Annotated in this window: 55 protein-coding genes, 2 tRNA genes and 4 pseudogenes (1 of these 61 cut by a window edge); 46 read left to right on the plus strand and 15 right to left on the minus strand. The window is 58.9% G+C overall.

Annotation, left to right across the window (positions count from 1 at the left end):
* Positions 1-75: 75 nt before the first annotated feature.
* Together M5B96_RS25945 and M5B96_RS25950 are read right to left on the minus strand one after the other, a co-directional pair.
* A complete protein-coding gene (locus M5B96_RS25945) occupies positions 76-1407 on the minus strand; it encodes an OprD family porin (protein ID WP_248799838.1) in 1332 nt (443 codons plus the stop codon).
* Positions 1408-2075: 668 nt separating this feature from the next.
* Positions 2076-2393 (minus strand): hypothetical protein, encoded by a 318-nt coding sequence (locus tag M5B96_RS25950; protein WP_248799839.1) that lies wholly within the window; start codon positions 2391-2393, stop codon positions 2076-2078.
* On the opposite strand from M5B96_RS25950, the gene M5B96_RS25955 reads away from it, so the two are divergent.
* Both M5B96_RS25955 and M5B96_RS25960 read left to right on the plus strand, forming a co-directional pair.
* Positions 2367-2798, plus strand: a complete 432-nt coding sequence (locus M5B96_RS25955; RefSeq protein ID WP_248799840.1) for an HIT domain-containing protein — start codon at positions 2367-2369, stop codon at positions 2796-2798. The genes M5B96_RS25950 and M5B96_RS25955 overlap by 27 nt on opposite strands.
* On the plus strand, positions 2795-3001 hold the full coding sequence (locus M5B96_RS25960) for a SlyX family protein (RefSeq protein ID WP_248799841.1): 207 nt from the start codon (positions 2795-2797) through the stop codon (positions 2999-3001). Before M5B96_RS25955 ends, M5B96_RS25960 begins: the two co-directional genes overlap by 4 nt.
* A gap of 63 nt (positions 3002-3064) precedes the next feature.
* Here M5B96_RS25960 and M5B96_RS32610 read toward each other — a convergent pair whose 3' ends face one another.
* On the minus strand, positions 3065-3670 hold the full coding sequence (locus M5B96_RS32610) for a cold-shock protein (protein WP_318654859.1): 606 nt from the start codon (positions 3668-3670) through the stop codon (positions 3065-3067).
* A 568-nt stretch (positions 3671-4238) separates the two neighbouring features.
* On the opposite strand from M5B96_RS32610, the gene M5B96_RS25970 reads away from it, so the two are divergent.
* The 29 genes and pseudogenes from M5B96_RS25970 (at position 4239) to M5B96_RS26105 (ending at position 29082) form a co-directional block, all read left to right on the plus strand.
* Positions 4239-4577, plus strand: a complete 339-nt coding sequence (locus M5B96_RS25970; protein WP_100939203.1) for a ribbon-helix-helix domain-containing protein — start codon at positions 4239-4241, stop codon at positions 4575-4577.
* Between the two features lie 166 nt (positions 4578-4743).
* Complete coding sequence (locus tag M5B96_RS25975) at positions 4744-4965, plus strand: FmdB family zinc ribbon protein (protein ID WP_248799842.1); 222 nt, start codon at positions 4744-4746, stop codon at positions 4963-4965.
* Between the two features lie 83 nt (positions 4966-5048).
* The gene (aspS, locus tag M5B96_RS25980; RefSeq protein ID WP_248799843.1) at positions 5049-6824 is read left to right on the plus strand and encodes an aspartate--tRNA ligase; all 1776 of its coding nucleotides are present in this window, start codon (positions 5049-5051) and stop codon (positions 6822-6824) included.
* A 126-nt stretch (positions 6825-6950) separates the two neighbouring features.
* Positions 6951-7697, plus strand: a complete 747-nt coding sequence (locus M5B96_RS25985; RefSeq protein WP_248799844.1) for a YebC/PmpR family DNA-binding transcriptional regulator — start codon at positions 6951-6953, stop codon at positions 7695-7697.
* Positions 7698-7713: 16 nt separating this feature from the next.
* Positions 7714-8238, plus strand: coding sequence for a crossover junction endodeoxyribonuclease RuvC (gene ruvC / locus M5B96_RS25990; RefSeq protein ID WP_100938827.1), 525 nt, complete (start codon positions 7714-7716; stop codon positions 8236-8238).
* 114 nt (positions 8239-8352) lie between these two features.
* Complete coding sequence (gene ruvA, locus M5B96_RS25995; protein WP_248799845.1) at positions 8353-8967, plus strand: Holliday junction branch migration protein RuvA; 615 nt, start codon at positions 8353-8355, stop codon at positions 8965-8967.
* A complete protein-coding gene (gene ruvB, locus M5B96_RS26000) occupies positions 8968-10026 on the plus strand; it encodes a Holliday junction branch migration DNA helicase RuvB (RefSeq protein WP_100938829.1) in 1059 nt (352 codons plus the stop codon). It abuts the gene before it with no gap.
* A 138-nt stretch (positions 10027-10164) separates the two neighbouring features.
* Positions 10165-10632, plus strand: a complete 468-nt coding sequence (ybgC, locus tag M5B96_RS26005) for a tol-pal system-associated acyl-CoA thioesterase (RefSeq protein ID WP_248799846.1) — start codon at positions 10165-10167, stop codon at positions 10630-10632.
* Positions 10622-11317 carry a protein TolQ gene (gene tolQ / locus M5B96_RS26010; RefSeq protein ID WP_103033137.1) on the plus strand — a complete coding sequence of 232 codons (696 nt, stop codon included), beginning with the start codon at positions 10622-10624 and terminating at the stop codon, positions 11315-11317. Before ybgC ends, tolQ begins: the two co-directional genes overlap by 11 nt.
* 14 nt (positions 11318-11331) lie before the next feature.
* Complete coding sequence (gene tolR, locus M5B96_RS26015; protein WP_248799847.1) at positions 11332-11784, plus strand: protein TolR; 453 nt, start codon at positions 11332-11334, stop codon at positions 11782-11784.
* Positions 11784-12848, plus strand: a complete 1065-nt coding sequence (tolA, locus tag M5B96_RS26020) for a cell envelope integrity protein TolA (protein ID WP_248799848.1) — start codon at positions 11784-11786, stop codon at positions 12846-12848. Before tolR ends, tolA begins: the two co-directional genes overlap by 1 nt.
* 47 nt (positions 12849-12895) lie before the next feature.
* Positions 12896-14146 carry a Tol-Pal system beta propeller repeat protein TolB gene (gene tolB, locus M5B96_RS26025; RefSeq protein ID WP_412548654.1) on the plus strand — a complete coding sequence of 417 codons (1251 nt, stop codon included), beginning with the start codon at positions 12896-12898 and terminating at the stop codon, positions 14144-14146.
* A 54-nt stretch (positions 14147-14200) separates the two neighbouring features.
* Positions 14201-14698 (plus strand): peptidoglycan-associated lipoprotein Pal, encoded by a 498-nt coding sequence (pal, locus tag M5B96_RS26030; RefSeq protein WP_248799849.1) that lies wholly within the window; start codon positions 14201-14203, stop codon positions 14696-14698.
* Between the two features lie 6 nt (positions 14699-14704).
* Positions 14705-15520, plus strand: coding sequence for a tol-pal system protein YbgF (gene ybgF / locus M5B96_RS26035; protein ID WP_248799850.1), 816 nt, complete (start codon positions 14705-14707; stop codon positions 15518-15520).
* A 164-nt stretch (positions 15521-15684) separates the two neighbouring features.
* Positions 15685-16332 (plus strand): 7-carboxy-7-deazaguanine synthase QueE, encoded by a 648-nt coding sequence (gene queE / locus M5B96_RS26040; RefSeq protein WP_248799851.1) that lies wholly within the window; start codon positions 15685-15687, stop codon positions 16330-16332.
* Between the two features lies 1 nt (position 16333).
* Positions 16334-17023, plus strand: a complete 690-nt coding sequence (gene queC / locus M5B96_RS26045; RefSeq protein ID WP_248799852.1) for a 7-cyano-7-deazaguanine synthase QueC — start codon at positions 16334-16336, stop codon at positions 17021-17023.
* A 63-nt stretch (positions 17024-17086) separates the two neighbouring features.
* Positions 17087-17162, plus strand: a tRNA-Lys gene (locus M5B96_RS26050).
* A 510-nt stretch (positions 17163-17672) separates the two neighbouring features.
* The gene (locus M5B96_RS26055) at positions 17673-18941 is read left to right on the plus strand and encodes an HD-GYP domain-containing protein (protein ID WP_248799853.1); all 1269 of its coding nucleotides are present in this window, start codon (positions 17673-17675) and stop codon (positions 18939-18941) included.
* 715 nt (positions 18942-19656) lie between these two features.
* Positions 19657-20259: pseudogene (locus M5B96_RS32840) on the plus strand (methyl-accepting chemotaxis protein); the annotation flags it as partial.
* Positions 20260-20271: 12 nt separating this feature from the next.
* Positions 20272-20640, plus strand: a complete 369-nt coding sequence (locus tag M5B96_RS26065; RefSeq protein WP_248799854.1) for a response regulator — start codon at positions 20272-20274, stop codon at positions 20638-20640.
* A gap of 31 nt (positions 20641-20671) precedes the next feature.
* A complete protein-coding gene (locus M5B96_RS26070; RefSeq protein WP_248799855.1) occupies positions 20672-20989 on the plus strand; it encodes a lipid asymmetry maintenance protein MlaB in 318 nt (105 codons plus the stop codon).
* 4 nt (positions 20990-20993) lie between these two features.
* Entirely contained in the window at positions 20994-23135 is a 2142-nt protein-coding gene (locus M5B96_RS26075; protein WP_248799856.1) for a chemotaxis protein CheA, read from the plus strand.
* A 23-nt stretch (positions 23136-23158) separates the two neighbouring features.
* A pseudogene (locus tag M5B96_RS32845) lies at positions 23159-24175 on the plus strand (MCP four helix bundle domain-containing protein); the annotation flags it as partial.
* 24 nt (positions 24176-24199) lie between these two features.
* Positions 24200-25561, plus strand: a pseudogene (locus tag M5B96_RS32850) (methyl-accepting chemotaxis protein); the annotation flags it as partial.
* Positions 25562-25564: 3 nt separating this feature from the next.
* Complete coding sequence (locus tag M5B96_RS26085; protein WP_248799858.1) at positions 25565-26077, plus strand: chemotaxis protein CheW; 513 nt, start codon at positions 25565-25567, stop codon at positions 26075-26077.
* Between the two features lie 90 nt (positions 26078-26167).
* A complete protein-coding gene (locus M5B96_RS26090; protein WP_248799859.1) occupies positions 26168-26695 on the plus strand; it encodes a chemotaxis protein CheW in 528 nt (175 codons plus the stop codon).
* Positions 26692-27495: a CheR family methyltransferase gene (locus M5B96_RS26095; RefSeq protein ID WP_248799860.1), complete on the plus strand. Its 804-nt coding sequence runs from the start codon at positions 26692-26694 to the stop codon at positions 27493-27495. The genes M5B96_RS26090 and M5B96_RS26095 overlap by 4 nt, the downstream gene beginning before the upstream one ends.
* 10 nt (positions 27496-27505) lie before the next feature.
* Positions 27506-28009, plus strand: a complete 504-nt coding sequence (locus M5B96_RS26100) for a chemotaxis protein CheD (protein ID WP_248799861.1) — start codon at positions 27506-27508, stop codon at positions 28007-28009.
* Positions 28006-29082 (plus strand): protein-glutamate methylesterase/protein-glutamine glutaminase, encoded by a 1077-nt coding sequence (locus tag M5B96_RS26105; protein WP_248799862.1) that lies wholly within the window; start codon positions 28006-28008, stop codon positions 29080-29082. The genes M5B96_RS26100 and M5B96_RS26105 overlap by 4 nt, the downstream gene beginning before the upstream one ends.
* A gap of 16 nt (positions 29083-29098) precedes the next feature.
* On the opposite strand, the gene M5B96_RS26110 is transcribed toward M5B96_RS26105, so the two are convergent.
* Together M5B96_RS26110 and M5B96_RS26115 are read right to left on the minus strand one after the other, a co-directional pair.
* The gene (locus M5B96_RS26110) at positions 29099-29728 is read right to left on the minus strand and encodes a response regulator (protein ID WP_248799863.1); all 630 of its coding nucleotides are present in this window, start codon (positions 29726-29728) and stop codon (positions 29099-29101) included.
* Entirely contained in the window at positions 29725-32469 is a 2745-nt protein-coding gene (locus M5B96_RS26115) for a PAS domain S-box protein (RefSeq protein WP_248799864.1), read from the minus strand. Before M5B96_RS26115 ends, M5B96_RS26110 begins: the two co-directional genes overlap by 4 nt.
* Positions 32470-32824: 355 nt before the next feature.
* On the opposite strand from M5B96_RS26115, the gene M5B96_RS26120 reads away from it, so the two are divergent.
* Together M5B96_RS26120 and M5B96_RS26125 are read left to right on the plus strand one after the other, a co-directional pair.
* Positions 32825-33925: an HD-GYP domain-containing protein gene (locus tag M5B96_RS26120; protein WP_248799865.1), complete on the plus strand. Its 1101-nt coding sequence runs from the start codon at positions 32825-32827 to the stop codon at positions 33923-33925.
* Between the two features lie 184 nt (positions 33926-34109).
* Positions 34110-36083, plus strand: coding sequence for a putative bifunctional diguanylate cyclase/phosphodiesterase (locus tag M5B96_RS26125; protein WP_248799866.1), 1974 nt, complete (start codon positions 34110-34112; stop codon positions 36081-36083).
* Positions 36084-36109: 26 nt separating this feature from the next.
* Here M5B96_RS26125 and M5B96_RS26130 read toward each other — a convergent pair whose 3' ends face one another.
* Positions 36110-36352 carry a co-regulatory protein PtrA N-terminal domain-containing protein gene (locus M5B96_RS26130; RefSeq protein WP_248799867.1) on the minus strand — a complete coding sequence of 81 codons (243 nt, stop codon included), beginning with the start codon at positions 36350-36352 and terminating at the stop codon, positions 36110-36112.
* Positions 36353-36354: 2 nt separating this feature from the next.
* Positions 36355-37281: a type I pantothenate kinase gene (gene coaA / locus M5B96_RS26135; RefSeq protein ID WP_412548651.1), complete on the minus strand. Its 927-nt coding sequence runs from the start codon at positions 37279-37281 to the stop codon at positions 36355-36357.
* 244 nt (positions 37282-37525) lie between these two features.
* Between coaA and nadA the strand changes: the two genes are divergently transcribed.
* Positions 37526-38584: a quinolinate synthase NadA gene (nadA, locus tag M5B96_RS26140; RefSeq protein ID WP_248799870.1), complete on the plus strand. Its 1059-nt coding sequence runs from the start codon at positions 37526-37528 to the stop codon at positions 38582-38584.
* A gap of 94 nt (positions 38585-38678) precedes the next feature.
* Here nadA and M5B96_RS26145 read toward each other — a convergent pair whose 3' ends face one another.
* The gene (locus M5B96_RS26145; RefSeq protein WP_248799871.1) at positions 38679-40112 is read right to left on the minus strand and encodes a M48 family metalloprotease; all 1434 of its coding nucleotides are present in this window, start codon (positions 40110-40112) and stop codon (positions 38679-38681) included.
* A gap of 128 nt (positions 40113-40240) precedes the next feature.
* Here M5B96_RS26145 and M5B96_RS26150 point away from each other — a divergent pair, with 128 nt between their 5' ends.
* The gene (locus tag M5B96_RS26150) at positions 40241-40480 is read left to right on the plus strand and encodes a sulfurtransferase TusA family protein (protein ID WP_248799872.1); all 240 of its coding nucleotides are present in this window, start codon (positions 40241-40243) and stop codon (positions 40478-40480) included.
* A gap of 14 nt (positions 40481-40494) precedes the next feature.
* On the opposite strand, the gene M5B96_RS26155 is transcribed toward M5B96_RS26150, so the two are convergent.
* Together M5B96_RS26155 and M5B96_RS26160 are read right to left on the minus strand one after the other, a co-directional pair.
* Complete coding sequence (locus M5B96_RS26155; RefSeq protein ID WP_248799874.1) at positions 40495-40968, minus strand: peroxiredoxin; 474 nt, start codon at positions 40966-40968, stop codon at positions 40495-40497.
* Positions 40969-40978: 10 nt separating this feature from the next.
* Entirely contained in the window at positions 40979-41539 is a 561-nt protein-coding gene (locus M5B96_RS26160) for a glycine cleavage system protein R (RefSeq protein WP_100938862.1), read from the minus strand.
* Positions 41540-41865: 326 nt separating this feature from the next.
* On the opposite strand from M5B96_RS26160, the gene dapA reads away from it, so the two are divergent.
* The 5 genes from dapA (at position 41866) to M5B96_RS26185 (ending at position 45541) form a co-directional block, all read left to right on the plus strand.
* Complete coding sequence (gene dapA, locus M5B96_RS26165) at positions 41866-42744, plus strand: 4-hydroxy-tetrahydrodipicolinate synthase (protein WP_248799875.1); 879 nt, start codon at positions 41866-41868, stop codon at positions 42742-42744.
* Between the two features lie 17 nt (positions 42745-42761).
* Complete coding sequence (gene bamC, locus M5B96_RS26170) at positions 42762-43865, plus strand: outer membrane protein assembly factor BamC (RefSeq protein WP_248799876.1); 1104 nt, start codon at positions 42762-42764, stop codon at positions 43863-43865.
* A 4-nt stretch (positions 43866-43869) separates the two neighbouring features.
* Positions 43870-44670 (plus strand): MBL fold metallo-hydrolase, encoded by an 801-nt coding sequence (locus tag M5B96_RS26175; RefSeq protein ID WP_248799877.1) that lies wholly within the window; start codon positions 43870-43872, stop codon positions 44668-44670.
* On the plus strand, positions 44657-45367 hold the full coding sequence (purC, locus tag M5B96_RS26180) for a phosphoribosylaminoimidazolesuccinocarboxamide synthase (RefSeq protein WP_248799878.1): 711 nt from the start codon (positions 44657-44659) through the stop codon (positions 45365-45367). Before M5B96_RS26175 ends, purC begins: the two co-directional genes overlap by 14 nt.
* A gap of 84 nt (positions 45368-45451) precedes the next feature.
* Positions 45452-45541, plus strand: a tRNA-Ser gene (locus M5B96_RS26185).
* Positions 45542-45946: 405 nt separating this feature from the next.
* Here M5B96_RS26185 and M5B96_RS26190 read toward each other — a convergent pair.
* On the minus strand, positions 45947-46777 hold the full coding sequence (locus M5B96_RS26190; RefSeq protein ID WP_248799879.1) for a hypothetical protein: 831 nt from the start codon (positions 46775-46777) through the stop codon (positions 45947-45949).
* A 381-nt stretch (positions 46778-47158) separates the two neighbouring features.
* On the opposite strand from M5B96_RS26190, the gene M5B96_RS26195 reads away from it, so the two are divergent.
* The 6 genes from M5B96_RS26195 (at position 47159) to M5B96_RS26220 (ending at position 53891) form a co-directional block, all read left to right on the plus strand.
* Positions 47159-48538 (plus strand): hypothetical protein, encoded by a 1380-nt coding sequence (locus M5B96_RS26195; RefSeq protein WP_248799881.1) that lies wholly within the window; start codon positions 47159-47161, stop codon positions 48536-48538.
* A gap of 55 nt (positions 48539-48593) precedes the next feature.
* A complete protein-coding gene (locus M5B96_RS26200; RefSeq protein ID WP_248799882.1) occupies positions 48594-48815 on the plus strand; it encodes an AlpA family transcriptional regulator in 222 nt (73 codons plus the stop codon).
* Positions 48816-49298: 483 nt separating this feature from the next.
* Entirely contained in the window at positions 49299-49961 is a 663-nt protein-coding gene (locus M5B96_RS26205; protein WP_248799883.1) for an inovirus Gp2 family protein, read from the plus strand.
* Between the two features lie 83 nt (positions 49962-50044).
* Positions 50045-50446 carry a hypothetical protein gene (locus M5B96_RS26210; RefSeq protein WP_248799884.1) on the plus strand — a complete coding sequence of 134 codons (402 nt, stop codon included), beginning with the start codon at positions 50045-50047 and terminating at the stop codon, positions 50444-50446.
* Between the two features lie 579 nt (positions 50447-51025).
* Entirely contained in the window at positions 51026-52573 is a 1548-nt protein-coding gene (locus M5B96_RS26215) for a sensor domain-containing diguanylate cyclase (protein WP_248799885.1), read from the plus strand.
* Between the two features lie 187 nt (positions 52574-52760).
* Complete coding sequence (locus M5B96_RS26220; protein WP_248799886.1) at positions 52761-53891, plus strand: response regulator; 1131 nt, start codon at positions 52761-52763, stop codon at positions 53889-53891.
* A 261-nt stretch (positions 53892-54152) separates the two neighbouring features.
* On the opposite strand, the pseudogene M5B96_RS26225 reads toward M5B96_RS26220, so the two are convergent.
* The 4 genes and pseudogenes from M5B96_RS26225 to M5B96_RS26240 form a co-directional block, all read right to left on the minus strand.
* Positions 54153-54380: pseudogene (locus M5B96_RS26225) on the minus strand (hypothetical protein); the annotation flags it as partial.
* A gap of 100 nt (positions 54381-54480) precedes the next feature.
* The gene (locus M5B96_RS26230; protein ID WP_248799887.1) at positions 54481-54690 is read right to left on the minus strand and encodes a hypothetical protein; all 210 of its coding nucleotides are present in this window, start codon (positions 54688-54690) and stop codon (positions 54481-54483) included.
* Between the two features lie 394 nt (positions 54691-55084).
* Positions 55085-55672: a hypothetical protein gene (locus M5B96_RS26235; protein ID WP_248799888.1), complete on the minus strand. Its 588-nt coding sequence runs from the start codon at positions 55670-55672 to the stop codon at positions 55085-55087.
* Positions 55673-55938: 266 nt separating this feature from the next.
* A protein-coding gene (locus tag M5B96_RS26240; protein WP_248799890.1) for a class I SAM-dependent methyltransferase crosses the window boundary here: on the minus strand, positions 55939-56756 show its 3' portion. The gene runs 34 nt beyond the window's last position; only the last 818 of its 852 coding nucleotides appear in the window; its start codon lies off the right edge, out of view; it ends in the stop codon at positions 55939-55941.

Below are 56756 nucleotides of genomic sequence, written 5' to 3' on the forward strand. Positions count from 1 at the left end.
CAATAAAAAAGGCCCATCACCAGGATGGGCCTTTCTTCAAACGAGTGTCACATCATCAAGCAAGTAATCAGGTGATTACAGGATGGTGATTGGGTACGAAGTGATCAGGCGGAACTCGTTGATGTTGCCTTCAGCCTGGTCGGCGTTGCCGCGGTGCCAAGCTTGACGTGCACGGAAAGACAGATCTTTCAGAGGACCAGACTGGACAACGTACTTGGCTTCCAGGTTGGTTTCGAAGTGGTGACCGTCTTCGCCGTAACCATAGGCACGGTAAGGGCTGGTAGCATCCATCTTGGTACCGTCGATGCCATCACCGTGAACATAACGAGCCATGAAGCTCAGGCCTGGGACACCATATTCAGCCATTTTCAGGTCGTAGCGCGCCTGCCAGGACTTCTCGCCAGGACCGTTGAAGTCGGAGTACTGAATCGAGTTCGCCAGGAAGATCGAGTCGCCGCCACGGTTGTTGTCACCCACACCGATGTAGTCGAATGGTGTGTCGCCGTTGATCTTCTGGAATGCCAGAGTAACGGTGTGTGCCTTCAGGAACGAATAGGCCGCTGCGATCGAGAAAGCGTTGTTGTCGATCTTGCCTGCCTTCGCCGCACCGGTGTCGGTGGTGCGATAGAAGTTGAAGTCGAAGTTCAGGGACTGATCGCTCGCCAACGGAAGGGTGTAGTTCGTGTTGGCGTAGTACTGGTTCCAGGTATCTTGGAACTTGGCGCCGTAGAGGGATACGGTCAGGTTCTCATTGATACCGTATTTACCGCCCAGGTAATCAGCGCTTTCGACCTTGGTGTTAGCGTATTGGGTCCAGAGATCACCTTGCAGAGTGGTTTTATCCTGGCTGCTACCGGCGTAGAAGTGACCTGCTTCCAGATCGAGGTCTTTGATCTCGCTGCTTTGCAGTTGGAAGCCACGAGCGGTCTGTTGGAACAGACGGCTGCCGCCCACGGCGAATACAGGTGCGGTGCTTGGGCTGAAGTCACCGAACTTCAGCTCGGTTTTGGAAACACGAACTGCAACGTCGGCACCGGCTTTGCCGAAGCTGTTGTTGACGTCGCCGTTTTTCGAGGTGCTCATGTTGCCAGTGCCCGACATGGTGTTAGCACCGTCCAGCTTGTAGCCCGCATCGCCAAAGCCTTCAACCTTTACCCCAACAGTACCTTGGGTGTAGCCGGAGCTGAATGTGCCCAGGAAGCCTTGGGTCCAGTCTCTCTGGTCATGACTCTGCGGAGCCAGCTTGTGTCGGTTGAAATAGTAGTTCTTCAGAACAACGCCAGCCGAAGCACCTTCAACGAAACCCTTGGCATCAGCCTGAGAGGTTACGAACGGGTCGGCCATAGCCACTTGCGAACCTGCTGCGGTAACAGCCAGGGCGATCATGCTCCACTTCATCACGCGCATCGTGATTTGCTCCTTTGGTTTAGGAAGAGTACTGCCGTCCCACCTGTATTTTTGTCTGGGCGGCTCTTTCTTTTTTGTGTCGGCGCAAACTTATATCACGCTGACAAACTTGGCGATACTTGCACACCTATCCTTGCGGCTTCTTTACGACCCTGTCGCAAAAAGCTAGCTCCATGTCGCAAATTCACAGCCCTTATACAGCGGCTGTACAACTTCAGCGCTATTTTCAGAGGCATGAGCATAGAAACAAATCGTCTATGTTCAAGCCCTGAACTCTCCATGGGCGCACTGTGCTGCGTTGTTACGATGTCGCAGGGGCTTCAGCGTCCGGGCCGACCCTCTGTCGCGACTATTCACTCACCGATGCAACAAGCATGCACAAAGTGAAAAATTCGTGGGAAAAAATTTACCCGGCGCCGTCACCTCCGCTGAAACCCTTATGAAACCTGGGGTGCTTGGCGTTGGTGTCGGCACTTGACGTACTGCTTTTCCTTGTGCTGCTAATCCGTTGAAAATCCATGGAAAGCGAAAAACGTTACCGGTCCACACTCCGACTGGGTAGTCGACGGATAAAGCGTGCACTGATAGTAGTCGTAGTGTGCGGTTTTGGTGCAAAAAGCTGATCGACAGTCTCGGGGCGGGCATCGGCACTGGCAAGGCGTCTTCTCTTATCCCTTGGGCCAGCTGTCGCCGTCGATGATGTAGGTCAAGGATTTCAGAAAAAGGTGACATTTTTGTGGCTGCATGGGTTTTTTATTGTCGATGTGTAATTTTGTGGTCTTTGTATTGATGGAAAGGTGGCGCTTGTTCCATTCTGGCGCGTCACGCGCTCCATATTCGCGCATTTGCGGTCGGCGCTCGCGCGGCCCGTGAACCGGCAGCCGATCACGGGTATCCTGATGGCCTGGCGCCGGGCTTTTGCCGGGCGCAAACCTACCCGTCACGCAGGAGTATTTACGGTGTTCGTTCTCGATTCGCGCCTTCAACAAGACACCTTGCCGATGGGCGACCTGCCGTTGTGCCGCGTGCTGCTGTCCAATGATGCCAGCTATCCCTGGTTCATCCTGGTGCCACGGCGTGCGGATATCAGTGAAGTGTTCCAGCTGGCGGTGGCCGATCAGCAGCTGTTGTGGGCTGAAACCACGGAGCTGGCGCAGTTGCTCCAGCAGGCCTTCAGGGCGGACAAGATGAATGTCGCCGCCTTGGGCAATGTAGTCAGTCAGTTGCACATGCATGTGATCGTCCGGCGGCGCGATGATGCGGCCTGGCCAGCACCGGTCTGGGGCAAACACCCGGCCAGGCCTTATACCGATGAGGAAGTGGCGGTGATTCGTGAGCGGTTGCGCGTGGCGTTCCAGCATGACCCACGTTTTGTGCAGGCGGGCGTATGAAGCTTGAAGATCGCGTGACCGAGCTGGAAAGTCGCCAGGCGTTTCAGGATGACACCATTCAGGCGCTCAATGATGTGCTGGTGGAGCAGCAGCGGGTGGTCGAGCGCCTGCAGCTGCAGATGGCCGCGTTGCTCAAGCGCCATGAGGAAATGATGGGGCAGTTCGATTCCTTCGAGGAAGAAGCACCGCCGCCGCATTATTAAAGACAATTTGCAGGCATAAAAAAACGCGAGGCAGCCAGGCTGGCTCGCGTTTTTTGTGGCCAATCAGCGACGCGGCAGGGCTGCGATCACGTCTTCGGCTTGCAGGCCCTTGTCGCGGTTCATCACCGAGAACTCCACGCGCTGGCCTTCGACCAGGACGCGGTGACCTTCGCCACGGATGGCGCGGAAGTGCACGAAAATATCATCGCCGGAATCCCGCGAGATAAAGCCGAAACCCTTGGAGGTGTTGAACCACTTCACGGTGCCGGTATCGCGATTGCTCATGTCGTAGCTGTGGGAAGCCGCCGCCGGGGAAGATTTCTTGTAGAAACTCACCGCCAGGTGCAGCAATACGGCAAGCACGGCGGCCAGCAGGCTTGGAAGCACGGCGGGTTGGCCGCCGATCAGGGTCAGGGGGGCGAGCAGGGTGAGGATTTGCAGTGCCACGGCGACGATCAGCAGGATGCTGACCAGGATCTGCAGTTGATGCCGTGGGCCCTTGTTCCAGTAAGGAATGACTGGCGCGAGGGTCAGGTTGAGCAAGCCGAAGAATGCCAGGTACAGCGCATCGGGTTGTTGCAGGTAAGGCAGGGCTTCGGATCGCAGGCTGGGGATAAAGGACAGCAGCAGGGCAACAGCGCCCGTTAGCAGGTGGACGATTTTCAACATTTTGATTGACTCACTCAAGACGGATCACAAGGAAGAGCGGGTGGCACACGGTTCGCTTCTGGAAAAAAGGTGAGGCGTTGGGCACGTGTGGGCATCCGCCTATGCGCCACTGTCAGAGATTCGACAGCCGCGACACAGTCTCTATTTAACAGCAAAGCCCATGCCTTCTCAAACTTCGACGCCGGGCCGCTGTCGGAGAACTTGCGGCGGGGCAGGGCCGGCGCCGACACAGCCCGCGGGCCAGACGCCTGCCGGCGGTAGTCGTGGCGGATCAGCCGTGGTCGCCGCGGCGCTGCGAGCCGTAGGCGCTTGCTGGAGTCGTCCTGTACTGGCGCAGACGTTGTCTCTTGCTGTGCGCCGTCTGACGCTGAACCTGCGGCCTTCGCAATGGTGAGGTCTTCGCGAGGGCCGGCCCCGGGCTTTTCGTTGTTCTTCCTTATTAATGGACTCTTCCTACGGAGGCTGTAGTGCAGTCTGCTGGATAGGGTTTTTTACTTAATGTTTTATGTCAGGAGGTTTGCCAGGAGCGCCTTTATTCAAAGGTGTACAGCGACGGAGTGCGATGAAAATGGTTCAGTGGGTAGGGCATGAGGTGGGGAGTTCCGGTTGTTTACGCAAGACCCGGGTGGATCCCCTGTTACTGGATTTCGATATTGGGTTGGCGAAGCCAGTTTCGCGCTCGGTGCGTTTGAATGGTTTTGCCACCTGCTTGCGTCTGGAGGAGGTTTACTGGAAGGTATTGGCCGATATTGCCAATACCCATGAATGTACGGTCAATGCCTTGCTGTCCAATGTGGACATGGAGGTTCACCTGCGTTATGGCGGTGTGAAAAATTTCAGTGGCTTGATTCGCGTGGTTTGTGTCGTTCATCTGTTGACGTTGGGCGGTTTGTCCCGGGCCCTCTAGGCTTGCCCGGACGTCTCGGCGGATCGGCGGGACGGCATGGCCTGGGGCGCCGACCGGTCCACGGCTGCAAAGGCTCGATTTAACGGATATAATCCCGCTCTTTGCTGCATGGCCCGTCCCGGGCTCGGGCAGCAGTGATGCCGTTATCTGATTGCCGAGACGCCCCATGCCCATGTACGACTACCAATGTGCTTCCTGCGATCATCAGTTGGAAGCCATTCAAAAGATCAGTGATGCACCGCTGGTCGACTGCCCGGCCTGCCAGGCCCCGCAATTGAAGAAAATGCTCTCCATGCCAGGCTTCCGCCTCAGCGGCACCGGCTGGTACGAGACGGATTTCAAGACCGGTAGCAAGAAAAACCTGGCCGGTGGCGATAAAGCCGACTGAAATAAGCGACACGAGCGGGCGCTTGTCGCGTTGCAAAGACAAGACCTCCACCGAATTCGAATGACTAGAAGCGAACCACGACCATGATGCGCAGCCATTATTGCGGCCAACTGAACGAGAGCCTGGAAGGCCAGGAAGTCACCCTTTGCGGATGGGTCCACCGTCGTCGCGACCATGGCGGGGTGATTTTCCTCGATATCCGTGACCGCGAAGGTCTGGCCCAGGTAGTCTTCGACCCGGATCGCGCCGACACCTTCGCCGCCGCCGATCGCGTGCGCAGCGAGTACGTTGTCAAGATCACCGGCAAGGTCCGCCTGCGTCCGGCCGGTGCCGGCAACGCCAACATGGCGTCCGGCGCCATCGAAGTGCTGGGCTATGAGCTGGAAGTGCTGAACGAAGCAGAAACCCCGCCGTTCCCGCTCAACGAATACTCCGACGTCGGCGAAGAAACCCGCCTGCGCTATCGCTTTATCGACCTGCGTCGTCCGGAAATGCTCGAGAAGCTGCGCCTGCGTTCGCGCATGACCGCCAGCATCCGTCGTTACCTGGACGAAAACGGCTTCCTCGACGTCGAGACGCCGATCCTGACCCGTGCGACCCCCGAAGGCGCCCGTGACTACCTGGTGCCGAGCCGCACCCACGCCGGCAGCTTCTTCGCCTTGCCGCAATCGCCGCAGCTGTTCAAGCAATTGCTGATGGTGGCCGGCTTCGACCGTTACTACCAGATCGCCAAGTGTTTCCGCGACGAAGACCTGCGGGCCGACCGCCAGCCGGAATTCACCCAGATCGACATCGAGACCAGCTTCCTCGATGAAAAAGACATCATGGGCCTGACCGAAGGCATGATCCGCAACCTGTTCAAGGAAGTGCTGGGTCTGGAATTCGGCGAGTTCCCGCACATGACCTGGGACGAGGCCATGCGTCGTTACGGTTCCGACAAGCCGGACCTGCGTATCCCGCTGGAACTGGTGGACGTTGCCGACCAGCTCAAGGACGTTGAATTCAAGGTGTTCAGCGGCCCGGCCAACGACCCGAAATGCCGCGTGGCCGCCTTGCGCGTCCCGGGCGCGGGGAGCATGCCGCGCAGCAAGATCGACGAGTACACCAAGTTCGTCGGCATCTACGGGGCCAAGGGCCTGGCCTATATCAAGGTCAACGAACGCGCCAAGGGTGTCGAAGGCCTGCAGTCGCCGATCGTCAAGAACATCCCCGAGGCCAATCTCAACGTGATCCTCGATCGCGTCGGCGCGGTCGATGGCGACATCGTGTTCTTTGGTGCCGACAAGGCCAAGATCGTCAGCGAGGCCCTGGGCGCGCTGCGGATCAAGGTCGGTCATGACCTCGAGTTGCTGACCTGCGAGTGGGCGCCGATGTGGGTCGTCGACTTCCCGATGTTCGAAGAAAACGAAGACAGCAGCTTCACAGCCCTGCACCACCCGTTCACCGCGCCGAAGTGCTCGCCGCAAGAGCTGGAGGCCAACCCGGCCACCGCCCTGTCCCGCGCCTACGACATGGTCCTGAACGGTACCGAGCTGGGTGGCGGTTCGATCCGTATCCACCGCAAGGAAATGCAACAGGCGGTGTTCCGTCTGCTGGGGATCAGCGAAGCGGAACAGGAAGAGAAGTTCGGCTTCCTGCTCGATGCGCTGAAATACGGTGCTCCGCCCCACGGCGGCCTGGCCTTCGGCCTCGATCGCCTGGTGATGCTGATGACCGGCGCCCAGTCGATCCGCGAAGTGATCGCGTTCCCGAAAACCCAGAGCGCGGCCTGTGTCATGACCCAGGCGCCAGGGCTGGTGGACGCCAAGGCACTGCGCGAGCTGCATATCCGCCTGCGCGAAACCCCCAAGGCAGAGTAAGCCGGACCCGAGGGCGCATCCATTGGATGCGCCTTTTTTCAAGGTCGAGACTTTTTATTGCCGGCCGCTGCCACGGGGCAGGGCGGGCAACGTTTCAAAGAGCACAAAGAGAATTCGGAGCGAGTTATGGCAGGTCATTCCAAGTGGGCGAACATCAAGCACCGCAAAGAACGTCAGGATGCCAAGAAGGGCAAGATCTTCACCAAGTGGATTCGTGAGCTGACCGTTGCCGCTCGTCAGGGCGGTGGCGATCCGGGCTCCAACCCACGTCTGCGCCTGGCGTTGGACAAGGCCCTCGGCGCGAACATGAGCCGCGATATCATCGATCGCGCGGTGGCCCGCGGTGCCGGTGCGGCCGACACCGACGATATGGTCGAGCTCAGCTACGAAGGCTACGGCCCCGGCGGCGTGGCGGTGATGGTCGAATGCATGACCGACAACCGCAACCGTACCGCGGCGGCGGTGCGCCACGCGTTCAGCAAATGCGGCGGCAACCTCGGCACCGACGGTTCCGTGGCCTACCTGTTCGAACGCAAGGGGCAGTTGTCCTTCGCCCCGGGTATCGATGAAGACGCGCTGATGGAAGCGGCGATGGATGCCGACGCCGATGACGTGGTGAGCCACGAAGACGGTTCCATGGACGTGTTCACCTCGTTTGCCGGCTTCTATACGGTGCGTAATGCCCTGGATGCGGCGGGATTCAAGGCGGCGGACGCGGAAATCGTCATGTTGCCGACCACCAGCGCCGAACTCGATCTGGAGGGCGCGGAAAAGGTCCTCAAGCTGATCGATATGCTCGAGGACCTGGACGACGTGCAGAACGTCTACTCCAATGCCGATATTCCCGAATCGGTGGCCGAACAGCTCGGCTGACCCAAACGCAGGCGCTATGACTTTAATTCTTGGTATCGACCCCGGTTCGCGCATCACCGGTTATGGTGTGGTGCGCGATACCGGGCGTGGCTGCGTGTATGTCGCCTCGGGTTGTATCCGCACCGGCAGTGGCGAACTGCATGAGCGTTTGCAGATCGTCTACCGCAGTGTCCGCGAGGTGATCCAGACCTATGGCCCGGTGACCATGGGCATCGAAAAGGTGTTCATGGCAAAGAACGCCGACTCGGCGCTCAAGCTCGGCCAGGCGCGGGGCGCGGCCATCGTCGCCGGAGCCGAGGAAAACCTCGAGATCGCCGAGTACACCGCGACCCAGGTCAAGCAGGCTGTGGCCGGCACGGGCGGCGCCAACAAGGAGCAGGTGATGATGATGGTCATGCACTTGCTCAAGCTCACCACCAAGCCGCAGATCGATGCCTCGGATGCCCTGGCGATCGCCCTGTGCCATGCCCATACCCGCTCCAGTCTCTTGCCCCATGGCTTGGGCGCTGCACGTAGCCGTGGCGGTCGCCTGCGTCTCTGATAGCATCATCGCCTCAAACAATTTTGCTTGCCGATAGCGTCACGCCGGATAAGGTAGTGCGTTATCGTTCCGAGTCGTCAGCCAACGGTCTGGCCAGAAATAAGGATCTGATACGTGATTGGACGTTTGCGCGGCACCCTGGCAGAAAAGCAGCCGCCGCACCTCATCCTTGATGTGAATGGCCTCGGCTATGAGCTGGAAGTGCCGATGACCACGCTTTACCGCCTGCCGTCGGTCGGCGAGCCGCTGACCCTGCACACGCATTTGGTCGTGCGCGAGGATGCGCAGTTACTCTATGGCTTCGTCGGCAAGCGCGAGCGCGACTTTTTCCGCGAGTTGATCCGCCTCAATGGCGTCGGGCCGAAGCTGGCCCTGGCGCTGATGTCGAGCCTGGAGGTCGATGAGCTGGTGCGTTGCGTGCAGGCCCAGGACACCTCGGCGCTGGTGCGGGTACCCGGTGTCGGCAAGAAGACCGCCGAGCGCCTGCTGGTCGAACTCAAGGACCGTTTCAAGGCCTGGGAGACCGTGCCGAGCATGTTTGCCCTGGTGCCCAATCAGCCGGACGGCGCGCCCGCGCAGCCGCTGGCCAGCGCTGAAAGCGATGCGGTCAGTGCGCTGATTTCCCTGGGCTACAAGCCCCAGGAAGCGAGCAAGGCGGTGTCGGCGATCAAAGACAAAGGCCTGAGCAGCGAAGACATGATTCGTCGCGCCCTGAAGGGAATGATCTAAGTGATTGAAGCCGATCGTTTGATAACCGCTTCCGGCGGGCGTGACCGCGAGGAAGTCCAGGATCGCGCGATCCGGCCGTTGAGCCTGGCCGAGTATATCGGCCAGCCGACGGTCAAGGAGCAGATGGAGCTGTTTATCCAGGCGGCGCGCGGGCGCGGCGAGTCCCTTGATCACACCCTGATCTTCGGCCCGCCGGGCCTGGGCAAGACCACCCTGGCCAATATCATTGCCCAGGAAATGGGTGTGTCGATCAAGAGCACCTCGGGGCCGGTGCTGGAGCGGGCCGGAGACTTGGCGGCGCTGCTGACCAATCTCGAGCCCCACGATGTGCTCTTTATCGATGAAATCCACCGCTTGTCGCCCGTGGTCGAAGAAGTCCTGTACCCGGCGATGGAGGACTTCCAGCTCGATATCATGATCGGCGAAGGGCCGGCGGCACGCTCGATCAAGCTCGACCTGCCGCCTTTCACCCTGGTCGGCGCCACTACCCGCGCGGGTATGTTGACCAACCCGTTGCGTGACCGCTTCGGTATCGTCCAGCGTCTTGAGTTCTACAGCACCGCGGACCTGGCGACCATCGTCACCCGTTCGGCGGGGATTCTTGGCCTGCCGCTGGACCCTGAAGGCGCGTTCGAGATCGCCCGCCGGGCCCGGGGCACGCCGCGGATCGCCAACCGGCTGTTGCGTCGGGTGCGTGATTTCGCCGAAGTCCGGGCCAAGGGCCATATCACCAAGGCCGTGGCGGACCTGGCGCTGAACCTGCTGGATGTCGACGAACACGGTTTCGATCACCAGGACCGGCGCCTGCTGTTGACCATGATCGAGAAGTTCGACGGTGGCCCGGTGGGCGTGGACAGCCTGGCGGCGGCGATCAGCGAGGAGCGACACACCATCGAGGACGTGCTCGAACCTTATCTGATCCAGCAGGGCTACATCATGCGCACCCCGCGGGGACGGGTGGTGACCCGGCACGCCTATTTGCACTTTGGTTTGAATATTCCGTCACGCTTGGGTGAAATGCCCGTGGTAGACGAGTTTCTCGATGCACTGGACGAGTAAAAGCAGGATTGGGGCTGATTTATTCGCGGTTTGCGTTGTCCGAAGGGCACGTGTCACGAATCTTCATGCAAAAAGTCGTCGAAGGATGAAAAACAGTTGCCTGGCCGGATTGGCAACCTGAGGAGTAAGCACTAGAGTATGCGCGCGCAAAACGGGGTTCAGTCGTTCGCACATCGCTGTCGCGTTTATTACGAGGACACCGATGCCGGCGGCATCGTGTATTACGTCAATTACCTTAAGTTCATGGAGCGGGCTCGAACCGAGCGGCTACGGGAATTGGGCTTTGCCCAATCGTCGCTGGCAGGGGAGAACCTGTTGTTCGTCGTGCATTCCAGCGAAGCGCGTTACCACGTGCCGGCGCGGTTGGACGACGAACTCCTGGTCAGCGCCGAGGTGATTGAGCTGAACCGTGCGAGCCTGCGCTTCAAGCAGCAGGTCCGGCGGGCTGATGATGAAACGCTGCTCTGTGAAGGGCGGTTCCTGGTGGCCTGTGTGCGCGCCGATAGTTTAAAACCCCGGGCCATTCCAGAAGCCTTGCGTTCGGCCTTTGCCGACACAAGCGGCGCGGGTACTCACTTAGAGCAGGAGATAAAGCGTGGAAGCTAACGTCGTCGACCATTCCTCCATGTGGAGCTTGGTCAGCAATGCCAGCATCGTGGTGCAATTGGTCATGCTGATCCTGGTGGCCGCCTCGGTCACCTCGTGGATCATGATTTTTCAGCGCAGCAACCTGCTGCGCGCCGGTCGCCGCGCCCTGGAGAGCTTCGAAGAGCGCTTCTGGTCGGGCATCGACCTGTCCAAGCTCTACCGTCAGGCCGGCAGCAACCCGGATCCGGACTCGGGCGTGGAGCAGATCTTCCGTGCCGGCTTCAAGGAGTTCTCCCGCCTGCGCCAGCAACCGGGCGTCGACCCGGAAGCGGTCATGGAGGGTGTATCCCGTGCCATGCGCGTGGCCATCTCCCGCGAAGAAGAAAAGCTCGAGCAGAGCCTGCCGTTCCTCGCGACGGTGGGTTCGGTCAGCCCGTATATCGGCCTGTTCGGTACCGTCTGGGGGATCATGAACTCCTTCCGTGGCCTGGCCACTGCCCAGCAGGCGACCCTGGCCACCGTGGCCCCGGGGATTTCCGAAGCACTGGTGGCCACCGCCATCGGCCTGTTCGCGGCAATTCCGGCGGTTATCGCCTACAACCGCTTCGCGGCCCGTGGCGAGACCCTGATCAGTCGTTACTACACCTTCGCCGATGAGTTCCAGGCGATCCTGCACCGTAAAGTGCACACCAGCGAAGAGTGAGCAGGTAAATCCCCATGGCCCGAGTTCGCCACAAACGCAAGCCGGTCGCCGAGATGAACGTGGTGCCCTACATCGACGTGATGTTGGTGCTGCTGGTTATCTTCATGGTGACCGCGCCGATGCTCAATCAGGGCGTGAAGGTTGATCTGCCCAAGGTTTCCAGCGAAGCCTTGCCGCAGGACAACAACACCCAGGTCCTGACCATTTCGATCAAGGCTGACAAGACCTACTACTGGAACCTTGGCAGCGAAGTCGACACCGAAAAGCAGCAGGACAGGGCCATGACCCTGCCGCAGATGACCGACGCGGTGACCAAGATCATTCGTGCCGGTACCGACAGCGGCAAGCGTACCCAGGTGTTCATTCGCGGTGACAAGACCGTCGACTATGGCTCCGTCATGGGTGCCATGGGCGGTCTGCAGAAGGCCGGCGTCGGTAATGTTGGCTTGATTACCGAGGCCCCCTGATGCACCAACAGCGAGAGCCGTCCGCTTCGGAAAGCTACTTCTGGCCCAGCGTCTGGGCGATTGGCCTGCATCTCCTGATCTTTGGCATGCTGTTCGTCAGCTTTGCCATGACCCCGGAGCTGCCGGAGGCCAAGCCGATTGTCCAGGCGACCCTGTATCAGCTGAAATCGAAAAGTCAGGCGACCACCCAGACCAATCAGAAGATTGCGGGTGAGGCGAAGAAATCCGCCGCGCGCCAGACCGAAGTCGAACAGATGGAGCAGAAGAAGGTCGAGCAGGAAGCGATAAAGGCTGCGGAACAAAAGAAAGAGGAAGCGGCTCAAAAGGCCGACGAAGCGAAAAAGTCCGAGGAAGCCAAGAAAGCGGACGAGGCGAAGAAGGCTGATGAGGCCAAGAAAGCCGACGACGCGAAGAAGGCTGCCGAAGCGAAAAAGGAATTGGCCGATATAGCCAAGAAGAAAGCCGACGACGAAGCCAAGAAGGCCGCTGAAGAAGAGGCCAAGAAGGCCGCTGAAGAAGCGAAGAAGAAAATCGTCGAGGACGCCAAGAAGAAAGCCGCCGAAGACGCGAAGAAGAAATCCGAAGCTGACGAGGCGAAGAAGAAAATCGCCGAGGATGCGAAGAAGAAAGCCGCTGCCGATGCTGCGAAGAAGAAATCGCAGGATGCGGCGCGTAAAGCTGCCGAAGATAAAAAGGCCCAGGCCCTGGCAGACTTGCTTTCCGATACGCCGCAACGCCAACAAGCCCTGGCCGATGAGCAGGGTGATGAAACGGCGGGCAGTTTCGATGATCTGATTCGTTCCCGGGCAGCGGAAGGTTGGGCGCGTCCCCCTTCGGCGCGTAAAGGCATGACGGTGGTGCTGCAAATCGGCATGTTGCCGGACGGTACCGTGACCACGGTTTCGGTGGCCAAGTCCAGTGGCGACGGCCCGTTTGACGCCTCGGCGGTAGCGGCGGTCAAGAATATTGGTCGTTTGACGGAAATGCAGGGAATGAAACCGAGCGACTTTGCGCCCTATCGTTCCTTCAAGATGACATTCACACCTGAGGATCTAGCCTTGTGAGAAACCTTCTTCGAACAATGCTTGTCGTGATCTGCTGCCTGGCAGGGATGGCGATGGCGGATGAAAAGAACATTCTGGTCACCAGCGGCAGCGATCGGGCCACGCCCATCGCGGTCGTTCCGTTCGGCTGGCAGGGCGGTAGCGTCCTGCCGGACGACATGGCCCAGATCATCGGCGACGACCTGCGTAACTCCGGTTACTACTCGCCGATTCCGAAACAGAACATGATCAGCCTGCCGACCCAGGCCAGCGAAGTCATCTACCGTGACTGGAAGGCCCTGGGCGCCCAGTACATCATGGTCGGCAGCATCGTTCCTTCGGGTGGTCGCCTGCAGGTGCAGTACGCGCTGTTCAACGTTTCCACCGAGCAGCAGGTGCTGACCGGCAGCGTCTCGGGCACGGTCGATCAGTTGCGCGACATGTCGCACTACATCTCCGACCAGTCGTTTGAAAAACTCACCGGCATCAAGGGCGCGTTCTCCACACGCATGCTCTATGTCACGGCTGAGCGTTTCTCGGTGAACAACACCCGTTACACCCTGCAACGTTCGGACTATGACGGCGCCCGCGCGGTGACCCTGCTGCAATCGCGCGAGCCGATCCTGTCGCCGCGTTTCGCCCCGGATGGCAAGCGTATCGCCTATGTGTCGTTCGAGCAGAAGCGTCCGCGCATCTTCGTCCAGCATATCGACACCGGTCGCCGTGAGCAGATCACCAACTTCGAAGGCCTCAACGGTGCGCCGGCCTGGTCGCCGGACGGTAGCCGCCTGGCGTTCGTGCTGTCCAAGGACGGTAACCCGGATATCTACGTGATGAACATGGCCTCGCGCCAGATGAATCGCGTCACCAGCGGTCCGGGCATCAACACCGAACCGTTCTGGGGCAAGGATGGCTCGACCCTCTATTTCACTTCCGATCGCGGCGGCAAGCCACAGATCTACAAGACCAACGTCAATGGCGGCGGTGCGGAGCGCGTGACCTTCATCGGTAACTACAACGCCAACCCGAAACTGTCGGCGGATGAGAAGACCCTGGTGATGATTCACCGCCAGGACGGCTTCACCAATTTCCGTGTGGCGGCTCAGGATTTGCAACGTGGGACAGTAAAAATACTGACAGACACCAACCTTGATGAGTCAGCCACTGTCGCACCCAACGGCACCATGGTAATCTACGCCACCGCCCAGCAGGGCCGGGGAGTCTTGATGCTCGTGTCCATCAATGGACGCGTAAGGCTCCCGCTTCCTACCGCTCAAGGCGAAGTCAGAGAACCTTCCTGGTCCCCTTACCTGAACTGACGCGGCGCTACAAAGATTTTGCTTAACACACTGGGGTTCATTAGGAGTTTTACGATGGAAATGCTGAAGTTTGGTAAATTTGCTGCGCTGGCTCTGGCCATGGCTGTAGCTGTAGGTTGCTCGTCCAAAGGCGGCGACAATGCCGGTCAAGGCGCTGTAGACCCAAACGCTGGTTACGGCGCTAACACTGGTGCAGTCGACGGCTCCCTGAGCGAAGAAGCTGCTCTGCGCGCTATCACCACTTTCTACTTCGAATACGACAGCTCGGACCTGAAGCCAGAAGCCATGCGCTCCCTGGACGTTCACGCCAAGGACCTGAAAGCTAACGGCGCCAAAGTCGTTCTGGAAGGTAACACCGACGAACGTGGTACTCGCGAGTACAACATGGCACTGGGCGAGCGTCGTGCGAAAGCCGTTCAACGCTACCTGGTACTGCAAGGTGTTGCCCCAGGTCAGCTGGAGCTGGTTTCCTACGGTAAAGAGCGTCCAGTTGCTACTGGCCACGACGAGCAGTCCTGGGCTCAAAACCGTCGCGTCGAACTGCGTAAGTAATTCGTCATGCGAACGTGCCGTCGTGCTGTAACTGTTCTGGCTCTCAGCTTCATGCCGCTTGCGGCGTGGGCTGCGGTTCCTGTGGTCGATGACAACTCCGGTAACGGTGGGAGTTATCCGCCCGCGGGTTACGGTACGAACGGCGCCTATGCCGGGGGAGGGGTTTCGACCCCTGTCTCGGCACAGGGCGAGCTGTTCAATCAATTGCAACGCATGCAGGAGCAACTCGCGCAGCAACAAGGCGTGATCGAAGTTCTGCAAAACGATATTGCGCGCATGAAGCAGGAAAACCTGGAGCGATACCAGGATCTTGATCGGCGCATAGGCAGTGGCGGCGCTCCGGCGGCTGCGGCTCCTGATAATTCTTCGACCGGTGGCAATGTCAATGCCGCCGCCGGTGCTGCACCCGCTGCCCAGACCCCCGCGGCCAGCAGCGAGCCGGGTGATCCGGCCAAGGAAAAGCTCTACTACGATGCCGCCTTCGACCTGATCAAGGCCAAGGACTTCGACAAGGCCAGCCAGGCGTTCAGCGCTTTCCTGCGCAAGTACCCGAATAGCCAGTACGCCGGCAACGCGCAGTACTGGTTGGGCGAAGTGAACCTGGCCAAGGGTGACCTGCAAGGTGCCGGCCAGGCGTTTGCCAAGGTCAGCCAGCTGTATCCCAAGCATGCCAAGGTGCCGGACTCTCTGTACAAGCTGGCGGATGTCGAGCGTCGCCTGGGCCATACCGACAAGGTCAAGGGCATTCTGCAGCAGGTGGTTTCCCAATATCCGGGCACTTCCGCCGCGCAGTTGGCGCAGCGCGATCTGCAGCGTATGTGACGGCCAATGGCCCGTTTGAAGAAACCCGCGCTTGCCGCGGGTTTTTTCGTTAGAATTCACCCCCATTTTTATGAAACACGCTGTCCTGGACTATGCGATTGCAGGTTCATGGCGGTGCCTGACTGAGGCGGACGGCCTGTTTAGCTGTTACGCCCGTGGCGACTATGCAAGACACATTGAGAATTACCGAAGTTTTTTACTCGTTGCAGGGTGAAACGCGGACGGCTGGGCTGCCCACCGTTTTTGTCCGCCTGACCGGCTGCCCGCTGCGCTGCCAGTACTGCGACAGTGCCTATGCCTTCAGCGGCGGGACCCTCATGACCCTGGAAAGCCTGCTGGAGCAGGTGGCTGGTTACCGTCCGCGTTATGTCTGCGTGACCGGCGGCGAACCGCTGGCCCAGCCCAATGCTATTCCCTTGCTCAAGCAGCTCTGTGACGCCGGTTACAGCGTGTCCCTGGAAACCAGCGGGGCGCTGGATATCTCGGCGGTCGACACCCGGGTCAGTCGCGTGCTCGACCTGAAGACGCCGGGCTCGAAGGAATCGCACCGCAACCGCTACGAAAATATCCAGCTGCTGACGCCCAACGACCAGGTCAAGTTTGTGATCTGTTCGCGGGAGGACTATGACTGGGCGGTGTCCAAGCTGATCCAGTACGGTCTGGAAAAGCGTGCCGGCGAAGTGCTGTTCTCGCCGAGTCACCACGATCTGCCGGCCCGTGAGCTGGCCGACTGGATCGTCGCGGACAACCTGCCGGTGCGCCTGCAGCTGCAGTTGCATAAATATCTATGGAATGACGAGCCGGGGCGCTGATATGACCAGCCAAGCAAGTACTGACAAGAAAGCGGTAATCCTTCTCTCCGGTGGCCTGGACTCGGCCACTGTGGTGGCCATGGCGCGCGCCCAGGGCTATAGCTGCTACACCATGAGCTTCGACTACGGCCAGCGTCACCGTGCCGAGTTGCAGGCGGCCGAGCGGGTCGCACGTGATCTCGGGGTTATCGAGCACAAGGTGATCGGCCTGAACCTCAATGGCATCGGTGGCTCGGCTCTGACCGACAGCCGCATTGACGTGCCCGAAGCGCCGAGTGAAGGGATCCCGGTGACCTACGTGCCGGCCCGCAACACCGTGTTCCTGTCGCTGGCCCTGGGCTGGGCTGAAGTGCTCGGTGCCCGGGATATCTTTATCGGGGTCAACGCGGTGGACTATTCCGGTTATCCGGATTGCCGTCCCGAGTTCATCGAGGCCTTTGAAACCCTGGCTAACCTCGCGACCAAGGCCGGCGTCGAGGGCAATGGTTTCCGGATCCAGGCCCCGCTGCAGAACCTCAGCAAGGGCGATATCGTCCAGGCCGGAATCAAGCTCGGGGTCGACTATTCGCTGACCGTGTCCTGCTATCAAGCGGATGCTAACGGCTTTGCATGTGGGAAATGTGACAGCTGCCGGCTACGTGCTGAAGGCTTCGCAGCAGCCGGAATCAGTGATCCGACACGTTATTTTTGATTTTTTTCATTTAAGGTGTTGAATTCCCGTTATAAATCAGTATTATACGCACCACCACACAGCGGGTCGTTAGCTCAGTTGGTAGAGCAGTTGGCTTTTAACCAATTGGTCGTAGGTTCGAATCCCACACGACCCACCATATTTGTTGTAGAAGAAAATCCGGAAAGCCCACGAGAGTGAGGATTTCCGGATTTTTTTTGCCCGAAAAATGGCACGTTGAGCGGTTCTCAAGTCGTAAAGGGCGCACGCTTACCTGCTGGCATGCAGTCGTCTGGCACGAACGTAAGTTTTGAACGGGCGTGATCTCAATATGGGACGGTCGGCTTGGAGGGGCGAGGCTAGAGAGTTTGTCAATCGGTGGTTTGTCTGCCTTCTGGCGACAGAATCAGGATAGAACTGAACCTTGTACAAGCATTGCATTGAGCGGCAGAGTACTGAATCAGCTCGGTGTCGAAGACTAGCTTAGGGATTTTCCTACCCCGTTCCCCATCTTCCCTACCCTGAAATAGGGATGCTCCGATGGCGCGATCGCGCGCATGCGGCGATATTTTTTCATGCCCGTCATGTTCCACCGCTTGCCGGTTCGATAGACAAGAGCGCTGCGGAACATTCAGCGAGGGCTTGTCGCTACCTGAAAAGGAGCTCGATCGTGCTGAAAAAAGTCTTCGTGGCGGACCTGAGCGTTGGCATGTATATCCAGGAGCTGTGCGGTCCCTGGATCGATCATCCGTTCTGGAAAAGGAGCTTTCTGCTTGAGGATGAGCCGACCCTGGCGAAAGTCCGCGACTCCTCCATTACCCATGTATGGATTGACCCTGCCAAGGGAATCGACACGCCGCTGGTAGCGCAGGATGAGCCCCTTTGCGAAGGGCCTGCTGTTACTCCTGTTGTACCAATAGTATCGGTCCTCCCGCGCGCGCCCAAGCCCGAGCGCGCCCGGGTAGCGATGAGCGACGAGCTGCTGCGGGCCGCGAATGTCTGTTCCAGGTCCAAGGCCGCGGTCATGGAGATGTTTGGCGATCTGCGCATGGGCAGGGTCATCCAGATGGATCACATGGCCGATATGGTGCGCGAGATCTCCGACTCATTGATGCGCCATCCGGACGCCTTGATCAATCTGGCCCGACTCAAGTCCGCCGACGAATACACCTACATGCATTCGGTGGCGGTCTGTGGCTTGATGATCGGCCTGGCCCGCCAGTTGGGCCTGCCGCCGCCGCTGGTACAGGATGCCGGGCTCGCCGGCCTGCTCCACGACATCGGCAAGATGGCCGTACCGGAGGCCATCCTCAACAAGCCATCGGCGTTGACTGACAGCGAGTTCGAGACGATCTGTTCACACCCTGAGGCCGGGACACATTTGCTTGACGGCCGTCACTTCAGCTTACGGGTGCTGGACGTTTGCCTGCATCACCACGAGAAAATCGACGGTAGCGGTTACCCCCACAAGCTGCGTGGCACCCAGATCAGCCTGTTCGCGCGGATGGCCGCGGTCTGCGATGTCTACGACGCGATTACCTCGGATCGTCCCTACCGCCGTCACTGGGGGGCGGCGGAGTCGATTCATCGCATGGCTTTGTGGGAGGGGCACTTCGATCAGAAGGTGCTCTATGCCTTTGTCAGATGCGTCGGGATCTATCCGGTGGGAGCGCTGGTGCGCCTGCGCAGCGAGCGCCTGGCCATCGTCATGGAGCAGAACGCCGGCTCCTTGCTGATCCCCATGGTCAAGGTTTTCTACTCGATATCGCGCGATATGCCGGTGGCCCAGGAGCTGGTGGATCTGGCCAGCGGGCAGGACGCGATCGTCGGCCTGGAGTTGGAAAAAAACTGGGGCTTCAACAATCTCGAGGTGCTTTGGACGGATGGCGTTTGTAGGGATTTTCCTAATCACCGTCCCGCAAATCCTAGTTGCAAATAGGGATGCTCCGATAGTTGCGTTGATGTCGTTGAGCCACTCTTTCTCCAGACCGACGGAAATACCAGAACACTGCTGTTGCCTGCTGCATGGCCGCTGTCCTGGTTTTTCTGACCCGCCCTGATCTGGAGAGACGAAGGTGAAAGGACAGACGCTATCTTCCCCTGTGAATCTGACTCTGCTACCCGTGGTCTTGAGCGGTGCGCTCGGTTGCCTGGCGATCCTGCTCGGCATGGGCCTGAACGGTCTGGCCATGGGCAGCTGTGCCGCCGTGCTGTTGGGCTCGCTGTTGATGGGCTCTGTTGCCTTGCGTGCCCTGAACGCCGGGCAACGCCAGCAGGAACAGGCACTTGAGCAGTTGCGCAGGCCAGTGGCGGCGTCGCCGGATGAGGGCTTGGGCGAAGTCTGCACCCAGGTTCTGCCTATCTGGTGTCGCCAGATCGACGCGGCCCGCAGCCTCAGTGAAGAGTCGATTCTCAAGCTCAGCAATCGTTTCGCCACCTTATCGGGCGATATCAGTGCTTCGGCTTCCAGCGACGCCGGGCAGACTTCCGGGGCCAGGTTGGTGGAGATCCTCGAGATCGGTCAGCGCGACCTGGACGCGATCATGCTCGCGCTGCGCAGCGCCCTCCTGCGCAAAGAGTCGGAGCTCAAGGAAGTCTTGATGCTGTCCGACTTCACCTCGCAGTTGCAGGAGATGGCCAAGTTTGTCGGTGACATCGCCCGCCAGACCAATCTGCTGGCGCTCAACGCGGCCATCGAAGCGGCCCGTGCCGGTGACGCCGGTCGCGGTTTCGCGGTGGTGGCGGACGAAGTTCGCAAGCTGTCCAGCCTGTCCGGCGAAACCGGTCTGAAAATCAGTGAAACGGTCAACACCGTCAATGCCGCGATCGCCAGGACCGTCGAGTTGTCCCGGCATCAGGCACAGCAGGACTCGCAAACCCTGGCCCACTCCGAGCAGTTGGTATCCCAGGTCATTGAGCATTTTCGGCACAACGCCCAGGCCATCGTCGACACCAGCAGCACCCTGCAGCAGCAGAGCGAAAACGTCGCGAGCGAGATCGCCGGCGTGCTGGTGGCCCTGCAGTTCCAGGACCGGGTCAGCCAGATGCTCAGCCTGGTCAACAATGACCTCGGCAAGTTGCGTGATCAACTGAGCGAACGTGAACAACTCAGCCAGGCCGGCGCTACGCCGCCACCGATTGCCGCCCATGATTGGCTCGAGCAACTGGCCAGTACCTACACCATGCCAGAGCAACACGCGATTCATCACGGCAAGTCCCTGGCTGGCAGTGCTTCATCCGACATCACCTTTTTCTAGGGAGTATCCCCCATGAACAAAACCATTCTGATCGTCGATGACTCCGCGTCCATTCGCCAGGTGGTCAGCATCACCCTCAAGGGCGCCGGTTACGACGTGATCGAGGGCTGCGACGGCAGGGATGCCTTGAGCAAGCTCGACGGTCGCAAGATCCACCTGATCGTCAGCGACTTGAATATGCCGAACATGGACGGCCTCAGCTTCGTCAAGGCTGCCAAGCAACTGCCGGCCTACAAATTCACGCCAGTGATCATGCTCACCACCGAGGCATCGGAGTCGATGAAACAGCAGGGCCAGGCCATCGGCGCGAAGGCCTGGATGGTCAAGCCATTCCAGCCGGCCCAGATGCTCAGTGCCGTATCCAGATTGATCATGCCGTAGCCGTCTAGGACGTCCTGGAAAGGAGATTGTCATGCCACATACCATGCCCTGCCTGCGTCGGATCCTGGTCCTCGAGGGACCGCTGACCATCTACACCGCGACCGAGCGCCGGGACCTGTTGCTGGAACTGTTTCCCCTGGCGCAAGAGGTGGAGATGGACCTGGGCAGTGTCGACGAATTGGACACCGCCGGCCTGCAATTGCTGGTGCTGGCCAAGCAGGAGTCGATCCGCCAGGGCCGCACCCTGATCCTGAGCAATCACAGCGCCGCGGTACTCCAGGCCTTCGACTTGAGTGGGTTGCACCACTATTTCGATGAGCCGGCCGCCGTCCATGCGCAGAGAGGGTGAGGCCATGACTTCGCCGATGAACCTGGACGATGTGCTGCAGACTTTTATCGCCGAAAGCCAGGAGTTGCTGTTGCTGATGGAGGACGCGCTGCTGCAGATCGAGCAGGTCCCCGATGACGTCGACACGATCAACGCGTTGTTTCGTGTGGCCCACACCATCAAGGGCTCCGCCGGCCTGTTCGGCCTGACCCCGATCGTCGCCTTCACCCATGTGGCGGAAAGCGTGCTGGACCGGGTCCGCGGTAACGAGCTGCGGGTGGACGAGGCACTCAGTGCGTTGTTCCTGCAGGTTCGCGACCACTTGGGTGAACTGATCGACCTGCTGGCCCGCCATGGCGATCTGCAAGGTCTGAGCGCTGATCATGAGCGCCAGGGCAGCACCCTGGTTGCCCGGCTCAATCGTTATCTGGAACCGCCGTCGGTGTCCGAACCAGAGGCGCCTGTAGCCACGGTGGCGAGCGATTCGGCGGGCGGGCTGCGTCATTGGCACCTGTCGCTGCGTTTCGGCAGCGATGTGCTACGCAACGGCATGGACCCCTTGTCCTTTCTGCGCTACCTCAAGAGCTTCGGGCAGATCACCGGGGTCGTCTGCATGACCGACAGCTTGCCCGAGGTCGCGGCCATGGACCCTGAAAGCTGCTACCTGGGGTTCGAGTTGGGTTTTGTCAGTGAGGCCGATCAGGCGACCATCGAAGGCGCCTTCGACTTCGTTCGCGAAGACAGCCAGATCTGCGTGTTGCCGCCCGAGCGCCAGATCGCGGACTTCCAGGCGCTGATCGGGCGCCTGGGCAGCGACCCGGAGGTTTTGCTGGCGGCGTTCATCGCCTGTGGCTCGTTGACCCGGGAGGACTGGCGGCAGGCAACCCAAGCGCCGGAGCCGGCTGCCGAGGCGGCACTGGATCAAGTGTTGTCTCAAAGTGACGGAGTGTCCCGCACCAAGTCCCCCAGGGAGGCCCGTCCGGTCGAGGGCAACCTGATTCGCGTCGATGCCGGCAAGCTCGATCAGCTGATCAACCTGGTGGGCGAACTGATCATTGCCGGTGCCGGAGCCAACCTGGTGGCGGTGCGTAGCGGTATCGGCGAGATGATCGAAGCCGCCAGTTCCCTGTCGCGCCTGGTCGAGGAGGTGCGCGACAGCGCCCTGACCCTGCGCATGGTGCAGATCGGTGCGACCTTCAACCGCTTCCAGCGGGTGGTCCGCGATGTCTCCAAGGAGCTGGGCAAAGACATTCTCCTGGAGGTCAACGGTGCGGAAACCGAACTGGACAAAACGGTGGTCGAGCGCATTGGCGACCCCTTGACCCATCTGGTGCGCAACGCCATGGATCATGGCATCGAAGCCGTGCAAGTGCGCCGCGAACGGGGCAAGCCGGCGCAGGGCCGCGTTCGCCTCAACGCCTATCACGAGGCCAGCAGCATTGTCATCGAAGTCTCCGACGACGGCGGTGGCCTGAACAAGCAACGGATCCTGGCCAAGGCCCGCGAGCGCGGGTTGCTGGCCGAAGGGCAGGTGCTGGCGGACAAGGACATTCTCAACCTGATCTTCGAGCCGGGTTTCTCCACCGCCGAGCAAGTCAGCAGCCTCTCCGGACGCGGCGTGGGCATGGATGTGGTGAAGAGGAACATCGTTGCCCTGCGCGGTAGCGTCAACCTGGAAAGCGAGGAGGGCGTCGGCACCACGGTGCGCATCCGCCTGCCACTGACCCTGGCGATCATCGATGGCTTTCTCATCGGCGTCGGCAAGGCCTCTTATGTGGTGCCCCTGGACATGGTCGAGGAGTGCATCGAGCTGATGGCCGACGATCACAACAATCAAGACTATCTGGACCTCCGCGGCTCGGTGCTGCCGGTCCTGCGGCTACGGGAGATGTTTGCCATCGACGAGCCGAACCATGGCCGTGAAAACATTGTGGTGGTGCATTACGCCGGCGTTCGGGTGGGGCTGGTGGTTGATCAGTTGCTGGGCGAGTTCCAGACCGTGATCAAGCCATTGGGCAAGTTGTTCGGCACGGCCCATGGATTGGGTGGTTTCACCATTTTGGGGAGCGGCGCGGTGGCGCTGATCCTGGATATTCCCAACCTACTCGGGCAAGTCGCCAGCCAGCAGAAACACGGCACGACCCTCAGCCCCGAACTGACTCAATAGTCTTCACCCTGGAGTGCAGCCTCATGACTGTCAAAAAGAATATCTCGCTGTTGGTCGCGTCCGCCCTGCTGGGCATCCTGATCCTGGGGGCCGTCAGCCTCTACCTGATGGGCGGGGTCAGAACCATGGCCAGCTATGCCCAGGCCAATACCGTGCCCAGTATTGTCTTGCTGGACCAGGTAGCCGAGACCCTGGCCGATAGCCAGGCTCATCAGTGGCAGAACCTTTCCGCGCCGCTCGACGCTCGCTCGTCGCAGGCCGACAAGGCGCAGGTATCGGTGACCCAGGCGCTGGATCGCTATCAGAAGGAGTTGATTTCCGATGATCACGACATGGCGTTGCTCAATAGCCTGCGTAGTCGCCTCGATGGCTACAACCGTAGCCTGGAACGTTTCGACAGCCTGCTCAAAAATGGCGATCAAGCGGCGGCACGCAGCCTGTTGCTCGACAGCCAAGCGGCACTGGATAAAGTCACGACGGCCTTGAGCGATATGCGCCAGTACAACCTGGAACTGGGCGCCAAGGGAGTGCTGGCTGCGACCGGAACGGAGCAGACCGCGATTTACACGGTAGTCCTGGCGGGCGGTGTGAGCTTGCTGATCACACTCCTGTTGGGGTTTTTCCTGGCGCGCAAGCTGTTGCATTCCCTGGGTGGTGAGCCAGCTGAAGTCCACGTTCTGACCGAGCGCCTGCTGGCCGGCCAACTGGACGCCGTGACCAGCGGTAATGGCGCCATGAGATCGGGTCTGGTGGGCTCCATGCAGCAACTCGGCGCTACCCTGAACCAGTTGATCACGGAAATGAACCACATGTCCGCCGAGCACGATAAAGGCGATATCGAGGTGCAGATCGAGGCTGGCCGCTTCGCCGGAAGCTACGGACAGATGGCCCAAGGGATCAACACCATGGTCAACGGCCATATCAGCGTGAAGAAACAGGCCATGGCCTGCATCAAGTCGATCAGCGAGGGCGACCTGGGCGCGCCGCTCCAGGCCTTCCCCGGCAAGAAAGCCTTTATCAACGTCACCATCGAACATCTGCGCAGCACGATCATGACCTTGATCGAAGAGATGAACCGGATGTCGGACCAGCATGAGAAAGGCGACATCGATGTGCAGATCGATGCGCAGAAATTCCAGGGCTCGTACCGTCAGATCGCCCAGGGGATCAACGACATGGTCAACGGTCATATCAGCGTGAAGAAACAAGCCATGGCCTGTATCCGCGCGTTCGGCGAAGGCGACCTGGCGGCTCCCCTGGCGCGCTTCCCCGGCAAGAAAGCCTTTATCAACGACAACATCGAGCAACTGCGCAGCAATATCCAGGCCCTGGTCGAAGATACCCGTCGGCTGAGCGAGGATGCCGTGGTCGGCAAGCTCGATACCCGCGCCGACAGTACTCGCCACCAAGGTGACTTCCGCCGCATCGTCGAGGGAATCAACAGCACCCTGGACTCGATCGTCGCCCCGCTCAGCGAGGCGATGGAAGTCATGGCCGCGCTGTCCAGCGGCGACCTGACCCGCAACGTCAAGGGGCACTATCAGGGCAGCCTGCAAGACCTGAAAAACTCGGTCAACGAGACGGTGGGCAAGCTCTCGCAAATCATCGGTGAAGTGCGCAGTTCCGCCGATTCGCTGTCCAGTGCTTCGGAAGAAATTTCCGCCACCGCGCAAAGCATCAGCCAGTCGGCGTCTATGCAAGCGGCCTCGGTCGAGGAAACCTCGGCGTCGCTGGAGCAGATGTCGGCATCGATCGCCCAGAATACCGAGAACGCCAAGGTTACCGACGGCATGGCGGGCAAGGCCACCAAGGAAGCCAGCGAAGGTGGACAGGCAGTGAAAGACACCGTTTCGGCGATGAAAACCATTGCCGAGAAGATCGGTATCGTTGACTCGATTGCTTATCAGACCAACCTGCTGGCGCTCAACGCGGCGATCGAAGCGGCCCGTGCCGGCGAGCATGGCAAGGGCTTCGCGGTGGTCGCGGCCGAGGTGCGCAAACTGGCGGAACGGAGCCAGATCGCGGCCCAGGAGATCGGCCAGGTGGCCAAAAACAGCGTGGCCCTGGCCGAACGTGCCGGCAGCCTGCTGGATGAAATCGTGCCCTCGATCACCAAGACCTCCGACCTGGTCCAGGAAATCGCCGCCGCTTCCGAGGAGCAGTCGATCGGTTCCGAACAGATCAATGGGGCGATGTCGCAGATGAGCCAGATCACCCAGCAGAACGCTTCGGCCTCCGAGGAACTGGCGGCCACGGCCGAGGAAATGAGCAGCCAGGCCGAGCAGTTGCAGGAACTGATGGGCTTTTTCACCCTGCAGGGCGGGGCGGCGGTCACCCCCGCGCTGCGTGTGGCCCCTTCCAGCCAGCGGGGCATGCAGGACCGCGAGCATGCCCATGAGGGCGGTTTCATTCGCTTCGGGAGTTAAGTCATGAACACAGCCGCCGCCAGCGTCCTCGAATCGGAGGCGCAGAACCCGGGAGCGAGCGAGCCCGCGCAGTTCCTGACCTTCACCTCGGCCGGCGAGGCCTATGCCATCGATACCTTGTGCGTGCGCGAGATCATCGAGTACGGCCAGGTCACCCAGGTGCCGATGATGCCGGATTTTATCCGCGGGGTGATCAACCTGCGTGGTTCGGTGGTACCGGTGATCGATCTGCAGGCGCGTTTCAGCAGAGGCACCACGCAACAGGGCAGTCGCACCTGCATCGTGATCCTCGAGGTGTTCCAGGAGGGCGACGCGCAGGTGCTGGGCATCGTCGTCGACTCGGTCAGCGAGGTGATCGAGATCGACCTGGGGGATATCAAGCCGGCCCCGGTGATCGGCAACCGGATCCGCGGTGACTTTATCCGCGGCATGGTCAGGGTCCGGGGCGAGTTCCTGACCTTGCTGCAAGTCGACCAGGTGCTCTGCGTCAGCGAAATCGCCGGCCAACTGCACTGAGTGCTGTCGATCGGGCACCGGGCAAGCGGGTGCCTCTGTCCAATCTTGAGAAGGGAGCGGCCGTGAATGGCCGCTCCCCGGGAGTGAGCCATGTCTGAATCCATTTCGCCGCTGCGTTCGTCACGGGACGCGGTGCCGACCCAGTATCTGACGTTCAGCCTGGGTCAGGAAATGTTTGCCGTCGGCACCTTGAGTGTCCGGGAGATCGTCGAGTACGGCCCGATTACCGCGCTGCCGCTGGCGCCGCCGAGCATTCGCGGGGTGACCAACCTGCGTGGCGCGGCCATTCCGGTGCTGGACCTGGGGCTGCGTTTCGGCGGCAGCCTGACGCAGCAGAGTGCCCGCACCTGTATCGTCATGCTGGAAACCCGCGGGGCGGGCAGTTCCGGCCTGGTGGGCATCATTGTCGACGCGGTCAGCGAGGTGCTGGAGATCGCCCGGGAGCAGATCGAGCCCGCGCCGGCCCTCAATGGACGCCTGAGCCCGGCGTTCATATTGGGCATTGGCAAGCTCAATGGCGGCTTCGTCCTGTTGCTCGACATCGAGCAGATCCTCAGCGCTGACGATTGGTCGGCGTTGCAGACCCCAGGTGCGCTGACACAAGGACTGGCCTCATGAATGTGATTCTCTCAGACAATGAGTTCCAGCAGTTTCGCACGATGATCCGCGAGATCGCCGGCATCAGCATGTCCGACGCGAAGAAGCAGTTGATCAGCGGTCGCCTGGCCAAGCGCCTGCAGTATTTCAAGCTGACCAACTATGGCAGTTACTATCGCTTGCTGACCAAGGACAAGGCCGAACTGCAGATGGCCGTGGACCTGTTGACCACCAACGAAACCTATTTCTTCCGTGAGCCCAGGCACTTCGAATTCCTCAAGGAGGTCATTCTCCCCGAATTGCGGGGGCATGCCCCGGTACGCATCTGGAGCGGTGCCTGCTCTACCGGCGAGGAGCCCTACACCCTGGCCATGGTCCTGGCCGACAGCCTGGGTTCGCGACCGTGGGAGATTCTCGCCTCGGATATCAGCACGCGTGTCCTCGACAAGGCCCGCACCGGGCGTTATCCGCTGGATGCCACCAAGGGCATCCCCGAAGCGCTGCTGAACAAGTACTGCCTCAAGGGCGTCGGTAGCAATTCCGGCATTTTCATGGTCGATCCGGCGCTGGCCTCGCGTATCGATTTCACCGCGCTGAACCTGAACACCCCGATTCCCGCGGTGGGGCAGTTCGACGTTATTTTCCTGCGCAACGTAATGATCTATTTCGACAACCAGACCAAGTCCCAGGTGGTGCAGCGCTTGCTCAAGCACCTCAAGCCTGGTGGTTATTTTGTCATCAGTCATTCGGAGAGCCTGAATGGAATTACCGATGATGTGCAGTTGGTCAAACCCTCCGTCTACCGCAAGCCCGCCGCGTGAAGCGCCCGAGGTGGTAGAGCACTTCCTGCAGCCCGGCGAAGTGGTGTTCGGTGGTCGGCAGCTGCGCCTGCGCACCTTGTTGGGCTCCTGCGTAGCCCTGGTACTGTGGCATCCACAGCGGTTGCTGGGGGGGATGTGTCATTACATGCTGCCTTCGCGTCATGGCCGCAATCCGGGCGACCTCAACGGTCGTTACGCGAGCGACGCGCTGGCACTGCTGTTCACTTTCATTCGCCAGGCTGAAGCGCGGCCCGAACAGTTCGTCGTCAGCGTCTTTGGCGGTGGCGACATGTTTCCCGGTGCCCGGCGCCATGGCGGAGTCGGCATCGGCGAGCTGAATGTGAATGCCGCCCGGCGTTTGATCAAGGCCCATGGCCTGCGCTGCGAGGTGTATCACGTGGGCGGTCGGGGTTATCGCAACCTGGTGTTCGATGTCGCCAGCGGTTGTCTGCAACTCAACCATACCGACTCGGCGCCAGGTCAGGTCGAGCCCCCGAGGAGTCATGGCAGATGACGGATATCAAGGTATTGATTGTCGACGACTCGGCGGTGGTGCGTCAGGTCCTGGGCGCGACCCTGGGCCAGGCCGGCGGGATCGAGGTCATCGGTGTCGCGGCCGACCCGGTCTTCGCCATGGAAAAGATGAGCAAGCAATGGCCCGATGTGATCGTGCTGGATGTGGAGATGCCGCGGATGGACGGCATCACCTTCCTGAAAAAACTCATGGCCGAACGACCGACCCCGGTGGTGATCTGCTCGACCCTGACCGAGAAGGGCGCCAAGACCACCTTGCTGGCACTGGCGGCGGGGGCGGTGAGTATCGTCAGCAAACCGCAGTCCAACCTGCGTCAGTTCCTGACCGAGAGTGCCGATGAGCTGATACACGCGGTCAAGGCCGCGGCCAAGGCCAATATCAAGCGGATCCTGGGTAGCCAGGGGGGGGCTGAAGTTGCGCCCCGGCTCACTGCCGACGCTATCCTGCCGCCAGGCAGCACGGCCATGCTCCGCACCACCGAAAGCATTGTTGCCATGGGCACTTCAACCGGTGGCACGCAGGCGCTGGAGCAGGTGCTCCGGGCGCTGCCACGGGTTTGCCCGGGGATTGTCATCGTCCAGCACATGCCGGAAAAATTCACCGCGGCTTTTGCCGAACGCCTCAACCAGGTCTGCGAGATCGAAGTCCGCGAGGCCAGGCACGGCGACCGGGTAATGCCGGGACGTGCATTGATCGCGCCGGGGGGCAGCCATATGCTGCTCAAGCGCAGTGGTGCGCAGTATCAGGTGGATATCGTCGACGGCCCGCCTGTCAGCCGGCACCGGCCTTCGGTCGATGTGTTGTTCCGCTCGGTTGCGCGTGGCGCCGGCAGCAACGCCCTGGGCATCATCATGACCGGGATGGGCGATGACGGCGCCCGCGGGTTGAAGGAGATGCGCGAGGCCGGGGCCAGGACCCTCGGTCAGGATGAGGCATCTTGTGTGGTCTACGGCATGCCGCGGGAGGCGTTCAAGCTGGGGGCGGTCGAGCGCGAGTTGCCGCTGGAGCAGATCGCCGGGGCGATCCTCGGCATCTGCGGACACCCGCGCTGAGGGCCCCGGAGCCGTCTCAGACCAGTCCCTGGCTGAGGGCGTAGCGCACCAGGTCGGTGCTGGTGGTGAAGCACATCTTTTCCATCAACCGGGTCTTGTGGGTGCTCACGGTCTTGTTGCTGATCACCAGTTGTTCGGCAATCTGATTGACGCTCAGGCCCTGTGCGAGCATGCGCAGGATCTGGAATTCCCGTGCCGAAAGCGCTTGCGACGGACTTTCGGGAGACAGGCCGCTGCTTTGCAGGGCGATCTGTTCGGCCAGTTCCGGATCCAGGTAGCGGCCACCGCCGCCGACCTTGCGGATGGCGGCCAGCAAGGTCTCCGGATCGTGGTCCTTGGTCATGTAGCCCGACGCTCCGGCGCGTAATGCGCGCTGGGCGATATGGGCTTCGTTGTGCATGCTCAGGATCAGTATCGGCAGCTTGGGGTAGTGGGCGTGGATGCGACCGATCAGATCCTCGCCGCTGCTACCGGGCATGGTCATGTCGAGCAGCAAGATGTCGATCTCGGTGTGGCGCAGCAGGTCGAGGACCTGGGCGCCGTTCTCCGCTTCGGCGACCACGCAGAAGTCCTTGACCAGGGCGAACAGCTGCTTGAGGCCTTCGCGCATTATTCGGTGGTCATCGGCCACCATCAATCGGATCATGAGTCGGAGCTCCTTGGGGCGGGGACCTTCAGCTGTACGGTGGTGCCGCCACCGACTTTGCTGGAAATATGGGTGGTGCCACCCAGGGTCAGGCCGCGCTCGCGCATGCCCAGCAGGCCGAGGGTTTTGCCGGATAATCCACGTTGCTCGAAACCCTTGCCGTTGTCGCTGATTTCCAGCGACCAGCCAACGGCGGTTTTTTCCAGGCTCACCCTGACGCGGCTGGCTTCGGCGTGACGGGCGATATTGGTCAGCGATTCCTGGGCGATCCGAAAGGCCGCGGTGGCGGCGGCATCCTCCAGTTGTACCGGTTGTCGGGGGATCTGCAAATCGCAGGCGATGCCCCATTGTTGTCTGAACGTGTCGGTCAGCCACTCCAGGGCAGCCACCAGTCCCATGTTGAGGATCGACGGGCGCAGGCTGGTGGAAATGTTCCTCACCACCTGGACGGTCTGGTCGATCAGTTGCAGCAGGCGCGTGACCTGCTCACTGAGTTGCGGCACTTGTTCGCCATACTGAAAGCGCAGCAACGAAGTGCCCATGCGGATCGCCGTCAGGTGCTGCCCCAGTTCGTCATGAATTTCCTGGGCGATCAGTTTGCGCTCCTCTTCCCGGGCACTTTCGCGGCTGGACATCAATTGTCGCAGCTGATTGTTCAGCGTCGCCAGGCGTCGCTCGGCCATTCGCAGTTTGGAAATGTCACGGACCACCGCCAGCACGGTACTGATGCGTCCCTGGACATCCTGTTCCGGAACCAGGCTGATGTGGTAGACCCGTTGCATGCGTTGGCGGCCTCCGAGCACATACTCGTGTTCCAGCGGCTGGCCGGTTTCCACCGCTTCGATCAGTGCGTCCTGGAACAGTTGGCTTTGCAGGTTGCGTGGCAGTATTTGCAGTAGGCGTTTGTGCAGCAACCTGGCCTGGGGGCGGTCCAGCCAGCGTTCCAGCGCCGGGTTGATAAACAGCAGCTTGCCGGATGGGCTCAGGCGAGCGATACCATCTGGGGAGTTCTCCACCAGGGTGCCGATTTCCTGCTGGCGGGCGCGTTCGTTACGCTGGATTTCCCGCAGGTCGGTGATGTTCCGGGCGATGCACACCATTCGATGCAGGCGGCCGTTGGTGTCGGCGACCGGCACCAGGTTGAAATGGATGAAGTACGAGCGCTCGCCACAGGGTAGGTGGGCATCCAGCTCGATAGGGGCGCCGACCGCGATGCAGTGTTGGCAGATGGCCTCGACCACCTGCGCGGCATCGCTCGGCAGCCATTGCTCCAGGGGCTGTCCGATCAGATCGGCATGCTGCCTGGCGAGCATCTGGCAGAGTATCGGATTGGCCTCCAGGCAACTGAGCCGCTGGTCGACATCGATGGCCAGCAGGCAAAGCATGTCCTGGGTGTGATCGAAGACTTCGCGGTAACGGCGTTCGCTTTGCGCCAGGCTGTCCAGGGCCGCGCAACGTTCCCAGGCGATGGAACCTATGTGGCTGGCCATTTGCGCATACTTGCGGTCCTGGTCATGGAGGGGTTGTTCACCGTAGATGAACAGCACGATGACCCCAAGCGTCCGGCCGCTGCTATTGACCACCGGCTCCAGCCAGCCGCTGCGATAGCCGGCTTGCCGGGCGGGTGCGCTGAAGCTCAGGTGCGCGGCATCGCTCTGCAGGTCGTCGATCAACCGGCGTTGCTCGAAGAATCCTGGAAAGCGGTTCAGGTCCGCGGCCAGGCAGGCCTGGATCGACAGCGGGTCATCGGAGGGCGCGGGCTGATTGTCGCTGCCGGGCTCGGTCTTGAAGACGATGGCATGACGAAACTCGGGTGTCAGTACCTCCAGGTAGGTGCTCAACAGCGGCAACACGGTCTGCAGGGCGCCGTCGGTGACCATCACCTGGAAAATCGCCGAGCGTGCGTTCTCCGCGCGTTCCTGTTGTCGCAGCGAGCTGACATTCTGGGCCATGACCAGGACCCCGGAGATATCCGCGTTGTCATCGTGCTCCACCGTCAGGCTGCACATGAACGCAACGGCGCGCCCGGAGTAGGGATCCTTACTTTCCAGTAACTGGGTGGCGGCAGTGCCGGTGGACAGGGTGTGTTGCAACTGCGCGCGGAAATCCTCGTCGATCGGTTGTGCGTGGGGGACCTGGGAGGATGTGCGCTCGATGCTGGGGACGTCGGGAAAGCCCCGGATGCGTTCGAACTCGGGGTTGGCGTAGATGCGCTGCCCGAGGCGGTTGTAGCGCAGGATGATATTCGGCGAGTTCTGTGCGAGGGAACGGTACTTCTGTTCGTTGCTCAGCAGGGCCTGGCGCAAGGCCAGATGCTCGCTGATGTCCTCGAACTGCGACACGTAGTAAAGGGCTTCGCCTTTCTGGTTGCGTGCCACGCCGACGCTCAAGCGCACCCACAGCACGCTGCCGTCCTTGCGCAGGTAACGTTTCTCCAGGGTCAGGCTGGAGCGCTGTCCTTGGACTAATCTGGGTAATTCGTCGCGACCGGCGTGGAGGTCGTCGGGGTGGGTCAGTTGCTGGAACGAGGTGCCGCGCAGCTCTTCTTCGGTGTAGCCGAGCATCCGGCAGAGCATCTGGTTCGCGGCAATCCATTCGCCGCTCAGGCGCAGCAAGGCCAGGCCGGTGCCGGCGGAGTCGAAGGCCAGGCGATAGTCTTGCTCGGCGGGACCAGGCAGCGGCGCATCGGTTTCCCCAGCGCCTTGGGTGGGAGTGACCTCTGCTGTAACGGCTGAATCCATTCGCCTTCTCCCGGCTGTTTTGCCTGGAGCATAGCGCAAGCGCCCGGCAGTATGAACATCTGTTCGGTCTGGGCCATGAGCGCGCCGATCAGCGTCGGATCCAGGTCGGTAAACAGGCCGATTGCGTGATGATCCGTCTGCCGACGAAAGGACGGTTGGTCGCTTAGACAAACGTCTAAGGTATGAACAGAGTGATATCAATATGATGCTATGTTACTGATCCCACATCATCGAACATCTTGATGAAAGCCGCCCCGCTTTGGAGGATCAACCCGCGCAAAAGGATCTGCTGTGATTTTGCCGGTACCGACAGCGCCCGTTCCGCCTGGACACTGGCCATGGGAGTGACGAATTTATGTTTTCCAAAGTAAACGCCGAAAGTGAAATCGTCATCATCGATGATGTGCCACTCAACCTGCGGCTGTTGGAGTCGTGCTTGCGGGCGTCCGGACTCAATAATGTCAGAACCTTCTCCGACTCCGCCGAGGGGCTGGCCTGGCTGCAGTCCAATTCTTGGGACTTGTTACTGCTGGACTTGTATATGCCGGCGCCCGACGGTTTCGAGATTCTCGAGCGGCTCAAGCAGCGCAGCCGGATCGACTCGCCGATCATCATCGTGACCGCCCTGAATGATCCGCAGAATCGTCGCAAAGGCCTGGAGCAGGGCGCCAACGATTTCATCTGCAAACCCATCGATCTGCCGGAAGTGCTGCTGCGAGTGCGCGGCTGCCTGGAACTGGCCCAGACCACGCGGTTACTGCGCGATGCCAATGCCGAACTGGAGCGCAAGGTCGAACGGCGTACCGCCCAGTTGGAGGCGGGCTACCAGGCGATCATCAAGAGCCTGAGCCGGGCGGCCAGTTACCGAGACCACGATACGGGCAGTCATATCCGGCGCATCGGCGACTCCGCGGCCATGCTGGCCAAGGCGGTCGGTATGCCCAGGCAATGGTGCGAACTGATCCGCATGGCGGCGCCGATGCACGATGTCGGGGAAATCGGCATAGACGACGCGATATTGCAAAAGCCCGGGGCGCTGACCGCGCAGGAACGGGAAGTCATGCAGGAACATCCGCGTATCGGCTATGAAATACTGCATGACAACAATGGCTCGCCTGTCACCGACCTGGCGGCGGAGATTGCCCTGGCCCATCACGAACGATGGGATGGCAGCGGCTACCCGAACCGCCTGCAAGGCGAGGCGATCCCTTTGTCGGGCCGGATCGTGGCGATCTGTGATGTCTATGATGCCCTGCGGATGCCGCGTCCCTACAAGCAGGCCTGGAGCGTCGAGCGTTCAAGGGAATATCTCTGCGAACAGGCCGGCCGGCATTTTGACCCGCAGCTCGTGGATATTTTCTGTGGCTTGCTGGATGAAGTCGAGCAACTGGAGGTGGCGGTCAAACCCGCTCAGTGCGGGGACAGCGAGCCGGTCTTGAATCGTGGTCGTTCGTAGGAGAACCGCCCAGGCGGACTCTTGATAGGTTCGTTCGTCTGTTTCCGGGCTCGCTTCCCCGGTGTGCTCTAAAGAAAACAAGGCCAACGCCGACAGTTGAAAGGAGAAAACCTTCATCTTCGGTCAGCTACCCGAAACGGACGAGCGCTGCACGCCTTCACTGCGCAGACAGAGAGGCATCATAATGATAAGAACGCTCCTGGATACGCTGCGGACCCTGCTGTCCGTTCCCCATGACAACCCCAGGCTGCTGCAGGCTCAGTACGTTGCCTTGTCTCGGCAATTGCCGCTGATGTACCTGATCCTGCTGCTCAACATGTGGGCGTTGGCCATCACCCACCTGCCCACCGCGCCTTTCTGGCTGACATTGGTCATCCCGCTGCTCATGACGGTGATTTGTGTGTTGCGCGCTCGCATATGGTTGCGTAGCGCCCGGCGCTTGCCGGCCGACGCGCAGATCCTGGCCTCACTGCGGCGAACCAATCAGTTGGTCCCTTTTATCGCCGGTGCGTTCACCTCCTGGTCCCTGGCCCTGTATCCCTATGGCGACTCTTACTCACAGTCTCAGGTCGCCTTTTTCATGGGGATTACGGTGATCGTCTGCATCTTTTGCATGATGCACCTGCGACCTGCCGCCTTGACCACCACGCTGGTGGTCAACGTTGCATTCGTGATTTTTTTCGCTTCTACCCACAACCCGGCCTTTATCGCCACGGCGGTGAATGTCCTGCTGGTGTCGCTGGCCATGTTGATTGTCCTGCAACATCACTACCGTGATTTCACCCGCCTGGTGAATGTGCAGGCGCAGACCGAGCAACTGAGTAACGAGAACCTGCGGCTGGCCAATCAGGACAGCCTGACCGGGTTGCCCAACCGACGACAGTTCTTCACGACCCTGGAGCGCGCCATGAGCCAGGCGATCGCCCGGGAAAAGCGCCTGGCGGTAGGGATCCTCGATCTTGATGGGTTCAAGCCGGTGAACGATCTCTACGGCCACAGCGTCGGTGACAAGATTCTGGTCATGGTCGGTCGGCGCTTGCTGCAATTGGCCGGTGCCACGGTGCATGTGGCGCGGCTGGGGGGGGATGAGTTCGCCCTGGTGCTCGAGGACGATCTCAGCGACGAGGAGTTGCAGGCGTTCGGCAAGATCCTGTGCGAGCAGTTGCACGTGGAGTTTTTGCTGGTCGATGTACCGATCCAGATCGGCGCCACCCTGGGCATCGCCACCTTTCCCCAGGGCGCCACCAGTGCCATACAGCTATTCGAATACGCGGACTATGCGCTTTACCAAGGCAAGCGCCATAACCCGGGGTCGATGTGCCTGTTTTCCGCCAGCCATCGCGAGCAGTTGCATCACGATGCCATTACCGAGCAGGCGTTGCGCAGGGCCGTGCTGGACAAGGAGTTTTTCGTGCTGTTCCAACCGATTCTCGAAAGCTGCAGTCGCGAGACCGTCGCCTTCGAGGCATTGGCCCGCTGGAACAGCCCGGAGCTGGGGCTGGTTTCCCCGGCGCGGTTTATCCCGATTGCCGAACGTATCGGCCTGATCAATCGCCTTACGCTGCCATTGCTCAGGCAAGCGCTGGACATGGCGCGGGCCTGGCCGGAGGGGATTCGGCTTTCCTTCAATCTGTCGGTCCACGACTGTGGCTCCCACGACAGCGTGCAGTCGATCATCGACGTGATCAACGCCAGCGGTTTCAACCCTGCCTATCTGGACCTGGAAATCACCGAAACCGTGGTCATGCAGGACATCCCCCAGGTGCAGTGGGCGATCGGGCAGTTTCGCACGCTGGGCTGCGGTATCTCGCTGGACGATTTCGGCACGGGCTATTCAAGTCTGAGTCAGTTGCATGCCCTGGCCCTGACCAAACTGAAGATCGATCGTCGCTTCGTCACCGATATTCATGTCAATCCCGCGAGCTACAAGATCGTCAAGTCGCTGGTGGCCTTGAGCCTGGACATGGAGTTGGAGTGTGTGATCGAGGGGGTTGAGACGGAGGACGAACTCAAGGCCCTGCGTAGCCTGGGGTGTACGCAGGTACAGGGCTTCTTTTTCAGTCGTCCCGTGGCTTTCGCCGACACCCTGGCCTGGCTGGCGCAGGCTGAGGCGCGGCGCGGGCAATGGGACGCCGAGCAGATGTTGAATTCAGCCTGAGCCGATCCGCTCCCCCGGGAGGGGGGTCAGGGTTGGTCGACGGATCTTTCGATGGCCGCCGAGCCGGCTATCCGCGCCGCGAGGCGGGCTTTGGCGGCTTGTTGGGCGCTGACAATCGCCTTGGCATCCTGACGCTCGAGAAAGCGTGCCATCGACTCGTCGCGCTGGGCTTGCGCGCGCGCGATCACCCGGTTGCTACCGCCTTCGGCGAGTGCCGTGACGGGGACGCTCAACAAGGTGAAGCTCAAGAACACAATGAAAAGTTTCATGATCAGCGCAACCAGATCTCGCTCACCGAATGGTCTGCCGCCTTGCGCAGCACCAGGTCGGCGCGCTCGCGGGTCGGCAGGATGTTTTCCAGCAGATTGACCCTATTGATATCCCGCCAGATCTGGCGCGCGGCTTCGGGCGCCTCTTCGGGCGTCAGGTCGGCCAGTTTGCGGAAGTAGGCACCGCGGGCGCGGAACGAGGTTTTCTGCAGCATGAGAAAGCGTGCCACGTACCACTGTTCGATGTCCTGTTCATCGGCATCCAGGTACACCGAAAAATCGAAGAAGTCGGAGACGATGGTGGAGGGCTTCTGCCCGTCGACACCATCGGTCTGCAGTACGTTGAGGCCTTCGAAGATCAGGATGTCCGGCTGGTCGATCACCTGGTACTGGTCGGGCACGATGTCGTAGCTGACATGGGAGTAGATCGGCGCCTCGATATTGTGTTCGCCGGCTTTCACCGCGGCGAGGAACTTGACCATGTGCTTGCGATCGTAGCTCTCCGGAAAGCCCTTGCGGTGCATGATGCCGTCGGCCACCAGCTTGCTGTTGGGGTAGAGGAAGCCGTCGGTGGTGACCAGGGCGACATTGGGGTGATCCGGCCAGCGCGCCATGACCGCCTGCAGCACGCGGGCAAAGGTGCTCTTGCCGACGGCGACGCTGCCGGCGATGGCAATGATGTACGGCCCGCGGTGGGTCGGGCGCCCGAGGAAGGTATCGCGGATGCCGGTCAGCTGGCGGGCGGCGCCGATGTGCAGGTTGATCAGCCGCGACAGGGGCAGGTAGACGTTGGCGACATCTTCCAGGGATACGTCTTCGTTCACGCCGCGCAACGCCGACAGGTCTTCTTCCGAGAGGGTCAACGGCGTGCTGGCACGCAGTTCCGCCCACTCGTTGCGGGTCATTACGAGGTACTCATCGGATCTCATCGGTTGCCATCCAGGCCTCTTCAATGGGCGGATTATCCAACGCTTTGCCCCCACTTGTCCGAAGATCAGAATAATCTTTTGAATTCATTGGATATTCTGTAGCCTTGCGGCGCTGCAAAGCAGTCCATGCCTGATGGATTCACTTTCCCGGTCCGTACGTTGCACCTAATATCCCGTCTCGGAAAGGGGCGGGGGCCGGGGTATACTCGACTTTCGCGCTCTCGCGCCTGCAGGTCTTGCGAACATGACGCAGATTTCCGAACGCCTTCTGGTTCAAGCCCACCTTGACGCCAAGCAACCCAAACCCCTGAGTGCCGCTGAAGAGGCGCGGCTGCGTGCCGATATCGCCGCGGAGCTCAAGGCCCAGGATGCGGTGCTGGTGGCCCACTTCTATTGCGATCCGGTGATCCAGGCGCTGGCCGAGGAAACCGGTGGCTGTGTCTCCGACTCCCTGGAAATGGCCCGCTTCGGTGCCGCCCATCCGGCCAAGACCGTGCTGGTGGCCGGGGTGCGTTTCATGGGCGAGACCGCGAAGATCCTTACCCCGGAAAAACGTATCCTGATGCCGACCCTGGAAGCGACCTGTTCGCTGGACCTGGGCTGCCCGGTGGATGAGTTTTCCGCGTTCTGCGACCAGCATCCCGAACGCACGGTGGTGGTGTATGCCAACACCTCGGCGGCGGTGAAGGCGCGGGCCGACTGGGTGGTGACCTCAAGTTGCGCGCTGGAGATCGTCGAAAGCCTGATGGACAACGGCGAAACCATCATCTGGGCCCCGGACAAGCACCTGGGGCGTTATATCCAGAAGGAAACCGGTGCCGATATGTTGCTCTGGGACGGTGCCTGCATTGTCCACGAAGAGTTCAAGTCCAAGCAGTTGGAGGACATGAAGGCGCTGTATCCCGAGGCGGCGATCCTGGTGCACCCCGAGTCGCCGGAGTCGGTGATCGAGCTGGCCGACGCGGTGGGTTCCACCAGCCAGTTGATCGCGGCGGCGCAGCGGCTGCCGAACAAGACCTTTATCGTGGCCACTGATCGCGGCATTTTCTACAAGATGCAGCAGTTGTGCCCGGACAAGGTCTTCATCGAGGCGCCGACCGCCGGTAACGGCGCGGCGTGTCGCAGTTGCGCGCACTGCCCGTGGATGGCCATGAATACCCTGGAGCGCACCTTGCAGTGCCTGCGCGAGGGCCGCAACGAGATCTTCGTCGACCCGGCGGTGATTCCCCGCGCGGTTCGCCCGCTCAAGCGCATGCTGGATTTCACCCAGGCGGCGCGGATGAAACTGGCGGGGAATGCCTGACGGGTATTTATTGGCAGGCGCCGGTCTGCGAGAGCTGTATCCGATGACGTACCACCGTGGGAGCCGGCAAACCGGCTCCTACAGGTTGTATGTATCAGCCGCCCATCAGATCCTTGACCATGCGTTCCTGATCAATCAGCTCCTTCTGGCGCGCATCGATGCGTGCGGCCAGTTGGAAGTTCGGCGCGCGGCGCTTGGCAAAGTCCAGTTGCTGGATCGCCTGCTTGAAGTCCCCCACCAGGGCAAAGTACTCGGCCCGTGCCTGGTGCAGGCCGATGATATTGCCGGACTGGCCGCGGGTTTCGGCGAGCTGGTACCAGACATCCGGATCGTCTTGGCGAGTCTTCAGCAGGTCATCCAGGGCCTTTTCCGCCTCGGCCGGGCGATTCTGCTTGATCAGCAGGTCGATGCGCTCCTGCTTCAGCGGGTAGCTGGCGGGATATTGCAGCAACATCCTGTCGACCCGTTGCAGCGCTTCGGGGAAACGACTGGCCGCGGTGTCCAGGTCGATCTGGGCCAGGTTGTAGGTGATGTCGTTGGGCGACTTGTCCAGCAGCGGCTTGAGGGTTGCGCGCGCCTCGTTCAACTGTGTGCCCTTGACCTGGGCGATGGCCAGGCCATAGCGCGCCACGTCGGACTTGGGGTTCTCGTCCAGCTGCGCACGAAAGCGCTTGGCCGCCAGCCCCGGCGAGTCTTCATAGGACAGCACCACGCGGGCCCTGATCAACTGATAGCGCAGGCTGTCCTCGATGCCGCCGGGCTTGGATTGCTCGGCGCGGTTGCGGGTGTCGGCGATCCGTGACTCGGTGACCGGGTGGGTCAGCAGGAATTCCGGCGGCTTGGCATCGAAGCGGTAGATACGCATCAGGCGCTCGAACATGGTCGGCATCGAGCGGGGGTCGTAACCGGCTTTTTCCAGGGTGAGGATGCCAATGCGGTCGGCTTCCTGCTCATTCTGGCGGGAAAAGCGCTGTTTCTCCTGGAAGGCCGCGGCCTGGGTGCCGGCAATGGTGGCGATGCCGGCGTCACCGCCACCCGCCGCCGCGATCACGATGCCGGTCAGCAGCGCCGCCATCATCGGCAGTTGCATGCGTTGCTGGGCTTCCACGCCGCGGGCGAAGTGGCGCTGCGACAAGTGCGCCAGTTCGTGGGCGAGTACCGCGGCGTATTCGCCTTCGGTCTGGGCATTGAGGAACAGGCCACCGTTGATCCCGACAATCCCGCCGGGGGCGGCGAAGGCGTTGAGCTGGTTACTGTCGATCAGGATGAACACCAGGCGGCGGTCCTGGACCTGGCTGCTTTCGGCCAGCTTGTAGACAGTGCTCTCGACGTAATCCTTGAGCTGCGGGTCATTGAGTTGCTTGACCTCGCTGCGTAACAGGCTCAGCCAGGCACGGCCCAGCTGGAACTCCTGTTGTGGGGAGACAATGGCGGAACTGGCGTCGCCGAGTGACGGCAGGTCGTCGGCGAAGCCTGGGGAGGCGAGCAGGCAGGCGAGCGTCAACAGGGTGGGGCGCAGAAAGGTCATGCACAGGGCTCTGAGTCGGCAAAGTCCTTACTGTAGCCGGACACCGGGCTTGCGACCAGAGCCGCGTCCACTTGAGGTATTCTAGACGTTTAGAATCGACCATCCGGCAGTGCGCCAGGAGTGAAGCAATGACCGAAGTTGTAGAGCACGACGCCGAGCTTGATGCCAGTGGCCTGAACTGCCCGCTGCCGTTGCTCAAGGCCAAGCTGGAACTCAATCGCCTGGCCAGTGGCGCGGTGCTCAAGGTGATTGCCACCGATGCCGGATCGCAGCGCGATTTTCGGACTTTCGCCCGGCTTGCCGGACACCTCCTGATTCATGAAGAGGAAGCGTCCGGCGTTTATCGCTACTGGTTGCGCAAGGCCTGACGCAGCGCGCCGGTTCAGGCCTGGTGCAGTGCCTGGGCCGCCGCGAGCACGGCGTCGACATGGCCGGGGACCTTCACGCCGCGCCATTCCTGGCGCAGAACGCCCTGGGCATCGAGTAAAAAGGTGCTGCGATCCACGCCCAGGTATTCCTTGCCGTAGAGCTTCTTCAACTTGATCACGTCGAACAGCTGGCAGATGGCTTCGTCCTTGTCGCTGATCAGCTCGAACGGGAACGCCTGCTTGCCCTTGAAGTTCTCGTGGGATTTCAGGCTGTCGCGGGACACGCCGAAGACTTCGGTGTTGGCGGCCTGGAAGGCAACGTACTGGTCACGAAAGCCCTGGCCCTCGGTGGTACAGCCCGGGGTGCTGTCCTTGGGGTAGAAATAGATCACCACCTGCTTGCCCTTGAGGCCCGCGAGGCTGACGGTCTGCCCGCTGGTGGCCTGGGCCTGGAAATCGGCGACGGGTTGATCGATAACGACAGCCATGGGGGGTTCCTTACATTGGGTTCTGTGGACGCCACGGTTCGATCAGCGCGTCGAGGTTCATCGCGTCGGCGAAGTCCAGGAACTGATCGCGCAACCAGCTGATCTGCACGCCGGCGGGCAGGGTCACGGTAAAGGTGGCATTGAGCATGGTGCCGCCGGTCTGGGGCGCGAGGTAAGTGTCGCAGGTCAGGTTTTCCAGCTCGACGTTATGGTCCATGAAGAACTGGCACAGCTCGTTGATGATGTCCGAGCGGTAGGCCGAGCTGACATAAGCGACGTACGGCAGCGCCTGCGGACGGCTCTCCAGGGCACCGCTGCGCACCACGCTGACGATGAAGGCATGCTTCTTCGCCAGGTTCGGCAGGCCGGCTTCAAGGCGCGCGAGGGCGTCCCAACTGCCGGAAATCTGCAGGACCAGCGCGCTGTACTCGCCATGGCGGGTCAGGCGCGAGGTTACGACGGCGCAGCGATTTTCATGGCTGGCGCGGCACAGGACGTTGGTCAGCTCCATGGGGTTGGCGCCGAGGGCACTGATAACAAGGAATTGTTCGCGGACTGTGGGGGTGGACATGCAGCATTCCTAAAGCGATGAGCGGTCAGTACCTTGGCGGCGTTCAGGGCTGGGTTCGGGGATCCGGATGCGGATGGCGAAGCCTGGAATCGAACGCTGGCGCCGGTTGCCGTCTCGCGGGGGACGGGCGGCGGCCAGGCCGGAGCGGGCTTCGGGCAGCGAAAATGGAGGCTGGAACCCGGCACATGAGCGACTCAGTACCGATCAAAGTCTGAAGGGTAGCGAAAAGCTGCGCTCAGGGGAATGCTCATAGACAGTACTTCGCTTGTACAAGCCTGATGGCGCCAGTACCATTACCGCTCTCTTTTTCCGGCAGGAGCGGTTGCATGATTGCGGGCAGTATGGTGGCACTGGTCACACCCATGGATGCACAGGGTCGTCTTGACTGGGACAGCCTGAGCAAACTGGTGGACTTCCACCTGCAAAACGGCACCAACGCCATTGTCGCGGTCGGCACCACGGGTGAGTCGGCCACTCTCGATGTGAACGAGCATATCGAAGTGATTCGTCGCGTGGTCGACCAGGTGGCCGGACGTATTCCGGTGATTGCCGGTACGGGCGCCAATTCGACCCGTGAAGCGATCGAACTGACCACCAACGCGAAAAACGCTGGCGCCGACGCGTGCCTGCTGGTGACTCCCTATTACAACAAGCCGACCCAGGAAGGCCTGTACCAGCATTTCCGCGCCATCGCCGAAGCGGTCGACATCCCGCAGATCCTCTACAACGTTCCGGGCCGTACTGCGTGCGACATGCAGGCCGAGACCGTGATTCGCCTGTCGAGCGTGCCGAACATCATCGGCATCAAGGAAGCCACTGGCGACCTGGAGCGGGCCAAGGCGATCCTGGCCGGCGTGAGCAGCGATTTCCTGGTGTATTCCGGCGATGACGCCACCGCGGTCGAGCTGATCCTGCTCGGCGGCAAGGGCAACATCTCGGTGACCGCCAACGTCGCGCCCCGTGAAATGAGCGACCTGTGCGCCGCCGCCATGGCCGGCAAGGCCGCTGAGGCCCGGGCGATCCACGAAAAACTGATGCCGCTGAACAAGACCCTGTTCATCGAATCCAACCCTATCCCCGTGAAATGGGCACTGCATGAGATGGGCTTGATGCCGGACGGTATCCGTCTGCCGCTCACCTGGCTCAGTGCGCCCTGTCACGAACCGCTGCGGCAGGCCATGCGCCAGTCCGGCGTCCTGGTTTAATTGAGGAAATACCCCGCATGAAGCGATTGGCCGGACTTTCTGCACTTGCCTTGATTATCTCCAGCACCAGTGGCTGCGCCTGGCTGTGGGGCCCGGAAGGATATTTCCGCGACCGCGGCAGCGATTACCTGGATTCGAAACAGACACCGGCCATGCAATTGCCGGCGGATGTCACCACCAGCAAGCGTCTTGACCCCTTGCTGCCGATTCCGCGCAACGTCGCCGACGACACCGCCAAGGGCCCGTACGAAGTGCCGCGTCCGCTGCCTTTGCAAGCGGCGGCCAGCGCCAGCGACTACAGCCTGCAGAAAAGCGGCGATTCGCGTTGGGTGGTGGCTCAGCATACCCCGGCCGAAGTCTGGCCAGTGGCCTTGCAGTTCTTCCAGGACAACGGTTTCCGGATCGACGCGCAACGCCCGCAGACCGGTGAGTTCACCACGGCCTGGCAGCGTTCCGACGAGCTCTCGGCGGTCATGGGCAAGCGCCTGGCCGCGGGTGACAACGAAACCCGCGTGCGGGTCCGTATCGAGCCGGGCGTGCAGCGCAATACCAGTGAAGTCTACGTAGTCAGTGCCCAGCGTCCGATCGGCAGCACGGCCAACGTCGATTTCACCGCGCACTCGGTCAATACCGGCCTGGATTCGGCACTCGTCGACGAAATGCTCTCGAGCATGAGCCGCAGCGCCGAGAAGGGCGGTTCGGTGTCGTTGCTGGCCGCGCGTGATTTCGATACCCCGAGCCGTGTCAGCCTGAGCCAGGACGGCAGCGGCAACCCGGTGCTCAACGTCGGTGAAGACCTCGACCGTGCCTGGTCGAGCGTCGGCCGGGCGCTGGAGCAGGGTGAGTGGCGTGTAGAGGACATCAACCGCAGCCTGGGCCTGTACTACATCAACCTGGCGGAAAAAGCCGAGAAGAAGAACGACGAGCCTGGCTTCTTCGGCCGTCTGTTCGGCAGCAAGCCGAGCAAGGAAGAGATCGAAACCCGTGCTGTGCGTTATCAGGTTCGCCTGAGCAAGGTCGGCGACAACGTCCAGGTCACCGTCGAGAAGGACATCAACACCGTGGCACCGGCCGATGTGGCCCGTCGGGTGTTGGGCGTGATTCAAGACAACCTGGGCTGATCCGGTGCGGTTTGCCGTTCTCGGCAGTGGTAGCCAAGGGAACGGCACGCTGATCGCCAGTGAAGACACGCTGATCCTGGTCGATTGTGGTTTCTCGTTGCGGGAAACCGAGCGACGTCTGGCCCGCCTCGGGGTCAGTCCGACGCAACTGAGCGCGATTCTGGTGACCCACGAACATGCCGACCACGTGCATGGCGTGGGTTTGCTGTCTCGGCGCTACAATCTACCGGTGTATCTGAGTCGCGGCACCTTGCGCGGCCTGCGCAAGCCCATCGAACCCGCGGGTTTCGTGGCCGGCGGCGAGACCTTGGAGATCGGCGGCTTGAGCATCGAGGTGGTGTCGGTGGCCCACGATGCCCTTGAACCGACGCAGTATGTGTTCAGTGATGGGCGGCGGCGTTTCGGCCTGCTGACCGACCTGGGTTCCTACTGTGGCCGGGTCATGGACAGCTACAGCGGCCTCGATGCCTTGATGATCGAGTCCAACCATTGCCGCGACCTGCTGGCTCGCGGGCATTACCCGGCCTTTCTCAAGCAACGGGTGGGTGGGGCGCAAGGACATTTGAACAACCACCAGGCCGCGAGCCTGGTGGCCGAGTTGGGCTGGCAAGACCTGCAACACCTGGTACTGGCCCACCTGAGCAGCAAGAACAACCTGCCGCGGCTGGCCCGGCAATGTTTTGTCGACACCCTTGGGTGCGACCCGGACTGGCTGCAATTGGCCGATCAAGATTCAGGGCTCGACTGGCGAGATATCGCCTGGCCCAACAACTTAACAAGCGGAGCCCATCATGGAAAAACGTGAAGAACTCTACCGCGGCAAAGCCAAGTCGGTTTACAAGACCGATGACGCCGACCGTTTGATCCTGCTGTTTCGCAACGACACCTCGGCGTTCGACGGCAAGCGTATCGAACAGCTGGACCGCAAGGGCATGGTGAACAACAAGTTCAACGCCTTCATCATGCAGAAGCTCGAAGCGGCGGGTATTCCGACCCAGTTCGACAAGCTGCTGGGCGACAACGAATGCCTGGTGAAGAAGCTCGACATGATCCCGGTGGAATGTGTGGTGCGTAACTACGCGGCCGGCAGCCTGGTCAAGCGCCTGGGCGTGGAAGAGGGCCTGAAGCTCAATCCCTACACCTTCGAACTGTTCCTCAAGGACGACGCCAAGGGCGATCCGTTCATCAACGAATCCCACGTCGTGGCGTTCGGTTGGGGCACCGCCGAGCAGTTGGCGAAGATGAAAGAGCTGTCGCTCAAGGTCAATGAAGTGCTGAGCCAGCTGTTCGACGCCGCCGGCCTGCTGCTGGTGGACTTCAAGCTGGAGTTCGGCGTATTCCACGGCCAGATCGTCCTGGGCGACGAGTTCAGCCCGGACGGCTGCCGCCTGTGGGACAAGGAAACACGCAAGAAGATGGACAAGGACCGCTTCCGCCAGGGCCTCGGTGATGTCATCGAAGCCTACGAAGAAGTCGCCAAGCGTCTGGGCGTACCGCTGTAATCGACGCAAGCATCTGATAGCACGCAAATTTTTTTGCTTTGGGGGTTCGCTTCCGGCAAAGGTGCTGTTATGATGCGCGCCGTTGGAGAGATGCCAGAGTGGCCGAATGGGACGGATTCGAAATCCGTTGTACCTTCACCGGTACCTAGGGTTCGAATCCCTATCTCTCCGCCATACTTGTACTTAAAGGCCCCATTTTATGGGGCCTTTTTGCTTTCTGTAGTTTCTGTTCCCCCATTTGTTCCCCCACTCTACTTTTGTGTGATTTTGCTCTGCCGCCCTCTAAAGGGGTGTGAATGCAGCGGTGTGAGCGCTTGGCATAAAAAAACTCATCAAATCGTATGGCGTGTGCGGCCCTGTCACCTGCAGCCCGGGGCTGTGGTCAGTCAGAACGCTGTCGTCGTAATGTAGTGGTCCCTGTATTGAATCGCTATGGGCATCGGACAGGTGTCAGTGCCGAAGCAAGGCTGACCCTACCTGTTCAAGGCTGACCCGCCTTAGAGCGCTGAGACTGCTGCGAGCACCCAGGCTGCCCAAGGAGAGCAGGGCCTGCCTGGTGACGTGTCGCAGGACTTGGTTTTAATTAGGCTTGGGCTTAACTTTCAAAACGACGGGTATCTTCTTGTTCGCAAAGGAGACTCCCAAGGCTGTGAGACTTATACCTCCGCGGTGGGGGCTTTGTGTGGCTGCTTGAGGGGGTGGGGGCGCGTCGGTTTCGAAGTGAGGCGAATAGTTTTCATTATCCTTCATCTCCAGATACTCTTTGGTGGAGTGATTGATCAAGGGGGTTGCACCGACGTCCGTGGCTGCTGAGTTGGTTTTTTCCTTTGCCTCAGGGGGGTGTTGGCTCTTGGGCTTAACGTAAGTGACTGGTTGCAAGTCGTTGAGTCCTGCCTGCGCCGTCGTGCTGGTGTTTTCCGCCGTCTTGCTTGCTACGGCTACGGGGCGGCTGATGCGCTTTTCTTCTCGCATAGCGTTATAGAGGCGTCCTGAGGTGCGAAGTCTCATCTCTGCGGTTTCATCTGCGCTAGCGGCTATATCGGCGTTAGCTTCGTCCCATACCTGCTTTCGTAGTTTGCCTATTCTGCGTTCCTGGTCTTGGGTGATAGCCACTGTCGAAAGGGCATCGTGCAATAGGACCTCGGTTCGGCACAGCATCGCTGCGGTGAACTCAAATAAGTCCATTGCGGCATTGTTGCCCTGCCTGAGCTTTTTGGCTTTTTCTTTGAGTTTGTCTAGCTGCTCTCTCAGCCCGGCATGGGCACTCGCTCCATCAGAAATCAACATGCTAAGCATGTCGGTTTCACTGGTGTCGTTCTTCTTGGCTAGCGATGCCAATACCTTTTTCACTTCGGCCTTGAGCTTGAACGTACAGGCCTTCCGACCCTTCTCTGGGGCTCTGTATTCCATCTGCCTCCAGGCGTTTCTCATTCTCTGGATGGTCGCTCGAGCAGTTCTCGATCGCTCTAGGTCCTCGCCAACGCGTAGCAGATCCTCATGTGTCGAGGACTTGTATTTCTGGGCTATTAGGTCTTTCCCTTGCAGATAGTCGTGAGCCCATTGCTGCTGCTTGTGATTATTTCTATCGAGCCATTCAAGCCCAAATGACCTCCGGCGCATATCCCGAGCCTCCCTCAAATTCTAATATTGATTTAAATGATAGTAGATAGATATATTTTTGTTATGTGTAATTATTTTTAATCGTTATGCGTAATTGATTCCTGCATAAAACAGGTGCAAATTCTTGCGATATAATAGGGTCTTTCGGCTGCAAGCCCATGGAGGCTCTGCGTGTTTCTAGCTGCTTTATTTTGCGAGGTAGCAGGACTTGAGCCTGTGGGGAAGTTCTTCCTTGTCCGCTTCATTCAGTGCTTTGGAGTGGCTGAGCCCGTCGACCTTGGCGTGAAGGTTTTGGCGAGGCAGTTTGGGCTGTCGGATCGTCAGGTGTCAGGAGCGCTAACGGCTTCGGTTGCGTGCGGTGCAATGATCTTTTCGTCTGCTCCTGAGGGTAAGGGGCGGCCCAAAAGGTGTTATCGACTTCATGACGGTTTTCACAAAAAGCTCAGTCAAGCCTCGGCACGGCCAACAACGCACCATGAGGCAGCTGTCGGCAACCTGCTGATACACGAAAGCAAGAAGGTCTACCAAGTAAGCGAAAAAACCGAGGAGCGGGATGAGGGTGTGCATCTGTTGGCCGACGCACGGAGACAGAGACAGCCCGGCCGGTTGAGTGTCGTGAATCGTCTCTTGCTGAGCGTGCTGCTGTGTCGTGCTGACCGTCTCGGGGTGGTCAGTGACCTCGGCTCTTCAGAACTGTGCAAGATCACGGGTCTCAGTAAGGAACGCTTGAGGAATAGGGTGCAGTGCCTGATTGACCAGGAGCTGATAAGGGTCTACGTACCCGGTGCAACCAGCTCGGTTCTTTCCGCCAAAATGAAAAGTACCTACTTTCTCAACCTGAACCATCCGGAGCTTTCGGTCGAAGGCAATGCCACTTCAGTTTTGGTCTGCGCAATGAGCGACCTTCCCTCCACGCGTGTACGGCATGCGCACCAGATCTACAGTGATATCGTCAAGCTCAAGCGTGACCCCACGGCTTTTGAGAATGACCAATACAAACAGATTCTTAGATTCTTTGAGGGCCAGCTCCTCTCATTCTTTCGCTTGCTACAGGTCATGCTGGAAAAATACGCCACTGACATGTTATCCAAGCATTGGTCTGATCTGGGTCAGAGCGTTTCAAGTCAATGGGCTCACGCTCAAGAATGGAGAGAACTCATCCGCAAAGACTTTAGATTTCCAAAGCTGCTGCCCAGCGTGGACGGAGATCATCCGAAGAAAATCGATGAAGACCAGTACGCTGCGTTGATAGATGACCTCTACCGTAGGGTTTATGTATTGGCAGAACAGATCAAGAAGCTGCTTTGCCAAGCCTCCGAGGTTTCGTTTGGGACGATGGATTTCGTCATCGTGCCTCAGCTCATGGTGCCTGGTTATTGCGGCGTCACGCTGCTTACTCGGCCCCATAATTCAGATGGCTGGCGTGGCTATTTATACGTTGAGCCATTCACTGAGCCGGTGCCCTTTCGCTGCGAGTCAGAGATCCCTATTGAGTATCGATACCGCTACGGCTTGCTGCCCCGGCCAAGCAGCGAGATGAAGGTCACGTAGGTATTTTCTTACAGGTCACCCGAATCCTCTGAACGGAATACAGAGGAGCCAGTTCATGAGGATCATTCGCCTGAAAGACGTCAAGCACGCCACCGGCCTGGGGCGGTCTACGATCTACAAGTACATCAGTGAGGGGAGCTTTCCAAAACCAGTGTCATTAGGCGACAGGGCTGTCGGCTGGGTTGAAAGCGAAGTTATGGGCTGGGTCATGGCCAGAATCGAGGCGCGTGATACTCACGAATCTCTCTCTGCGGTGTCACAGCTAAAGGCTGCGTGATCAGCAGATGGGCTGAGCTTGCGCCTGAGTCATTCGGTCGGCGTTTGTACTGATCGAATGGCTCCAAACAGTAGTTTATTTCCAGAGCATCTGAATCACTGAAATAGTCCCATTCTGCCCGCGTTCTCTGGCACTTCGCTACTCCACTCCCTTGCGGGAGTGGAGTAGCGGGTTTCGGTATTAGTATTATTTATAGGATCTATATTCGTAGGTAATATTTATACGAGATATCTATCGCTTATAGCGTCAGCTCATACGTCTTGTTCATCCAATGGGGTTACCAATCTACAAGCTCCATTCAGAGACCTATCAGGCTTACCCCCTCAATGGGGTAAGTGCCACGCGCTCAGTCATCCCGGCGTTGCTCATCCAGTAACAGGATCAGCGCCATACGTTGAGCCGAGGTCAGTCCCACAGGTAGATCGAATCGTAAAAATATACCCAGCCCACTGAGTCTATGAATTCACTCAGCGGATCATCCCCATGGCACACCAGCCCAAGCGTCACCCCGGCAACAGTAATCTTCACCTGCACTACGAGGGCACCTTTCGCTGTCTACCCGTGATGGCGTCCCACGCCCCCTTCATTACCGAATACCTCGAAAGTCTTCTTGAAACGACTCAGTTAGCGCTGAGCGCCCATCGTCAGGTGTTCGCGGTACGTTTCGATCTGCGCTTTCCAAATGACTATCTGCCACCTGCATCAAGCAACACCGTTATCTCCAGGTTTGTTGCTGCCTTGACCGAAAGGATTCAAACAGCTCGCAAGCGTGCAGAGCGCCTAAACGGCACTGCACATCAGACAAGCGTTCGGTGGTGCTGGGTCAGAGAGGTCGGACAAGAGGGCCGTCCGCATTACCACTTCGTCTTGTTGCTGAATCGGGATGCGTTCCACACGGTGGGACGCTTTCAATCTGAAAGAGAGAACGTATACAACCGCATTCAGGCCGCATGGGCCAGTGCGCTGGGGATTTCATTCGAGGATGCCGAAGGCTTGGTACATATCCCTGCAAGCGCCGAATTCCACCTCTCTCGGAATGATCCAGCGGAAATGGATCGGTACTTCCATCGAGTGAGCTACCTCTGCAAGGCCGCTACCAAGGACTACGGCAGTCGATGCCGGGCGTTTGGATGCAGCAGAGACTGAACAACGCCACAGAGCTTCGCGCCAGGGGTGAGCCGCTGAGCTCATCCCATACTCAATGAATCTATTCTCCAGCAGGTACGGTCATGCTTCTTCCTTACATCAGTCCTCGACTTCCGTTATCTGAATCACACGCGGCAATTGCCATCAGCCGGCTGATGGAAGCCGTCGCTCGCACGAGTGGGCCGGCCTATCTCGTCACCCTGGATGAGCTGGGCGATGAGCAGGTCAAATCGACAACGCTCTCCATGCTATTCGACTGCGTGCCACAGATTAACGAGGAGTACGCCAATCGCTGTGACGACGAACATCAAGAGGTGTTCTGGATGGCGTACCGGGAGATTGGGCTCGAACGCACCCCATGTGGGATGGTATGCATGGACAGTACGGAAACGGGCTACCTAAGCACTGAGCAAGCGATAAATGCACTGGTCGATAGAATCCGGCTGCTGCTCAGTCGCCAGGAGGAGGACGAGGCTGCTGCATGAGGTGATGATCGTCGTGCGGTATCTGATGTATTCGTACAACTGGATTTGACCCCATCAATTCAACGGTGGGCTGGTGCCAGCTCAGGCCGAGAAAAAACTTAACGTCGTGTCCGGGATTAGTTGACCACTACACCACCCACTTATTCTGAGGTTGCTTTATTTGGGGGGATGAAAAGGTCTCTACCTAATTCGAGTAGGGTCGTCAATTTCTGCCTTTTCACCTAAGGCGTTTTTGACGATGCGGTTCATCTCTTGCTCGTAGTCAAGAAAGGTTGATTTTGCGATTTGCGCGACCGCGAGCTCAAAAAGGCTGTCTCTCAGGGTAGGTACGGTGCTGTTGAACCCAGATTGGGAGCCGCAAGTCGAGAAAATAGCAGCATAATTAGGTGTTGACGCAACAACTACCTTGAAAAACGCCGTTAGACCACTACAATTTATTCACCTATCAGTTCGCGCCAGAGCCCAAAGCGCTCTGGTCACCCCATATCAATTAATTCCACCTCTTTCGTATCGTGCTCAGCGTTTGGGCAGGAAGTTCGATGCCCACGACCGCCCCCTCGGGCCCAAGGACAGGACGCAATGCTCACAAAAAAAGCCTCAATTTTTGCCACCGAATGGGCCGAAGCCAAACTTAAGGTCGGTCATGTAATCTTATTCGTTTCGGTGGTGTGCATTTCATTAATAGCGATCAGCACTTGGGGGGTCTTCAATTCTCTGGAATATCACCTGCACGACAAAGAGACTGAGATGTCAAATCTCTCCAAGACTTTGTCATCCAATATCGAGGCGACTCTCACCCAGGCCGACTCAGTGCTTTTAGGAGTGAAGGAGCGCCTGGAGTCTGAAGGCAGTGATGCGGAAAATTTAAAAAGATTAAATGAACTACTTAAAACTCAACAAAAGCGCCTGCCTCAAATACATGGTTTCTTTATCTATGATGAGCAGGGGCGCTGGCTACTGAATTCGAATGACATAATCCCAGCCGGCGCAAACAACTCAGATCGCGATTATTTTATTTACCATCGTGACCATACTGACCTAGGTCCGCATCTTGGCCCTTCGATTCATAGTCGTTCAACAAATGAATGGATCATGACTATATCGCGCCGAATCAACCATCCTGACGGGAGTTTTGCGGGGGTAACGATCGCTACAATTTACCTTAAATATTTCCTCGATCTTTACGACGGCGTAGACATGGGGGAAAACGGCCTCATCAATCTAGTGGCATCAAACGGCAGTATTATCGTACGCAAGCCATTCCGCGATTCAGACGTTGGCACCAATATATCAAAAGGAGAAGTGTTTGCCCTGCTAAAACCTAGTACAAGTTCAGGTACCGCAACCATAAAATCATTCATAGATGGAGTGGAGCGAGTAATAAGTTTTCGACGCATCAATGGGTACCCTCTTATAATTATTGCCGCATTTGATAAAAACGAAATTCTTGCTGACTGGCGGAGTGAATCACTTGCCAGCTTAATCATATCCTCAGTGTTGCTAATAATTCTTAGCTTCATAGGCTATCGACTTATTAAGCTTATGAGTCAACAGATTCAAGCACAAAGAGAACTACAGGCATCTCAAGAAGAATATATTGAAGTGAATAAAACTCTTGGCTTAATGGCTCTCGAAGATGGACTCACAGGGCTCGCCAATCGACGTCAATTTGATTTTTTTATAGAAACTGAAATTACTCGAACAAAGCGCAAGCTGGACGGCACAGCACTAATCATGATTGATGTCGACCTCTTTAAAAAATACAACGACCACTACGGCCACGTACAGGGCGACGAGTGCCTGAAGGCCGTGAGTGCAATAATTAAAAAACATGTCAATCGAAGCGGCGAGCTTGCCGCCAGATACGGCGGCGAAGAATTTGCTATTGTACTTCCCAATACAGATTATGTTGGGGCTTTCCTGTTGGCCGAAAAGATCCGACTCGATTTAGAGCAAAGCAAAATACAACATGAGAAATCGCCGCTAGGGGTGGTCACTATTAGTGTTGGTATTAGCGCGCTTTCTGGAACGGAAGTTGACACTCCCGAAAGCTTGGTGGATACAGCGGATAAAGCGCTATACATCGCCAAATCGAGCGGGAGAAACAGGACAGTTATTTCTGACTAGTGGCCTTTGTGGGCGGTTTGTTAATCTAAGTCTCCCAGAGGCAGGTGGCAAGAAATTTAAATAGATATATGAATTGAACAGGCAATCCACTAGGCGAATAGGTCTTCGTCGTAACCAGGCTCCACTCCAGACATAGATACACAACAGAGGTGCGCCGCGTCGCACCACCTCTAGGAAGGAGGAACGTATGCGCGTTATGATTCTTGATGATGATCCATGGATTGCAGATCTTCTCAAACAAATTGTTCTGAGTATCAGAGCCGGGATCGACGTTGATATTTTCGGTACTGTCAGTAGTGCATTGAATGCCCTGCAACATACCGACTATGTCGCCGTATTGTCTGACTGGAACTTGCCAGATGGGACGGGCCTCAACTTTCTTGAAGGTTTGCGCGTGCATGATCATGAAACACCCGTCTTGATCGTCACCGGTCGCTCTGATCGAGAAAGCGTTCTGTCTGCAAGGCACTTGGGAGTGAGTGCCTTCATCACCAAACCCTTTGATATTCCTCATATGATTGAAGTCTTGGCGCCGCTGTTTCCAAGTGGCGAAATGCAAGATGACGTACCTGCGCCTCAGGATGATTTTTTTTCCTATCTAGCTCAGTTGACCGCGAGCGAGTTGGGCTTACCCCTGGCAGAGAGCATCCGCAGTAAACTGCAATCGGACCCTAATAGCCACTCTCAGGATCTCAAAGCTCTGGTTCAAGAGTGGCAAAGCGCTCCTGCGGTCTATGCCCATCTGATAGCGGCCGCCAATGGCACTACCTACATGCCCGAATCAGAAAGGCCCTGCCTAAGCCTGAAAGAAGCGATCACCCGTTTGGGGATGCTGACGTCCCTGAACCTTCTTTTTGGCCTCGCATTGCGCCGTTCCGACAGCCATCCTCTTGGACTGTGCGTTGAGGTTTTTCTTACTGAGCAATTAAAGGCCTGCGAACGTTTAGGGCATCGAACCACTGAACTAGCCCTGCAATGCAGTCTCGAACCTTCCCCTTTTCAGGCCGCTGCAATGCTGCACCGCTTGGGGGAGTTGAGTGTTATCTACGCCGCGCTGTGCTGGGAAAGCCGAGAGGGAGCGCTGAGTGAAGAACAGTTGAGCAAGGCCATTGAGCAATACGCCCGGTCCTTCGCATTGATGATTAAGGTTCATTTGGGCATCCCCAGATACCTGCAAGAATTGATCGGGGCTGTTTACGCGCTCCCCAACATGCATGTTCGGCAGGACCAGGTCATCATGCGATTGGCAGGAGCGGAAATGATGAACGAACCGCAACCGGTCCTGCAAAAACTCAAACGTCTAGCGGGCGTGCCTTAACGGAGCCGACACGGTTATGACGCGCTGATGGAGATCAAGTGAGCTTCGGATCGGTGAGTGACAGAAACGAAAAGCCCGGCGCTAGGCCGGGCTATTTCCAGAGGGCGCTGATCCGTCAGCTGGTCTGAGTGTAGGGCAGTTACTGGGCGGTCGGTAGCAGAAAGCCAGGACGTGTCGTAATCGACTACTGCTTGCCAGCAAGCGACATCGGGAAAGGCCCAGAAACGAAAAGCCCGGCTCAGGGCTGGACTTGTTGTCAGTTTTTTCTGCAACGTTCCCCGCCTTTACCTCATCTGCATACCCTGCCAGCCGATCCTCCCCAGCATGGAGTACCGTGCACATCTTCAGGGCCGCCTGAGCATCTACCTCGTTGCCGGCCATGCTCAGGCGCTCAGCAATCCGCATCAGCTCGACCGCTGACCATTTGAGGTCCGAAGCAATCCCCTTGAAGTCGCGCCGCAGTTTCTGATTTGGTTTCGTCAGGCCCATGGATCCTCCTACGTATTCAGCTGCGCCAGATGGTGGCGCTGTGATGGTCGAGTATGAACAGGACTTTGAGTAGAGCTCAAGAGCGCTGAACTATGGAGTGTCACTCAGGTGAGTTAAGCACTGTAAGGCTCATGCTGATGAACTCGAGGTTGTTGTCCAGCGGCCAGAGCGCGGCGCGGATGTTTTCGGCCACCTCGGCAGAGCCGCGCTGCTCGACCCAGTTGGATAATTCCTCGATCGCGGCACCCAGGGCGAGCTGGTTCTCGTTGAGCTTGGTGAGCAGGGCTGGTAGCAGGTCTGTATTTGGCATGGTTGGGCCTCCGTGATGGAGGTAGCGTAGCAGTGGGGAGCAGGAATGTTTTGGAGATTGTGTTCGTTCGGCAGGACGCCGAAAGAGGAATGAAATCAGTTCCGAAACCAAAGACGCGCCACTTGGTTTTAAAGATCTCCAGATGCACTGGAAAGTGCTATGTCGCGGACCTGAAATTCGAGTAAGTGTATGAGAGATAATAATTTATCCATGGGTTGAAACTTTTCTGGATCGATGTTGATTGCCACGGCTGGGTCAGTCGCGCCCTACGCGGCTGCGCGGCAAATAGTTAGTCTAAATAATCAAGAAGTAGGTGCTTAAATAATTCAAGTAGATAGGCGAATTAAACAAGCAGCCAACTAGAGTTGGCTGCGCTCTTTGATTTTTCTTTCGGTCATGGATTTTTGCCGGCTTTACACAAAGTTTCCCACTCGTCGAGCATGTCAGCCATAATCAAGGCGTCTTCACCATTCTCCTTGTGGAACGCATTACTCCATTGATCGACACAACTATCTATACTGGATTGATTGAATGACTTCGTTGTGACGCTCTGCAAGGCTGGAGCAGCCTTGCCACCCGCTTCCGGTCCAGTACCTTTCAGGTACGCGACGATGCGACCATCCTCAGCGTTTCCTAGATAGTACCCACGTAGCAGAACTACGGGAGTTTTTTGGGTTTGCTGGATTTGTCCTGCGTATTCGTTAGTTGAGTCCCATAGGCCGCTGTCATGCTGATATTGATATTCGCAGATACCTTGCTTGCAGAACACCGTACCGCGAGTCTCTAGCACCTTCACGCTACCATCCTGCATCCTGTAGGGGAGTTTGGCAGGGATATCTTCAGGTACGCAGTCTAGCCAGGCTGAGTTGCGTTTGCTTATAGGACACTCTTGTGTTTCTTTTGCTTGCCAGGCAGCTGCTCCTAAGGAGTATGCGTTGGCAATCAAGCCAAGCAATGAAACTACTAGAAGTTTTCTGCTCATTTAAATGTTTCCTTGTGTCTGAAGATGAATCGGCGGATTTGAGGCGCAATAGCGCGTATTTCGGTCCTGTGATGTGCAGAGCTCAGGTCGGTCAGGTATAGGCATGCAACCGCCCAATTTTGTTGAGGCGGATTATTTGAGTGGATACCATGTCTTGACTTCGTAGAGTAGCCAGGTACTTTGTCTAGCGCTTAGACTTCGGCGTAAAGGTCTAGGCAGGAACTGTATGCGCTATAGAGCGAGCCATAGCGCAATACAGGTAAGTATCATGGCTTTATTAGAAGCCCTTGTCCTGTAGGTAAGCTCGCTATCGCTATGTTCATTTTTGCTGCCCATTGATCCATACCCTCTTTCTGAGGCTGGTATCCGTAGTAAGCATAGTCGTCTAGTAAAATTACTGCTCCAGATACCAAGCGGTCCCACAAGAATTCAATTGCAGCAACTTCAGGAAAGGTACAGTTCAGGTCGATGTGTAAATAAGAGATTTGGGTTGAGTCGATATGATCAAGGGTGTCGGGAATGGATCCTTGTATGATCTTTGCGTTAGGCCACTCTGAAAAGTTTGCCCTCACAGATTCAATATTTGATGTATATGTCCCGTCTTCAACTAATTTTCGGTTCTTATTCGCGACGCCACCAATTTTTTCTTGCTCGGACAGATACCTGTCATCAATGCCAGAGAATGTATCAAGTAAGTAAAAAGTTCTGTCTGTATTGTTCCAGTCTAGATCTTTCATAATCGCTGAGCTCAGAAAGCCATAGTTGACTCCGCACTCAACAAAATCACCGCTGTGTTTTGCGGCTGTTCGCGCCGCCCATAGCCCTATATGCACACGCCAAAACCATTTGTAGTCAGAACCGACAGCTTCTACTCCGCGTGCATACGCTGTGATATAGCTATCGTCGCTCATGAAATCGTGGTTATGCACTGAAGATAATCCATCCGAGGAATAACGCCCTTCTACCTTTGGATAAAGGGAGTTCGGGTCTCGTTTGTAGTTGCGATTTTCTCCACGGCCCCAAGCCAAATAGTGTTGTGCTGGGTCAAGTCCTGACATTCTGACATCGGGATGTAACTTTAGGT

Origin of the sequence: Pseudomonas sp. MWU13-2105 (assembly GCF_023242315.1) — a bacterium.
Taxonomy (GTDB): domain Bacteria; phylum Pseudomonadota; class Gammaproteobacteria; order Pseudomonadales; family Pseudomonadaceae; genus Aquipseudomonas.

Coding starts and splice junctions, on each gene's coding strand:
- M5B96_RS26160 (WP_100938862.1), bottom strand. CDS start 41,539: ATGTCCACCCCCACAGTCCGCGAACAATTCCTTGTTATCAGTGCCCTC.
- M5B96_RS26235 (WP_248799888.1), bottom strand. CDS start 55,672: ATGAGCAGAAAACTTCTAGTAGTTTCATTGCTTGGCTTGATTGCCAAC.
- M5B96_RS26150 (WP_248799872.1), top strand. CDS start 40,241: ATGACCGAAGTTGTAGAGCACGACGCCGAGCTTGATGCCAGTGGCCTG.
- purC (WP_248799878.1), top strand. CDS start 44,657: ATGGAAAAACGTGAAGAACTCTACCGCGGCAAAGCCAAGTCGGTTTAC.
- M5B96_RS26070 (WP_248799855.1), top strand. CDS start 20,672: ATGCCACATACCATGCCCTGCCTGCGTCGGATCCTGGTCCTCGAGGGA.
- ybgC (WP_248799846.1), top strand. CDS start 10,165: ATGCGCGCGCAAAACGGGGTTCAGTCGTTCGCACATCGCTGTCGCGTT.
- M5B96_RS32610 (WP_318654859.1), bottom strand. CDS start 3,670: ATGTTGAAAATCGTCCACCTGCTAACGGGCGCTGTTGCCCTGCTGCTG.
- M5B96_RS25945 (WP_248799838.1), bottom strand. CDS start 1,407: ATGCGCGTGATGAAGTGGAGCATGATCGCCCTGGCTGTTACCGCAGCA.
- queE (WP_248799851.1), top strand. CDS start 15,685: ATGCAAGACACATTGAGAATTACCGAAGTTTTTTACTCGTTGCAGGGT.
- M5B96_RS25960 (WP_248799841.1), top strand. CDS start 2,795: ATGAAGCTTGAAGATCGCGTGACCGAGCTGGAAAGTCGCCAGGCGTTT.
- M5B96_RS25970 (WP_100939203.1), top strand. CDS start 4,239: ATGGTTCAGTGGGTAGGGCATGAGGTGGGGAGTTCCGGTTGTTTACGC.
- M5B96_RS26075 (WP_248799856.1), top strand. CDS start 20,994: ATGACTTCGCCGATGAACCTGGACGATGTGCTGCAGACTTTTATCGCC.
- M5B96_RS26090 (WP_248799859.1), top strand. CDS start 26,168: ATGTCTGAATCCATTTCGCCGCTGCGTTCGTCACGGGACGCGGTGCCG.
- M5B96_RS26230 (WP_248799887.1), bottom strand. CDS start 54,690: ATGCCAAATACAGACCTGCTACCAGCCCTGCTCACCAAGCTCAACGAG.
- M5B96_RS26210 (WP_248799884.1), top strand. CDS start 50,045: ATGCTTCTTCCTTACATCAGTCCTCGACTTCCGTTATCTGAATCACAC.
- M5B96_RS26065 (WP_248799854.1), top strand. CDS start 20,272: ATGAACAAAACCATTCTGATCGTCGATGACTCCGCGTCCATTCGCCAG.
- ybgF (WP_248799850.1), top strand. CDS start 14,705: ATGCGAACGTGCCGTCGTGCTGTAACTGTTCTGGCTCTCAGCTTCATG.
- dapA (WP_248799875.1), top strand. CDS start 41,866: ATGATTGCGGGCAGTATGGTGGCACTGGTCACACCCATGGATGCACAG.
- M5B96_RS25985 (WP_248799844.1), top strand. CDS start 6,951: ATGGCAGGTCATTCCAAGTGGGCGAACATCAAGCACCGCAAAGAACGT.
- M5B96_RS26110 (WP_248799863.1), bottom strand. CDS start 29,728: ATGATCCGATTGATGGTGGCCGATGACCACCGAATAATGCGCGAAGGC.
- M5B96_RS26220 (WP_248799886.1), top strand. CDS start 52,761: ATGCGCGTTATGATTCTTGATGATGATCCATGGATTGCAGATCTTCTC.
- queC (WP_248799852.1), top strand. CDS start 16,334: ATGACCAGCCAAGCAAGTACTGACAAGAAAGCGGTAATCCTTCTCTCC.
- nadA (WP_248799870.1), top strand. CDS start 37,526: ATGACGCAGATTTCCGAACGCCTTCTGGTTCAAGCCCACCTTGACGCC.
- M5B96_RS26085 (WP_248799858.1), top strand. CDS start 25,565: ATGAACACAGCCGCCGCCAGCGTCCTCGAATCGGAGGCGCAGAACCCG.
- aspS (WP_248799843.1), top strand. CDS start 5,049: ATGATGCGCAGCCATTATTGCGGCCAACTGAACGAGAGCCTGGAAGGC.
- M5B96_RS26205 (WP_248799883.1), top strand. CDS start 49,299: ATGGCACACCAGCCCAAGCGTCACCCCGGCAACAGTAATCTTCACCTG.
- M5B96_RS26200 (WP_248799882.1), top strand. CDS start 48,594: ATGAGGATCATTCGCCTGAAAGACGTCAAGCACGCCACCGGCCTGGGG.
- M5B96_RS26105 (WP_248799862.1), top strand. CDS start 28,006: ATGACGGATATCAAGGTATTGATTGTCGACGACTCGGCGGTGGTGCGT.
- ruvC (WP_100938827.1), top strand. CDS start 7,714: ATGACTTTAATTCTTGGTATCGACCCCGGTTCGCGCATCACCGGTTAT.
- tolA (WP_248799848.1), top strand. CDS start 11,784: ATGCACCAACAGCGAGAGCCGTCCGCTTCGGAAAGCTACTTCTGGCCC.
- M5B96_RS26190 (WP_248799879.1), bottom strand. CDS start 46,777: ATGGAATACAGAGCCCCAGAGAAGGGTCGGAAGGCCTGTACGTTCAAG.
- M5B96_RS26215 (WP_248799885.1), top strand. CDS start 51,026: ATGCTCACAAAAAAAGCCTCAATTTTTGCCACCGAATGGGCCGAAGCC.
- pal (WP_248799849.1), top strand. CDS start 14,201: ATGGAAATGCTGAAGTTTGGTAAATTTGCTGCGCTGGCTCTGGCCATG.
- M5B96_RS26145 (WP_248799871.1), bottom strand. CDS start 40,112: ATGACCTTTCTGCGCCCCACCCTGTTGACGCTCGCCTGCCTGCTCGCC.
- M5B96_RS26125 (WP_248799866.1), top strand. CDS start 34,110: ATGATAAGAACGCTCCTGGATACGCTGCGGACCCTGCTGTCCGTTCCC.
- coaA (WP_412548651.1), bottom strand. CDS start 37,281: ATGAGATCCGATGAGTACCTCGTAATGACCCGCAACGAGTGGGCGGAA.
- tolR (WP_248799847.1), top strand. CDS start 11,332: ATGGCCCGAGTTCGCCACAAACGCAAGCCGGTCGCCGAGATGAACGTG.
- M5B96_RS26130 (WP_248799867.1), bottom strand. CDS start 36,352: ATGAAACTTTTCATTGTGTTCTTGAGCTTCACCTTGTTGAGCGTCCCC.
- M5B96_RS26155 (WP_248799874.1), bottom strand. CDS start 40,968: ATGGCTGTCGTTATCGATCAACCCGTCGCCGATTTCCAGGCCCAGGCC.
- M5B96_RS26095 (WP_248799860.1), top strand. CDS start 26,692: ATGAATGTGATTCTCTCAGACAATGAGTTCCAGCAGTTTCGCACGATG.
- M5B96_RS25975 (WP_248799842.1), top strand. CDS start 4,744: ATGCCCATGTACGACTACCAATGTGCTTCCTGCGATCATCAGTTGGAA.
- tolB (WP_412548654.1), top strand. CDS start 12,896: ATGGCGATGGCGGATGAAAAGAACATTCTGGTCACCAGCGGCAGCGAT.
- bamC (WP_248799876.1), top strand. CDS start 42,762: ATGAAGCGATTGGCCGGACTTTCTGCACTTGCCTTGATTATCTCCAGC.
- M5B96_RS26115 (WP_248799864.1), bottom strand. CDS start 32,469: ATGGATTCAGCCGTTACAGCAGAGGTCACTCCCACCCAAGGCGCTGGG.
- M5B96_RS26120 (WP_248799865.1), top strand. CDS start 32,825: ATGTTTTCCAAAGTAAACGCCGAAAGTGAAATCGTCATCATCGATGAT.